We start from the raw sequence: 51,626 nt of genomic DNA, 5'->3' as shown, positions 1-51,626 counted from the left end.
GCGGGCAATCTGTTCCTCCAGCGCGGCGAAGCCTTCGCTAATCCAGTGAGCGATCCAGGCGGTGATCTGATCTGGGGGCAGAGCATCAGCCTTCGATAAGGAAGCCCAATGACCGACCTCACCGAAGCCGAAATCCAGACGCGCCTGGCCGCGCTCACCCAATTGCGCGCCGCGATCGGTCAGGCGATCGTGGGCCAGGCCGATGTGGTCGAACAATTGCTGATCGGCCTGCTCGCCGGTGGCCATTGCCTGCTCGAAGGCGTGCCGGGCCTTGGCAAGACCCTGCTCGTCCGCTCGCTTGGCGAAGCGCTCAAGCTCGACTTCCGCCGCGTCCAATTCACGCCGGACCTGATGCCCAGCGACATCCTCGGCACTGAATTGCTGGAGGAAGACCATGGCACCGGCCATCGCAGCTTCCGTTTCCAGCCCGGCCCGGTCTTTACCAACCTGCTGCTGGCCGACGAACTCAACCGCACCCCGCCCAAGACGCAGGCGGCACTGCTGGAGGCGATGCAGGAAAAGACGGTGAGCTATGCCGGCGTCACCCACCGCCTGCCCGCCCCCTTCTTCGTGCTGGCGACGCAGAATCCGCTGGAGCAGGCCGGCACCTACCCCTTGCCCGAAGCCCAGCTCGACCGCTTCCTGCTGCACATCCGCGTCGATTATCCCAGCGAAGTGGAGGAACGCGCGATCCTGGCGCAGACCACCGGGTCAAAGCCCGGCACCGTCCCCGCCGTGATGGCGGGGGAGGAAGTGCTGGCGCTGCAGAAACTGGTGCGCGACGTGCATTTCGGCGACGAGCTGCTCGACTGGGTGACGCGGATCATCCGCGCCAGCCGCCCCGGCGAAGGCGCGCCCGACGACATCGTCCGCTATGTCAAATGGGGCGCTGGTCCCCGTGCGGGCCAGTCGCTGATCCTGGCTGCCAAGGCGCGCGCGCTGTTGCAGGGACGCCTCGCCGCCACCCGCGACGATATCGTTGCGCTGGCCGCGCCGGTGATGCGTCATCGCCTGCTGCTGTCCTTCGCGGCCGAGGCCGAGGGGCGCAGCGCCGACGATGTCATTGCCTCGCTGCTGCGCGCCGTGCCGCTCGCCTGATCGCGCATCATGGCCGACCTGATCCCCGCCGATGTCCGCCGCAGGCTCAAAAGCCTGCGCCTCGTCACGCGGCGCGCGGTCGGGCAGCATGGCATCGGCCTGCACCAGAGCCACAGCCGCGGCGCGGGTTTGGAATTCGCCCAATATCGCGCCTATGAGCCGGGCGACGAACTGCGCCAGATCGACTGGAAACTCTACGCCCGGTCGGACAAATTCTTCGTGCGGGAAGCGGAACGCGAAAGCCCGGTTGCGGTCTGGATAGTGATCGACGCCAGCGCATCGATGGGCCAGGCCGATGCGGGCCGCCCCGACTATAGCCGCTTCGACGCCGCCAAGGCGATGGCCGCATCGATCGGCGAACTGGCGATGCAGCAGGGCGATCGGTTCGGCCTGATGGCGCTGGGCGATGCAGGCCTCACCCTGCTGCCCCCCGCCACGGGCCTGCGCCAGCGCGACCGGCTGTTGCTCGACCTGCTGGCGCTGCGCACCGCCACCGGCTTCCCGCCCGAAGACCAGCTTGCCCCGGTGTGGGAGCGGATCGGCGCGCATGATCTGGTCATCCTGTTGAGCGACTGTTTCGATGAAGGCGCGGTGGCGCTGGTCGAGAAGCTGGCCGCCGCCGGGCGCGAGACTTTGGTGGTCGAGATGCTGACGCTCGCCGAGCGCGATTTCCCCTTCAGCGGCGGCTATCGCTTTCGCGATCCCGAAACCGGCGAGGAACTGCTCGCCGATGGTGTCGCCCTGCGCACCGAATTTCTGGCCCGCTTCGCCGAAGCGCGCGCCGCGTTGCACGCCCGGCTGGACGCGGCGGGCGTGGTCCATGTCGCGCATATGCTGGACGAGCCGGTCGACCTGCCGCTGCGCCGCCTGTTCGCAGCGGTCTGACCATGGGGCTAAGCCTCCTCTTTCCCGCCACGCTGACGGCGTTGCTCGCCCTGCTGGTGCCGCTCGCCATCCATATCGCGCGCAAGAGCGAACAATTGCCGACCGACTTCGCCGCATTGCGCTGGCTGCGGTCGAAACCCCGCCCCCGATCGCGCCTACGCTTTGACGAATGGCCCCTGTTGCTGCTCCGGCTCCTGCTGCTGGCACTGCTCGCGCTGTGGCTGGCGCAGCCGGTCCTGTCCGGCGCAGGCGACGATACGCCCTATGTCGCGGTCGTGCCGGGCGCGCAGATGGATCGCACGCAGTTTACGGATGCGCGGGTCCATTGGCTCGCCCCCGGCTTTCCGTCGATCGAAGAGCCCGCACCCACCGGCCCCTTCCCCGTCGCCAGCCTGATCCGCCAGATCGACGCCGATTTGCCTGCCGGAACCCCGCTCACCATCCTCACGCCACAGGTCATCGACGGCGCGGATGCCGCCCGCCTGCACCTGTCGCGCAAGGTCGACTGGAGCATCGAGCCCGGCACCATGCCCTCGCCCACCACGGCACCATCCCCCGCCCCGACCGTCGCGATCCGCTACGACGCCGCGCATCGCCCCGCCCTGCGCTATCTGCGCGCCGCCGCCACGAACTGGCAGCCCACCGAACGCCCGCTCGACAGCGCCCCGCTCGACAGCCCCTTGCCCGACCGGCAGCATGTATTGATCTGGCTCGCAGGCGGCACCCTGCCGGACAATGTCATCGCCTGGATCACAAAGGGCGGCACGGCCCTGATCGCCAGCGATGCCACCCCGCCAAACGACACCCCGACGCCGCACTGGCGCGAAGCGCTCGGCATACCGCTGGTCGAAGGCGCACCGCTGGGCGCTGGCCGATGGCTCCGCTTCACCCGGCCGCTACGCCCCGCCGACATGCCCGTGCTGCTGGATGGCGATTTCCCCGCGCAACTGCGCCGTCTGCTCGCCCCCTCCCTCTCACCGCCCACGCGCGTCGCCGCTGCCGACTATGCGCCGCTCCCCGGCGGACGCGCCTATGACCAGCAACCCGAACCGCTCCGCCCCTGGCTGGCGCTGCTCATCGCGCTGTTGCTGATCGCCGAACGCTGGCTCGCCACCCGCCGCAGCCGGGGCGTATCGCCATGAGCGCCACCGCCCTCACCCGCCAATGGACGGCCCCCGCCCGCACACGCGCTTTCCTCAACGCCGCCGCCATCGGCGTGCCGCTGGCAATCGGCGCGGGTGCCGTGGCCTGGCGGCTGGCAGGGATCGGCACGGCCATCGCCGCCATCGCAATCGGCCTGACCCTATCGCTGCTCATCGCGCTGCGGCTGGCGGCGCGGTTCGATGAACGTTGGCTGATCCGCACGCTCGATGCCCGCCGCCCCGACATGGAAGACAGCGCTGCGCTGCTGTTCGCCGACGTTGCCACCCTCGGCCCGCTCCAGCGGCTACAGAGCGCGCGCCTGACCGCCCGCATCGACGCCGAAACCCCCGACCAACTGGCCCCCGACTGGCGACGGCGCAGCATCGCCCTAACCGCCATCGCTGCGCTGAGCATCATCGCCTTTGCGCTCCTCTGGCCCCGTCCCGGCGAAGGCCCGCCCACCCTCGCCCCTGCCAGCGAAGGCGTCGCGGCAGCGCCCGGCATCCCGCGCCTCGTCGCGCAAAATCTCCGCATCCTCCCACCCGCTTACACCGGCCTGCCCGTGCGCGACTCCCAGTCGCTAGACGCCCGCGTGCCGCACGGATCGCGGCTCGAATGGACGTTGCGCTTCGATCCGCAAGCCAACGTCCCGCACCTGCTGATGCTTGGCGGCCAACCGCTCGCGCTGCGCCGCGACGGCGAAGACTGGATCGCCAGCCGCACGGCCGACGCCGCCTTCCTCTACCGCGTCGATCCCGCCGCAGGGCGCGGCCCGACGCCACCGCTGCACCGTATCGATGCCATCGCCGACGCCGTGCCACAGGTGAAGGCCATCAGCCCGAAGGCCAGTCTGACCTTGGTGTCGCCGGGCCAGCGCAACTGGTCCCCCGCCTTCGCTGCGACCGACGATTATGGCGTGGCCGCAAGCGCCCGGCTGCGCATCACGCTGGCCATCGGCGAAGGCGAAAATGTGACCTTCACCGAGCGCGAGATTGCGGTGCGCGGCAGCGGCCCCGCGCGCGACCGCCGCTTCGCCCCCCGCCTCGATTTCGGAACGCTGGGCTTTGGCCCCGGCAGCGACATGGTGGTACAACTCATCGTCCGCGACAATCGCAGCCCAACCCCGCAGGAAGCGCGCAGCCCCAGCCTCATCCTGCGCTGGCCATCGGCGCAACAACCCGAAGGCAGCGGGCTGGAGGGCATGGTCAACACCGTCCTGCCCGCCTATTTCCGCAGCCAGCGGCAGATCATCATCGACGCCGAAGCACTGCTTAAACAGAAATCCCGCCTCAGCGCCGATCGCTATCTCGCCCGTTCCGCCAGCATCGGCACCGACCAGCAGATTTTGCGCGGCCGCTACAGCCAGTTTCTGGGCGGCGAGGAATCGGCCCAGCCGCAACTCCCCACCGCTGACGCGGAAACCCATCATAATGGCGATGGCCATGACCATGGCCCGCCGCGCCAACCCGCGCCCGGCTTTGGCGTCGCCGAGGACGTGCTGGCGGATTACGGCCATCCCCATGATGACAGCGCATCGTCCAGCCTCGACCCCGAAACCCGCGCCATCCTCAAAAATGCCGTCGATGAAATGTGGCAATCCGAAGTGCATTTGCGGCAGGGGCATCCCGATCTCGCCCTTCCCTTCGCCAATCGCGCGCTCCGCTTCATCAAGGAGGTGCAGCAGGCGACCCGCATCTTCCTGTCGCGCGTCGGACCGGAACTGCCACCCATCGACCCCAGCCGCCGCATGACCGGCAAGCGCGAAGGCGCGGCCAGCCGCACGCTGGCGGTCGCACCGATCGAGCGCGGCGATGGCCCCGCCGCCGCCGCCTGGCGCGCGCTGGGCGACGGGCCTGGCGCGATCCGGGGACCGATCGCGCTCGATGCGCTGGACCGCTGGGTGCGCAGCGAAGCCGCCCGCCTGCCCGATGCGCTGGCCCTGTCGGGCGCGCTCGACGCGGTGCGGCGCGACCCCGATTGTGCCCCCTGCCGAGCGACGCTGCGTGGACTGTTGTGGACGGCGATGGAACGGCCGCCCGCCCGTCCCGCGCGCCGCGTGGCCCCCGACGCCAACGGCACGCGCTATCTTCGCGCGATCGAGGGAGCCGCGCCATGACCATCGAACGGATCGTCGCCGCCCTGCTGATCCTCGCCGTGCTGATGGCCTCGCTGCGCCTGATCCTGTGGCAGCGATCGAGCGCATCCGCGCCATGGCGTCTGGCGGCCTTGCTCCTGCTTCAGCCGCTCTGTGCAGGCCTCCTATTCCTGACGCTCTATCCACCGCCGACCCCGACGACGGGCGACACGCTGCGCATCGCGACCGCCGGAACCCCGCGCTTGGCTGCGGCGACGCCGGGCGCGCCGCTCGTCATCCTGCCCGAAGCAGGCGACATCAGCGGCGACGAAAGCGCCCCCGACCTCGCGACCGCGCTGCGCCGTCATCCCGCTGTCGGCACCATCACCGTACTGGGCGAAGGCTTGGCCGCCCGCGATCTGGAGGCAGCACTCGCCGTCGCGGTGCGTTTCACCCCGCCCCCGTCCCGTCCCGGCATCAGCCATATCGCCCCACCCCGCGGCATCGCGCCGGGCGAGGCTTTCAGCGTGGGTGGCCAGCTAACCGCCCTGCCCCGCGCAACCATCGACCTGCTCGATCCCGCCGGGCGCGTGACCGATAGCGCCATGCCCGATGCAAACGGCTATTTCACCCTGACCGGCACTGCCCGCGCAGCCGGAACCACCGCCTTCACCCTGCGCGTGCGGGATGGGCAGCGCGTGGTCGAGCAAACCGCCGTTCCGCTGCTGGTAACCGACAGCGCATCTCCGCGCCTGCTGATCCTGGCCGCCGCACCGGGGCCAGAGGTCAAATATCTACGCCGCTGGGCCACCGACGCGGGCTTCGCCGTCACGACGCAGATGAGCGCGGGCGGCGGCATCGCGCTCGGCGATCCCACCATCGCCATCAACGGTGCAACGCTACGGCGGTTCGATCTCGCCATCGTCGATGATCGCAGTTGGGCGGCGCAGCGCGGCGCCCTGACCGGCGCGGTGCGCGAAGGACTGGGCCTGGTGCTGCGCCCCAGTGGGCCGATCGACGGCGCGACCCGCACGCAATGGCGCGCCTTGGGTTTCGGCATCGGCGGCGGCGATCTCGCCCCCATTGCCCTGCCCAAAGTCGCCGCGCCCGCGCTGAGCGGCACCCGTCTCGGCATCGGCAGCACGGATGCGCCGGTCGATATCGCTACGCCCGACGATCTGCTGCCCGATGTCAGCCGCCTGCCCCTTACCCCCGCCGCGCAGGCACCCACCTTATTGCAGGACGCCAGCGACGCCCCCCTCGCCCAGTGGCGCGCGATCGGCACCGGCCGTATCGCCCTGTTCGCGGGCGTGGACAGCTATGCGCTGACCCTGACCGGCCATCGCGCGCTGCATAATGATTGGTGGAACGCTCTGCTGCGCACCATCATCCGCCCGGCATCCGGCGTGCAACAGTCTGGCCTGATCGGTTGGGCGAACGAACGCCTGACCCTATGCGGCCTGCCCGCCCCGACCCCGGTCGAGCGCCCCGATGGACGGCGGGCAACGATATTGCCGGTCCAAGGATGCGCAGCCTTCTGGCCCGATAGCGCAGGCTGGCACCGGACCGGCACCGGCCAATCCTTCTATATCTATCCCGCCCACGCCCTGCCCGCGATGCGTGCCGCGCGCGATCGGGCCGCCATGCTCGCGCTCCGCCCGCCAACCGCAACCGACCGGGCTGGCGACAGCGCACCCGGCCCATCCTGGCCCTTCGCCCTCGCCTGGCTGATCGCCAGCGCCTTGCTCTGGCTGCTGGAACGCGCGCGTCGGGGCCGTCAGTCGGCCATGTAGAAATCGCGCAAGGCCCGTGCATCATGCAGGGCATTGTGCGGCACCCGGCTATTGGCCGCCGCGCTGAACCCCGCCGCGTTGATCAGTTCGAGCCGCAACCCGAAATCGACCCCCGCCATCTGCCCTGGCCCCGTCACCAGCAGCGCACAGAAATGCGCCAGGTCTTCGGGCCAATCGGCGATGATGACGGGATCGCTATCCCCTTCCAGATAGGCCGCGACATGGTCCGCCGCCTCCACCCGGTTCAATTCCAGGTCGATGCCCGGCGGCACATGGCGCAGATAGGGGACGACATGCTGCGCGACCCAGGGTTCGACATCGTCGGGCAACGGCAGCGAGACGTAAAATTCCTCGTCATCCGCATGTTCGGGCACCAGCGCGACGCTGATCAGCACGCCGCCAAAGCCGTTAAATTCGGTGTCGAGAAAATAGCGCATGAAAAGAAGAACTGCCTTGCCCGTGTTCGATAAGGCAGGGCCGATAGCATCGCCGCCGCCCACATGCCATGCCGTGCGACGCGCCGTAGCATTTGCGCGACGCACGCCAAGCTGCCATGCGCGCCACAACGCCATCACCAAAGGATCGATCAATGACGCCGCGCGAATTTCTGGGGTCCGCCGCCGTGCCGGGGGGGCAGGAACTGATGCTCTACCGGCGCGGTGGCGATTTCATGATCGTGCTCGACCGCAATGAATTGATGAGCAGCCGGATGAGCGGCTCCGAAAAGGCGCTGGCGCTGATGACGATCGAGCGGCTGGCGGGGCGCAAAGCCCCCCATCTGCTGATCGGCGGCTATGGCATGGGCTTTACCCTGCGCGCGGCGCTCGGCGTGCTGGGGCAGGATGCGCGCATCACGCTCGCGGAACTGGTGCCTGAAATCATCGACTGGGCGCGCGGGCCGATGGCGGAATTGGCCGATGGCTGTCTCGACGACCCGCGCGTCGACCTGCGGATGGGCGATGTCGTGCCCGTCATCGCCGCGGGCCGCGCCTGCTATGACGCCATCCTGCTCGACGTCGATAATGGCCCGGATGGGCTGACCGCCGCCGCCAATGACCGGCTCTACAGCGCGACGGGGCTTGCGGCGGCGCGGGCGGCGCTGACGCCGGGTGGCATCCTGGCGGTCTGGTCGGCCGGGTCGGACGATGCCTTCACCCGCCGTCTGGCCAGCGCTGGCTTTGCGGTCGATGAAGTCGCCGTGCGCGCGCGCGACAATGGCAAAGGCCCACGCCATGTCATCTGGTTTGCACAAAAGCGTTGAACATGCTGGATTGAAAAGGTCCGTCCAGCCGGGCCATAAAGACAATAGCCGACACTAAAGGGATGCCCGCGTGATCCACACCGTTTCGACCCAGCCTTTCACGGACCAGAAGCCCGGCACGTCGGGCCTGCGCAAGAAGGTACGCATCTTCGCGCAGCCCCATTATGCCGAAAATTTCATCCAGTCGGTGTTCGACAGCCTGGACGGTTTTGCGGGGCAGACCCTGGTCGTCGGCGGCGACGGGCGCTATCTCAACCGCGAAGTCATCCAGATCGTGCTGAAAATGGCGGCGGCCAATGGCTTTGGCCGGGTGCTGGTGGGCCAGGGCGGCATATTGTCCACGCCCGCCGCCTCGCACCTCATCCGCGCATCGGGCGCCTTTGGCGGTCTCGTCCTGTCAGCCAGCCACAATCCGGGCGGCCCGGACGAAGATTTCGGCATCAAATATAATATCGGCAATGGCGGCCCGGCCCCTGAAAAGGTGACCGACGCGATCATCGAGCGCACCCTTTCGATAGAAAGCTACAAGATCCTCGACGCCCCCGACATGGATCTCGACACGATCGGCACGGCCACGCTGGGCGGCATGACCGTCGACGTGGTCGATCCCGTCGCCGCCTATGCCGACCTGATGGAAAGCCTGTTCGATTTCGCCGCGATCCGCGCGAAGATCGCCGACGGCTTCACCCTCGCCTTCGATTCGATGAGCGCCGTGACCGGGCCTTACGCTGTCGAGATTTTCGAAAAGCGGCTCGGCGCGCCGCAGGGCACAGTCATGAACGGCACGCCCTTGCCGGACTTCGGCCATCATCATCCCGACCCGAACCTGGTTCATGCCAAGGAGTTGTACGACTGGATGATGGCCCCCGACGCGCCCGATTTCGGCGCAGCGTCGGATGGCGATGGCGACCGCAACCTCATCATCGGGCGGCATTGCTATGTCACGCCGTCGGATTCGCTTGCGGTCCTCGCGGCCAACGCCCACCTCGCGCCCGGCTATGCGGCGGGCCTCAAGGGCATCGCCCGCTCCATGCCGACCAGCGGCGCGGCCGACCGGGTCGCCGAGAAACTGGGCGTGCCGCTTTATGAGACGCCCACAGGCTGGAAATTCTTCGGCAACCTGCTCGACGCGGGCATGGCGACCATCTGTGGCGAGGAAAGCGCGGGCACTGGCTCTGACCATGTGCGCGAAAAGGACGGCATCTGGGCGGTACTGCTGTGGCTCAACATCCTCGCCGTGCGCGGCGAAAGCGTCGCTGCGGTCATGGCCGATCATTGGGCCACCTATGGCCGCAATTACTATGCCCGCCACGATTATGAAGCCATCGCCAAGGACAAGGCCGACGCGCTCATGGCAACGCTGCGCGCGTCGCTCGACGGCCTGCCCGGCACGACCAACAGCGGCGGCACGATCAAGAGCGCCGACGATTTCGCCTATACCGACCCCACCGACCAGTCGATCAGTCGCAACCAGGGCGTCCGCATCCTGTTCACCGACGGATCGCGCGTGGTGTTCCGCCTGTCGGGCACCGGCACAGAAGGCGCGACCCTGCGCGTCTATCTCGAACGCTATGTCGATACCGATGGTGACCTGGCCATGGAAACGGGCGACGCCCTCGCCCCCCTGATCGCCGCCGCGCAGGAAGTGGCGGACATTGCGGGCTATACCGGCATGGACCAGCCCAGCGTCATCACCTGACGCCCCTCACGAAATCGCCATTTGCAACAATAGGGAAACGAAGCGAACCTACGGGCCATCCTTCTCCCGTCCGTTTGAAGGAGCGCCCATGCGCCGCCTCTGCCTATCATTATCCGCCTGTCTCGTAGGTCTTACCATGCCTGCCCAGGCGCAAACCAGCCAGGACGAGCAAATCTGGCTCAACCTGACCGCCATGGGATCGGTAAAGGGCGACCTCGTCTATCTCGCCGAAATTCAGCCGCGCGTCGGCGATGGCGTGTCGCGGGTCAATCAGGCGATCTTTCGCGGCGCGCTGGGCTGGAAATTGTCCCCGACTATCACCGTCTATCAGGGCTATGCCCATATCGTGTCGCCAGTCGAAAACGGCACCGATCTGAACGAGGATCGCAGTTTCCAGCAACTTAACTGGACACTCGGCAAACCCTGGGGCGGCGAACTCATGTCGCGCACCCGGCTGGAACAGCGCTGGCGATCGGACGGCGACGATATGGGCTGGCGGGTGCGCGAAATGCTCCGTTACGAAAAGCCTCTGCGGCCGGGCAGTGATAAAGTCAACGCGCTGGTCTATGCCGAAGGCTTCGTCGCGCTCAACGACACCGACTGGGGCGTGAAGGGCGGCTTTGATCAGGCGCGCGGCTTCGTCGGGGTGGAATTGGGCCTGCCGGGCGCCTCCACGGCGGAGGTCGGCTATCTGGCGCAGGTCGTGGATCAACGCGGCGGGCGCACCGCCGTCAATCATGTCGCCTCGCTCACGCTCTTCTTCCGGCATTGACGCGCACGATCCGGCTGGGGGCAAATGGCCCTGTCGTTCGTTGACGGGGGACACTATGGCCCCTTGCATGACCAACCACCCGCCCCTGCCCGATAGCGCCCTTAGCGACAGCATGACCGCCATCGGCTATGCCCGACTGGAGGGGCACGACACGATCGCGCGACTGCATGCCGATGCGACCGATTGGCGCGCCTTCGCCGCCAGTTGGAACGATCTCGGCCCCGATCTCTACATGGCCGACGGCGGCCGCTATCGCCGCCGCCGCCACGCCATCTTCCTGTGCGACCATGGCCGTTTCGCGCGCATGCCGCACCAGCCCCATTATCAAAGCCGCGACTATAACCCGCTCAATGGCGACGTGCAGCGCTGGTTCGATCCGGTCGAACAGGCGGTCATCGACAACCCGGTCTGCCAGGCCATCTTCGCCTTGTGCGCCGCGCAGTTCGACCCAGCGGCTCAGGGTCGCTGGCATGTCGAAATGCACCAGTTCCGCATCGAGGCGAAGCCCGATGAAGTCGGCCGCCCGACCCCCGAAGGGCTGCACCGCGACGGCGTCGATCACGTCTTCGTCATGCTGGTCGAACGCAACAATGTGCGCGAAGGCATCACCCGCATCGGCGCACCCGACGGCACGCCGCTCGGCGAATTCATGCTGGCGCAGCCAGGCGACGCGATGCTGATCGACGATCGCCGCATCCTGCATGGCGTAACCGAAATCCACCCGCACGACCCCACCCGCCCCGCCTGGCGCGACGCGCTGGTGGTGACCTTCGCCGCAACCTGAAAAATTCGTTCGGGCTGAGCTTGTCGAAGCCCTCCACTGATTGAGGTGAAGTGGCTTCGCTACGCTCAGCGCGAACGCATTATTTCAGCAACACCAATTCTTCGGCCATGCTGGGGTGCAGCGCGACGGTGTCGTCGAAATCCTGCTTGGTGAGGCCCGCCTTCACCGCGACGGCCGCGGCCTGCAATATTTCCGGCGCGTCCGGGCCGATCATGTGCAGGCCGACCACCTTGTTCGTCGTGGCGTCCACGATCATCTTGTAGAGCGCGCGCTCCTCGCGGCCTGCCAGCACATATTTCATCGGCCGGAAGTCGGACGTGTAGACCCGTACTGTGCCGAGCTTATTTTTGGCCTGCGCTTCGGTGAGGCCGACGCCTGCCAGCGGCGGATGGCTGAACACGGCCGAAGGCACGCAGTCATAGTCGACCGTGCGCGGATTGTCGCCGAACACCGTGTCGGCGAAGGCATGGCCTTCGCGGATCGCGACCGGGGTGAGTTGCAGCCGGTCGGTTACGTCGCCCACCGCATAGATGCTCTCGCAACTCGACCGGCTATACTCGTCAACCTTGATCGCCCCATTGTCGGCCAGATCGACGCCCGCGCTATCGAGGCCGAGCCCTTGCGTATGCGGCTTGCGCCCGGTGGCGAACAGCACGACATCGGCGGCGACCGGATCACCATCCTTGAAGCGGACGCAGAGTGTGCCGTCTTCATTCTTCTCGATCTTCTCCATCTGCGCGTTGAAGCGGAAATTAATCCCCTTGGTCATGGAAATCTGGAGCAGCCGATCGCGAATCTGTTCGTCATAGCCGCGCAGCAGCGTGCCGGACCGATTGACGATGGTCACATGGCTACCGAATTGATGGAAGATGCCGGCAAATTCATTGGCGATATAGCCGCCGCCGACGATGACGATGCGTTTGGGGCATTCGTTCAGATGGAACACCTCGTTGGAGGTGATGCCATGTTCCGCGCCTTCGATATCTGGCAGGATCGGCCAGGCCCCGGTGGCGACAAGGATATATTTCGCCGTAACTTCCCGCCCGCTGGCGAGCTTGACGCTGTGCGGCCCGGTTACGGTCGCGCGTTCGGGGATCATCTCGACCTTATGGCTGCTGAGCGTATTTTTATAGAGGCCTTCGAGCCGGTCAACCTCACCCAGCACATTGTCGCGCAGCGTCGCCCATTCGAACCCGCAATCGGGCACGTTCCAGCCGAAGCGGCGCGCATCCTTCAGATCCTCGGCGAAATGCGCGCCATAGATGAGCAGTTTCTTGGGCACGCAGCCGCGAATGACGCAGGTGCCGCCGACGCGAAACTCCTCGGCCACCGCGACCTTCGCGCCATGCCCCGCCGCGACGCGCGAGGCGCGCACGCCGCCCGATCCTGCACCGATGACGAAAAGGTCGAAATCATAGTCGCTCATGCCTGGCCTCCGCTTGGTTGCGGTGGATATGGCGGGTGGGCACCTGAGTTACAAACGGGAATCTTGCTTCTTTTGAGCAAACTAATGCCGTTCGCTTCGAGCGAAGTCGAGAAGCGACAAGCGCTGCGTCAGCGTTTCTCGACTTCGCTCGAAACGAACGGATCTACTTATCTAGTCGCCGCCCAGCGCCAGTTCGATCAGCGCCATGGTCGAGGGGTCGAACCCCTTGGCACCGTCCGCCTCGATCGACTTGGCGATTTCCTTGCCCAATTCGACGCCGAACTGGTCGAAGGGGTTGATGCCCATCAGCACCGCATTGGCGAAGGTGCGATGCTCGTAGAAAGCGATCAACGCGCCCAGCGCATGGGGCGTGACGTCTTCGAGCAGGATCGTAGTGGATGGCCGGTTGCCGGGATAGGCACGCGGCGGGTCGGCGTCATTATCCTTGCCGCGCATCAGCGCTGCGCCTTGCGCGAAGCAGTTGACCAGCAGCGCGCGATGATGCGCGGGGTCGAGCGCATGGCCCGGCTCGATCGAGGCGATGAACTCGACCGGCGAGAGGATCGTCCCCTGGTGCAGCAACTGGAACACCGCATGCTGCGCATCGGTGCCGACCCCGCCCCAGGTGATGGCGGCGGTGGGACCATCCACCGGCGATCCATCAAGCTGGACCGCCTTGCCGTTGCTCTCCATTTCCAACTGCTGGAGGTAGGAGGGCAAGAGCGCCAGCCGTTCGTCATAGGCGAACAAGGCACGGGTCTGGCAGTGCATGACGCGACTATAATATTGATCGACGAAGGCGGCGATCAGCGGGATATTCTCATTTGGAGCGGACAGGCGGAAATGGCGGTCCATTTCGGCCGCGCCCTCCAGCAGGCTTTCGAACGCATCCCAGCCCAACGCCAGCGCGGCGGGAAAGCCGATCGAAGACCAGAGCGAATAGCGCCCGCCCACTGATTCGGCGAAGGGCAGGATGCGGGTTTCATCAACGCCCCATTCGATCGCCTTATCGGGCGCGGCGGTCAGCGCGATCACCCGGCCATAGGGGTCTTCCACCCCGCCTTCGACCATCCAGTTGATCGCGCTCGCCGCGTTCAGCAGCGTTTCGCTGGTCGTGAAGGTTTTGGAAGCGATCGCGATCAACGTAGTGTGCGGATCGAAGCCCTCGATCGCGCGTTCCAGCGCGGTGCCATCGACATTGGAGACGATCGCGACATCATAGCGTACGCCATCGCCATCAAGCGCATCGACGATCAGCTTGGGGCCGAGCGCCGACCCGCCAATGCCGATATGCAATATGTGGCGGATTTCGCCCAGTGCGCCCGCCTCGATCGCGTCGATCAGCGCGCGCATGCGGTTGTGCAGCGTCTTGGCCTGCGCCACGCTGTCGGCATTGCCCTCGCCCCGCTCGGCGGTATGTTCGGCCGCGCGGCCTTCGGTGTTGTTGACCGCCTCACCCGCAAACAGCGCATCGCGGCGGGCAGCGAAGCCCTGATCCTGCGCCAGATCAAGATAGCGCGACATAAGCTCGTCGGTCAGATGCGTCTTGGACCAGTCGAACCGGATCGGTCCGTGCGACAATACCAGCTTGGACAGACGGTTGGGATCGGTCGTGAAAATGGACTTGAGGTCGGCGATAGGCAGTGCGGCGATGGCCGCCAGTGCAGTGCTGGGCATGCGATGGTCCCCTATGACGTTGGTCGAGATCGACGCTGCACCGGTCGATTCTTCCTGTCCTTACCCAATTTTCGCGCGCTTTGCATGGTCAAGGACATGCTTGACGTGCCCGACGCCAGGCTTCACAAGCCGCAACGGCCGCGTTGTCGGCGCATCCAAGGGACAAGACGACCACCCATGACTGCAAAATCGGAAACGCGGGACTTCCTATGGTTCCTCGCCAGGCTGGGCCTGTTCGTCTTCATCCTGCGCAGCTTCATCATTTCGCCGTTCAACATTCCATCGGAATCGATGCAGCCACGCTTGCTGATCGGCGACTATCTGCTGGTGGCGAAATGGCCCTATGGCTATTCGCGCTACTCGCTGCCGTTCAGCGTCCCGCTGATCCCCGGCCGCATCTTCGCTTCCACGCCCGAACGCGGCGACGTGGTGGTGTTCAAGGCACCCCCGACCCAGAAGAACGATTATATCAAGCGCGTCATCGGCCTGCCCGGTGACATGATCGCGGTGCGCGGCGGCACGGTCTATCTGAACGGCGCGGCCGTCCCCAAGCAGAAGGTCGCCGACCTCGTCATTCCCGTGACCCCGAACATGATCGACGCCGCGGCCAAGGAAGGCGCGGTCTCGCCTTGCTATCGGCCCGATTTCGAGGAACCGGCGACGGGCGGCGGCAAGCAATGCCGTTACCCCCAGTTCCGCGAGACGCTGCCTGCGGGCAAGGATTATCCGGCGCGCAGCTACAATGTCCTCGACCTCGTACCCGATGGCGCGGCGGACGATCGCGACACGGTGCTGGTGCCCGAAGGCCATCTCTTCATGATGGGCGACAATCGCGATCGCAGCGCCGACAGCCGCTTCCCGGCGGTCGAAGGCGGCGGCATCGGGCTGGTGCCGGAGGAAAATCTGGTCGGCAAGGCGATGATTTCGGTCTTCTCCACCGACGGCAGCGCCCACTGGCTGATGCCCTGGACTTGGGTGTCCGCTGCGCGCTGGAGCCGCATCGGGGAAGGCTTTTGAAATTGAGCGTCCATGGGCCTGATACGACGGGCTGGCTGAAGGCGCTGATCGGCCGCGCGCCGCGCGATCCCGCACCCTTCCACCAGGCACTCACCCATGGCAGCGCCAAGCCGGACAATTATGAGCGGCTGGAATTTCTGGGCGACCGCGTGCTGGGCCTGCTCGTGTCCGAATGGGTGTATGAACGCTTTGCCGGGGAACCCGAAGGCAAGCTGTCGCGCCGGTTCAACGCACTGGTGTCGGGCGAAACCTGCGCCGAGGTGGCGCGCGCGGCGGGCGTGCCGACGCATCTGGTGCTGGGCAAGCAAGCGCGCGACGATGGCGCCGCCAATAGCGACAATGTGCTGGGCGACGTGATGGAGGCGCTGATCGGCGCGCTCTATCTGGAGGGTGGGCTGGAGGAAGCGCGCACGCTGGTCCGCCGCCTGTGGGCCGACCGCGTCGATACCCAGACCGCCGCCCCACGCCATCCCAAGTCCGCGCTGCAGGAATGGGCGGCCGCCAACAAGCGCAAGCCGCCTGAATATGTGATGATGGACCGCTCCGGCCCACACCACGCGCTGCGCTTCACCGTGACCGTCAGCATCAAGGGCGCGGGCGAGGCCAGCGCGACCGGCGGGTCCAAGCAGGAAGCGGAAACAGCGGCAGCGGCAGCGCTGCTGGAGAAGTTGGCGGGGTAGAGGAAGCTGAAAAATCCGTTCGCCCTGAGCCTGTCGAAGGGCCGTCCTTATCTTCTGAATAACAGAGCAGGGCTTCGACAAGCTCAGCCCGAACGGTTTCTGTTGAAGGCTTGATGTTCCGATGCCCTTCTGGACCTACATGCTCCATTGCGCCGACCGCAGCTTTTATGTGGGTCATACGGATAATCTGGCATCACGCATCGGCCGGCATGAAGCGGGCCAAATCACCGGATACACGCAAGCGCGCCTGCCGGTGAAACTGGTCTGGTCGCAATCGTTCGGCACACGTATAGAGGCGCTGGAAGCCGAGCGGCAGATCAAGGGTTGGAGCCGGGCAAAGAAGCTGGCGCTGATCCGTGATGATTGGTCTTTGATCTCCACATTGGCGCGATCAAAGGTAGATAAGTAAGGCCCTTCGACAGGCTCAGGGCGAACGGAGTAGTTTTGACAAGCATTACTGAAAATCAGCGCTGTGGCGTCATCGCCGTTGTCGGTGCGCCCAATGCGGGCAAGTCCACGCTGGTCAATGCGCTGGTGGGGCAGAAGGTGGCGATCACGAGTCCCAAGGCGCAGACCACGCGCACCCGCGTCATGGGTGTCGCGATCGAGGGCAATGCGCAGATCGTGCTGGTCGATACTCCGGGCATCTTCGCACCCAAGCGGCGGCTGGACCGCGCGATGGTGCAGGCGGCCTGGGGTGGCGCGCAGGGCGCTGACCTGATCGCGATGGTGGTCGATGGCAAGGCCGGGCGCGGCCCCAAGCTGGAGCCGATCATCGAATCGCTCAAGCATCGCAGCGAACGCAAGTGGCTGATCCTCAACAAGGTGGATATCGCCATCAAAGAAAAGCTGCTCGTCCATACCGAGAAGCTGAACGAGACGCTGGGCTTCGACGAAATCTTCTTCGTGTCGGCTGCCACCGGCGATGGCCTGCCCGAACTCAAGGCCGCCTTCGCCGCTGCCATGCCCGAAGGTCCGTGGCATTTCCCCGAAGACCAGGTGTCCGACGCCACCGACCGGATGCTGGCAGCGGAAATCACGCGCGAACAACTTTATCACCAGCTTCACGCCGAACTGCCCTACGCCACCGCCGTCGATACGGAGCAATATAAAGAACGGCAGGACGGATCGGTCGAGATTCATCAGCAGATCTTGGTCGGTCGTCCGACGCAGCGCGCGATCGTGCTGGGCAAAGGGGGTCAGCGCCTCAAGGAAATCGGATCGAAGGCGCGCGAGGAACTGTCAGCATTGCTGGGGGTGAAGGTCCACCTCTATCTGCATGTGAAGGTCAAGGAAGACTGGGAAAATGATCGCGGCATCTATCGCGATATCGGATTGGACTGGGTGGAATAGAATTCGGCAACCACCGGAAATCGCTTATTTACCTTCTGTCGTTACGCCCCCGGTGCATGGGTACAAAACAAAAGATCGCCGCATGCATCGGCATTTCCGTTATCGGAACGGTGGTCATCATGGCGATCGTGTCGGCGATCCCCGGCATGTTCATTCCGCCGCGTTATTTTGTCGTGGGCATATTCTGCGCCGGCAGTTTGTCGACGCCAGTCTGCCTGCTTCTGACCCGTCAGGCCGAAGAAAATCAGCGTTTGCGCGAACAGTTGGAGCAACGTGTCGCCGAACTCGCGCTCTTGGCCCAGATTGACGGATTGACCGGCCTTTTAACCCGCAATGCCTTTTTCGATCGTGCGACCGCTCTGCATGACCAAACGGACACCTGGTTCCTGCTGATCGACATTGATCATTTCAAGAAATTCAACGACGATCATGGTCATCAGGCGGGCGACGCAGTGTTGCAGGCCGTTGGCCAGGCAATCCGCGAGGCGCTTGGTCCCGATGCCATCTGCGGCCGGATGGGCGGCGAGGAATTCGCCATATGCCTGACCGGCTGCGATGGCACCCATGCAAAACGCCGCGCGGAGCATGTGCGTGCCTCGATTCAGGCCCTTCGCGTCCGTGCGCCATCAGGCAGGATCGTGCGCGCCACCGCCAGCATTGGGCTGAGCACAGGCGATCCAGCCGTACCGATCGAAGTCAGCCTTCATCGCGCTGATCTGGCCATGTATGCGGCCAAGACCGGCGGTCGCAATCAGGTGCGACTCGCCGCCTGACCGCGTGCGTCTATTCCGCCGCCGCTGCCTTTTTCTTCGCCGGAGCCTTCTTGGCAGCAGGCTTCTTCGCCACGCCGTCCTTTTTGGCGGCATCCTTTTTCGCCGTGGCCTTCTTGGCCGGAGCTTTCTTCTTCGCGCCCTTCTTCGCCGGAGCCGCCGCCGCGCGGGCGTCGATCAGCTGCGCGGCTTCCTCCAGCGTCAGTGCATCCTTGTCCATCGTCTTGGGCAGGGTCGCGTTGGTCGTGCCGTCGGTGACATAGACGCCATAGCGCCCTTCCATCAGCTTGATTTCCAGCTCCGTGCGCGGATGCGCACCCAACACCTTCAAAGGCTCGCGCCCGGCGCTGCGCGGCCCGCGTGTCGCGGCCTCCGCCAGTTTCACGACCGCGCTGTTCATGCCGACTTCGAAAATCTCGGCGGTATTGGCCAGGCGACCATATTTGCCGTCATGCAGCAGATAGGGACCAAAGCGGCCGATATTCGCCACGATCGGCAGTCCGGTTTCGGGATGCAAACCGACTTCGCGCGGCAGGCTGAGCAGTTTGATGCCCCAATCGAGCGTCAATTCGCCATCGGGCAGATCCTTGGGGATCGATCCGCGCTTGGCTTCCTTGCCCTCGCCCATCTCGATATAGGGGCCGAAGCGACCGACCTTCTTGACGATATCCTGCCCGGTTTCGGGATGCTGGCCCAGCACCTCCGGCCCTGTATCTTCGCCATCCTTACCGCCCGGCTGACCGAATTTCCGCGTGAATTTACATTCGGGATAGTTGGAGCAGGCAATGAACGCCCCGAACCGCCCACCGCGCAGCGACAATTGTCCGTCCGCGCACAGCGGACAGGCGCGCGGATTGCTGCCGTCCGCCTTGGGCGGGAACAGCATGGGTTCGAGGAACTTGTCCAGCTCGGCGGTAATGTCCGACGGCTTCTGCTCCATGATTTCGGCCGTCTTGGGCTTGAAATCACGCCAGAAGGCTTCGAGCACTTCCTGCCACTGGGCCCGGCCGCCGGAAATATCGTCCAGCTCGTCCTCAAGACCCGCGGTGAAGTCGTAGGACACATAGCGCTCGAAGAAGCGCTCCAGAAAGGCCGTTACCAGCCGCCCGCTTTCCTCAGCGAAGAAGCGGTTCTTCTCGATCCGCACATAGTCGCGATCCTTGAGCACCTGCAGCGTCGAAGCATAGGTGGATGGACGCCCGATCCCCAGTTCCTCCAGCCGCTTGACGAGGCTGGCTTCGGAATAGCGCGGCGGCGGCTGCGTGAAATGCTGGTCCGCCATGACCTTCTTCTTCGCAGGCGCATCGCCTTCCGCCATGCGGGGCAGCAACTTTCCGTCTTCGTCGTCGCTGTCGTCGCGCCCTTCCTCATACAAAGCAAGGAAGCCGGGGAAGATCACCACCTGCCCCGTCGCGCGCAGCGTATGCGTGCCGGTGGCGTCGTTCATGTCGATGGTGGTGCGTTCCAGCCGCGCCGACGCCATCTGGCTGGCGAGCGCGCGTTTGAACACCAGGTCGTACAGGCGCGCATGGTCGCCGCTGCCCACCTTGTCGCGCGAAAAATCGGTCGGCCGGATGGCTTCATGCGCTTCCTGCGCATTCTTCGCCTTGGTCTGATAGATGCGCGGCTTGTCCGGCACATAGCCGCCATCATAGCGCTGCGCGATCGCGGCGCGCGCGGCGGAAATGGCGCTGCCGTCCATCTGCACGCCATCGGTCCGCATATAGGTGATCGCGCCATCTTCGTAGAGCTGTTGCGCGATCCGCATCGTATGGCTGGCCGAGAAACCCAGCTTGCGCGCGGCTTCCTGCTGGATCGTGGACGTCGTGAAAGGCGGCGGCGGATTGCGGGTGAGCGGCTTGGTCTCGACCCGTTCGACGGTGAAGCGTCCGGCCTCGACATCGGCCTTGGCCGCCATCGCGTCGCCTTCCTTGCCGATCGTCAGCCGCTCGATCTTCTCGCCCTTCCACCGGACAAGGCGGGCGGTGAAGGCCGTGCCGTCCTGCTCCATCTCGGCCGCGACCGACCAATATTCCTGGGGCGTGAAGGATTCGATCTCGCGCTCACGCTCGACCACCAGCCGCAGCGCGACCGATTGCACCCGGCCCGCCGACTTGGCACCGGGCAGCTTGCGCCACAGCACCGGCGACAGGGTGAAGCCCACCAGATAGTCGAGCGCCCGGCGCGCGCGATAGGCGTCGATCAGATCCTCGTCCAGCGCGCGCGGCTTGGCCATCGCGTCCAGCACCGCCGCCTTGGTGATCGCGTTGAACGTCACCCGGTCCACGATGGCCGGCAAGGCTTTCTTGGCACGCAGCACTTCTTGCACATGCCAACTGATCGCCTCCCCTTCGCGATCAGGGTCAGTCGCGAGGATGAGGCGCGTCGCCTTCTTGGCGGCATCGCTGATGGCCTTGAGCTGCTTGCCCTTGTCGCCATAATTTTCCCACGACATGGCAAAGCCGTCATCCGGGTCCACCGACCCGTCCTTCGCAGGCAGGTCGCGAATATGGCCATAGCTGGCGAGCACATGGAAATCCCCGCCCAGATATTTTTCGATAGTCTTCGCCTTGGCCGGCGATTCAACGATGACAAGCTGCATTTACGGCCCCGAACTTTGATGCCTCACACGTACGCGCGAGTCTGGAAGGCGATGACGGCGGGCGTCAAGCGGTGCGTGTGATTAGGGGAGATGTGGAACAAGCGCCAGCCCCAACCACTGCCGTCATGCAAGCGAAGGCTTGCACCGCAACCGAGAAAAACTGGAACATGGATGCTTTCATTTTGCCCCTTTCGTTTCGAGCGAAGTCGAGAAACCTGTGCGCAACATTTCTCGACTTCGCTCGAAACGAACGGAGGATGAGTGTCTAATGGGTGCCAACCTTCACCGCAAACTCACCCGTCCGCCCGCCAGCCGGTCCAGCCGCTCGGCCAGTTCCAGTTCCAGCAACACCGTCTGCACTACCGCCGGACTAAAGCCGCTCAGCCGGATCAGATCGTCGACCGGCGCGGGCGCATGGCTGAGCAGCGCGATCACCGCGTCGCGTTCGCCCGCCGAGACGTCGCTCGACACGGGTTCGCCCGCAAAGTCGAAACTGCCCTGCCGCACCATGCGCGGGTCGATCTGGCCGACAGCTTCCAGCACATCAGTCGCATTCTGGATCAGCGTCGCGCCGTCGCGGATCAATTGGTTGCACCCCTGCGCGCGCGGGTCGAGCGGGGAGCCGGGCACGGCCATCACCTCGCGCCCGGCTTCGCCCGCCAGCCGCGCGGTAATGAGCGAGCCGGACTTGGGCGCGGCCTCCACCACCACGGTCCCCAACGCCAGCCCGGCGATGATGCGATTGCGTGCCGGGAAATGCCGCGCCAGTGGCTGGGTGCCCGGCGGGTGCTCGGTCACGAGCAGGCCTTCGTCCGCGATCTGCGCCTGCAAGTCGCGATTTTCCGGCGGGAACACCACGTCCAATCCACAGGCGATGACGCCGATCGTGCCGCTGGCTACCGATCCCTGATGCGCGGCCGTGTCGATGCCGCGCGCCAGGCCCGACACGACAACCGCGCCGCGCTGCCCCAGATCCTGCGCCAACACCCGCGCGAACCGCACGGCCGCTGCTGACGCATTGCGCGCGCCGACCATCGCGATACATTGACCCTCGGCCAGCGCCGTATCGCCCCGAACGATCAACGCGGGCGGCGCGCCCTCCATCTGGTCGAGCAGCGCGGGGTAGTCCGCATCGCCCATCATCAGATAGCGGGCGCCCAAAGCCTGTGACGCCGCAATCTCCCGCTCCACCGCGCCCGCGTCCGCCACGCTGGCCTTGCCACCACCGCGCGCCGCGAGGTCAGGGATGGCGCGCAACGCCGCTCCGGCCGTGCCGAAGCGGGCGAGCAACTGCCGATAGCTGACCGGGCCGATCCGGGGCGATCGGATCAGCCGCAGCCGGTCGAACCGCTCCCCCTCGCTCATTCCTTGGCGGCCCCGATCTTAGGCTCCGTGCCCTGCATCAGCCGCCCGATATTGGCGCGATGCCGCCACAGCAGGATCAGCGTCAGCGCCAGCGTCACCGGCACCAGATCGATCCGCCCCATGAGCCACAAAGCGATCGGCGCGCTGACCGCTGCCGCCATACCGCCGACCGACGACCATTTCGTTCCGAACAGCGCAGCCAGCCACATCGCCGCAAAGATGCACCCGGCGGGCCAATGCAACGCGGTCACCACACCCATCATCGTCGCCACGCCCTTGCCCCCGGCAAAGCGCAGCCAGACCGGATAGCAATGGCCGATAAAGGCCATCGCGCCCGCCATCGGCCCGCCCCCCTCAATGAGCGCCGCGCCGATCAGCACCGCCACCGCGCCCTTGAGCAGATCCAGCAGCAAAGTCGCCGCCGCCAGCCCCTTGCGCCCAGTCCGCAGCACATTGGTCGCGCCGATATTGCCCGACCCGATCTGCCGCAAATCCCCGGCCCCGGTGAGGCGCGTCAGCACCAGGCCAAAGGGGATGGAACCAAGCAAATAGCCAAGGGCCAGCACGAAGAGCGGAAGCAGCCAGGGAAGTGTCATGATCTCGCCGATAGAAGGAAAGCGCGACCATAGCGTGACGAACGGAACGGGCAATGGGCAAGATACGGGCATTCCGATCCATCTTGTGATAGTTGGTTTGCCGTGATGCACGACCAGGAATTGAGCCGCATATTAGCCGACGACCCCTTCCGGTTGCATGCGCTGTCGCTCGTTCGGGCGCTCGACCTTGCGGATGGTTGGATTGGGGCCGGCTTCGTGCGCGACGCCATATGGGACCGATTGCATGGCCGCCCTGTCCAGCCGCCCATCGGCGACATCGACGTCCTTTGGTTTGATGCGGCCAAAGCTACGCCTGAAGTGGACAAAGGTCTTGAAGCCTCACTCGTCCATCATTCGCCGGACTCGATCTGGTCCGTAAAAAACCAGGCGCGTATGCATGATCGCAACGGAGATACACCCTATACCGATGTCGCAGATGCGATGCGGCACTGGCCAGAAACGGCTACGGCCGTGGCGGTGCGCCTGTCGCGAGCCGGGCGAATTGAAATCAATGCACCCCACGGCTTGGACGATCTATTTGCTCTGCGGCTGCAACCGACGCCGGATTTTGTGACGAGCAAGCGCGCGATCTTCGACGCACGGATTCGGAGCAAGCGGTGGCAGGAACGCTATCCCCTGCTCCTACCTCCGGTGCCCTCCCGCTAGTTGACACCCTCGCCCGATCCCGCGACATGGTCGCCATAATGACCGTCGCATCCTCCGCCCCGATCCTGTTTTTCGATTCCGGCGTCGGGGGATTGTCCATCCTCGCCCCTGCCCGCGCGCTGATACCAACGGCGCCGATCGTCTACGCCGCCGACAGCGCGGGCTTTCCCTATGGGACCAAGAGCGAGGCGGAGATTGCGGCGCGGGTGCCCGCGCTGCTGGGGCGGCTGGTGGAACGCTATCGGCCGCGCCTTGCCGTCATCGCCTGCAACACCGCGTCCACTATCGCGCTGCAGCATGTGCGCGCCGCGCTCGACATTCCGGTCGTCGGCACCGTCCCGGCGATAAAGCCTGCCGCGCTGGCGTCCAAAACCCGCGTGTTCGGGGTGCTGGGTACCGCCGCCACCGTGCGCCAGCCCTATGTCGATCGGCTCGCTGCCGAACATGGCGCGGACTGCATCATGCTGCGCCATGGCAGCGCGGCGCTGGTCGAACTCGCCGAGGCGAAACTGCGCGGCGAACCGCTCGATCCCGCGATTGCCCGCACCGCACTGGCAGGATTGGCCGAGCAGCCAGGCGGTGATCGGATGGATGTGGTGGCGCTCGCCTGCACCCATTTTCCGTTGGTGGAAGCCGAACTGGCGGCCGCCGCGCCTCGTCCGCTCACCTTCGTCCATGGCGGCGACGGCATTGCCCGGCGCATCGCTTTTCTGACGCAGGGCCAGTCCTGGCCCGACACGCCGCCGCCGGGCATAGCGGTATTCACGCGCGTCGATGACAAGGTCCGCGCCCTCGTCCCGGCGCTCGCCCGCTACGGTCTTTCCCGCCTGGAACAGCTATAATATAGGGGCTTGGACAAAAGGTCCGATATCACTGATCGGTATTTCCCCCTATGTCTGCGAGCGGTTAGCGCTGGTAATGCGCGCCATCTACCGGTAAACGCCGCACCCAGAGGATGCGGGCCATCAAGGGATAGGGCGAGCGTGAACTACAAGCATATCTTTGCGCAGGCGATCGACCGTCTTCATGAAGAAGGCCGGTATCGGGTGTTCATCGACATCCTCCGCAATCGCGGTTCCTACCCCAATGCGCGCTGTTTCCACGGCCATAACGGCCCCAAGCCGATCGCCGTCTGGTGCTCCAACGACTATCTCGCCATGGGCCAGCATCCCAAGGTGATCGCCGCGATGGAAGAGGCGCTGCACGATGTCGGCGCGGGTTCCGGCGGCACGCGCAATATCGGCGGCAACACCCATTATCATGTCGATCTGGAAGGTGAACTGGCCGACCTGCATGGCAAGGAAGCAGCGCTACTGTTCACCTCGGGCTATGTCTCGAACGAAGCGACGCTGGCGACGCTGGCGCGTCTGCTGCCCGGCTGCATCATCTTTTCCGACGAACTCAACCATGCCAGCATGATCGCGGGCATCCGCAATTCGGGCTGCGAAAAGCGCGTCTTCCGCCACAATGATGTCGAGCATCTGCGCGAATTGCTGGCCGCCGAAGACCCCGAAGCGCCCAAGCTGATCGCCTTTGAAAGCGTCTATTCGATGGACGGCGACGTAGCGCCGATCGCGGAAATCTGCGACCTGGCCGACGAATTCAACGCGCTCACCTATCTCGACGAAGTTCATGCCGTGGGCATGTATGGCGCGCGCGGTGGCGGCATTTCGGAACGCGACGATGTCGCGGATCGGCTGACCATCATAGAAGGGACGCTTGGCAAGGCGTTCGGCGTCATGGGCGGCTATATCGCCGCCGACCAGATGATCGTCGATGTGATCCGCAGCTATGCGCCCGGCTTCATCTTTACGACCTCGCTGTCGCCGGTGCTGGTCGCTGGCGTGCTGGCGAGCGTGCGCCACCTCAAGGCGTCGAGCGAAGAGCGCGAGGGCCAGCAGGCCGCCGCGTCCATGCTCAAGACGATGATGGCGGACGCTGGCCTGCCGGTCATGCCGTCGGTGACGCATATCGTCCCGCTGATGGTCGGCGATCCGGTCAAGGCCAAGCGGATCAGCGACATCCTGCTCGCCGAATATGGTGCCTATGTGCAGCCCATCAATTACCCCACCGTTCCGCGCGGCACCGAGCGGCTGCGCTTCACGCCCGGCCCGGCGCACACCGAAGCGATGATGCGCGACCTGGTGAGCGCGCTGGTCGAGATTTGGGATCGACTGGATTTGGAGAAGGCGGCGCGGCGCGCGGCTTGACTCTATCCTTCTCCCTTGAGGGAGAAGGATACGAAGCCTTTCCGAACGCAGTGAGGTTAGGCGTAGTTGGATGAGGGTACGCGCGCTATCGCATCGTCGTACACCCTCACCACTGCGACTAGGGCAGCAAGCTGCCAAGTCTCGTTACCTCTCCCTGCAGGGAGAGGTCGTATTAGCCCAGCGCCACACCACCCCGTAGCGCATAACCGCGATAAAGCGGCCTTATGCTGGCTTCACCGCCCACATCGCCAGCCACTTTCTCGATCGCCGCTCCCAGCACCTGGCGCGGCGTCACATGAAACTGCGCCAGCCAGCCGAACAACGCCCGCCGCCACACGCCCGGCCAGCCCTCCTGCTGGCCGAAATCGACGACTTCCAGCCGCCCACCCGGCGCGACGCAGCGCGCCGCCTGGGCCAGCGCCGCTTCCCATTCGGGGATCATCGACAGGGCATAGCTGATGAACACCCGGTCGAAGGTCGCACGACCGAATAGCGCCATCGGATCGAAATCGACCGCATCGCCCCGCGCCAGGCGCACGCAGCGCGCCATGCCGACCCGTTCGACCGATATCTGCGCCGTGTCGAGCATCGCCTGCGAAATATCGACGCCGTACAGCCGAGCATGGGGCCAGACCTTGCCTACTGCGATCAGGTTGCGCCCGGTGCCGCAGCCAATTTCCAGCACGCTGCCGCCCGGTGGCGGTGCCAAATCCGCAATCAGGCCATCACGCCCCAGCAGATAATATTTGCGGGTAATGTCATAGATATGACGCTGCCAACGATAGGTGCCGTCCATCAATCGCCCATGGTCGCTCACAGCGCGTCCTTCAGCACATAGAGATGGACACCGCCATAAATGGCCGAACGATCGCGCGCGGTATAATCAAGCGACGCTTCGGCCCGATAGTCCCAGCGGTTCAGCACCGCGTCCACGACCCGGCCCGGCAGGATGCTGGGTTCACCCGCCGTGCGGAACAGCACTCTTGCGCCGGGCCTGGCCGTCCGCGTGATCTGTGCCCACAGCGCATTGAGTTGCTCGTCATCCATCCAGTCCTGTGCATCGAGCAGGATGTAGCGATCCGCCGAGGCATCGGGCTGTTCGCGCAGGAAGTCGGTGAAGTTGGCATGACGCACATCGACACGATCCGCCCGCGACCGGACGGCGTCATGATTGGCGGCTTGCAGATAGGGCGGCAATGGGCCCTCGCCCCCCGCATAGCCGCGGCCGAACGCCTGCACCGCGAAATAATTATCCTTAAGGTCGAAGTCGCAGGCGAGCTTCTCCAGCCGGGCCTTCAGCACCACGTCCATGCGCGCGTTACCGGCCAGCGCCTCGAACTGCGCGGGCGGGATGCCCAGGCCAAAGAGCGAGGCCGGCTGGCTGGTGAGCCAGCGGACAAAGGCGCGGTCGAAGATCGGCGCAACCTCCCGCTCGAAAATCTCGCGCTGTTCGGCGCGCGACGTTGCCGCCAGCATCCGCCGCAAATCCACGCCATGCACCCGCGCCAGCAGATGCGCCGCACCGATGAAGCGACCCAAAAGCCCATGTTTGTAGATGCCGCGCGCAAATCCGCCGATCCGTCGCCGCCCGATCAGGTCGCGCCCTTCCCAATAGCGCCGTGTCGCTTCATCGAGGTGCGGCGCGACGATGTCGCGATAGGCGGCGATATTCTCCTTGCTGTCCGCCTGCGCGAAGAAGCGGTGGAAGGCGGCATGGTCGGGCAAGGTCCGTGCCGCCATCAACTTCAACTCGTTGAGCGCAATATGCGCGGTGTTCAGATCGACCGCGGTAATCTTGGCCGGATCAGCGGTCAGGTAAGACAGCACGTTGCAGCCCCCCGACGCGATCGTCACGACATGGCTGTCAGGCGTGATCGCCAGCGCTTCCATGTCGACGGCGGGGTCTTCCCAAATCTGGGCATAGACAAGGCCGCGGAAGGCGAAGGTGAAAGCGCGCTCCAGCAGCCCCTGTTTGGACAGATGCCGGTGGCGATGCACCGCGCGCGTGACGTTCTGATGTGCCGGTGCCGCCATGTTCAAGCCTCCTCGCAGTCGGGTCGTGGGCGGCGCATAGGGCAGATGCGTGTCGTGGCCGTGACGATAGCGTTACGTCCTTGTGACCAGCTTGCGGAACCGCTGGCGCGCTCACATCTTCTGGAGGGAATGGCCCATTGGATCGAACCCCACCCCACCGGCATCTATGTCCGCCCCGCCGATGCCTGGATCGACCCGTCGATGCCACGCGAGCGGGCGTTGGTGACGCATGGCCATGCCGATCATGCGCGCGGCGGGCACGGCCATGTTTGGGCCACGCGCGAAACGCTGGCCATCATGGGGCTGCGCTATGGCACGGCATCGGGCACGCCGGTCGGCTATGGCGAGGAAATCCGGCTGGGCGGCGTCACCATCCGCTATGTCCCTGCGGGTCATGTGCTGGGATCGGCGCAGATCGTGCTGACCCATGCGGGCGAGCGCGTCGTCGTGACCGGCGATTACAAGCGCCGCCCGGACCCGACCTGCCCACCCTTCGAGCCGGTGCCTTGCGACATTTTCGTCACCGAAGCGACCTTCGGCCTGCCCGTCTTTCGCCATCCCGACACGGGTAGCGAGATCGACCGGCTGCTCGCTGCGCTCCACGCCAATCCTGATCGCTCTGTTCTTGTCGGCGCTTATGCGCTGGGTAAGGCGCAACGGGTCATCTGCGAACTGCGCGCGCGCGGGCACAGCGACCCCATCTATCTTCACGGCGCGATGGAGCGCATGTGCGCGCTCTACGCCGAACTCGGCGTCGAGATGGGCGACCTGCGCCCCGCCACGGGCGTCGCGGCCAAGGATATGCGCGGCGCTATCGTCGTCGCCCCGCCTTCTGCGCTTAACGACCGCTGGAGCCGCCGCCTGCCCGACCCGATCACTGCCATGGCGTCCGGCTGGATGCGCGTGCGCCAACGGGCGCGGCAGAAGAATGTCGAACTGCCGCTGATCCTGTCCGACCATGCTGACTGGGACGAATTGACCGACACCATCCGCGAGGTCGCCCCCACCGAAACCTGGATCACCCATGGCCGCGAGGAAGCGCTGCTCCACTGGTGCATGACCCACCAGATCCGCGCGCGTGCGCTGGCGCTGGTCGGGCGCGATGACGAGGAGGAGGAAGGGTGAACCAAATATCCCCCCACCCGTTCGGTTCGAGCTTGTCGAGAACTGCTCCTGCCCTGTTCTCGACAAGCTCGAACCGAACGGAGGTGGGATCATGAGACCCTTCTCCCAACTGCTTGACGCCCTCGTCTACACTCGCTCGCGCAACGGCAAGCTGGCGCTGATCGCGGCATACCTCCGCGCCGCGCCAGACCCGGATCGGGGCTGGGCGCTCGCCGCGCTGACCGGCAATCTCGACCTCAAGGCCGTCAAATCCTCCGCCATAAGCGAGATGATCCGCGCCCGCGTCGATCCTGTCCTCTACGAAATGAGCCGCGATTATGTCGGCGATCTTGCCGAGACCGTCGCCTTGCTCTGGCCCCCGCCACCCAATGAACCACCCGACCTGGACGATGGCACGCTGACGCTGGCTACCGTGGTCGATCGCCTGCACGCCACCATCCGCGCCGCCGCGCCCGACGTTCTGGCGCAGATGATAAACCATCTCGACGCATCGGGCCGCTTCGCCTTGCTCAAACTCGCCACCGGGGGCCTCCGCGTCGGCATCTCCGCCCGCCTCGCCAAGATGGGTTTCGCGCAGGCGTTCGTCCTGGATGTCGATGATGTCGAACAGGTCTGGCATTCCCTGACCCCGCCCTACGCCGAATTGTTCGACTGGGCGGAAGGCCGCACCGAACGACCCGACCCATCGGGCACCCCCTTCTTCCGCCCCTTCATGCTCGCCCATCCGCTCGAAGCCGACAGCGTCGACCTCAGCGACTATGTCGCCGAATGGAAATGGGACGGCATCCGCATCCAGATCGTCGGCACGGGCAGCGAGACCCGCCTCTACAGTCGGGCAGGCGACGATATTTCCGCCAGCTTTCCCGAAATCGCCGCTGCTTTCACTGGCCATGCCGTGCTGGATGGCGAGTTACTGGTGCGCGGCGAGTTTCAGGGTGGCGAGGCAGCGAGTTTCAACGCCCTGCAACAACGGCTCGGCCGCAAGGTCGTCAGCGCCAGGATGCAGGCCGACTATCCCGCTTTCGTCCGCCTCTACGACCTGTTGCTCGACGGCGACGAGGATTTGCGCGCCCTCTCCTGGACCGACCGCCGCGCCCGGCTCGAAGCCTATATGCCGCAACTCGACGCCACGCGCTTCGATCTGTCCGCCGTCATCAACGCCGCCGATTTCGACGCGCTGGCCGATATTCGCGCCGGTGCCCGCGACGCCGCGATCGAAGGCGTGATGCTCAAGCGCCGTGACAGCCCCTATGTCGCCGGGCGCAAGGCGGCGCTCTGGTATAAGTGGAAGCGCGATCCCCTGACCGCCGATTGCGTCATGATGTACGCCCAGCGCGGCCACGGCAAACGCTCGTCCTTCTATTCCGACTATACGTTCGGCTGCTGGACGGCGGACGGCGAACTGCATCCGGTCGGCAAGGCCTATAGCGGCTTCACCGACGAGGAACTCAAGATGCTCGACCGTTTCGTCCGCCAGAATACGGTGGCGCGCTTCGGCCCGGTGCGGGAAGTCGAAAAGTCGCTGGTACTGGAAGTCGCGTTCGACAGCATCCACGACAGCAAGCGTCACAAATCCGGCCTCGCCATGCGCTTCCCCCGCATTGCCCGGATCCGGCGCGACAAGCCAGCGGCAGAGGCCGATACCGTGGAGGGATTGAAAAAACTGGTGCGCTGAGCCTGCTCCACCAACACAAACGGGCCAGTGACGGGGATGTCCCGCCACTGGCCCGCCGTCCTTCATGTCACCTGACAGGGATCAGGGCATCAATACCGTATCGATGACATGAATGACGCCGTTGGACTGGTTGACGTCGGCGATGGTCACCTTGGACGTGCCGCCCTTGGCATCCTGCAGATAGACGGCATCGCCATCCTTCCACGCGGTCAGCGGCTGACCCTCGACCGTCGTCAGGGTCGCCTTGCCACCGGCGGCCTGCGCGGCCGCGATGATGTCGGCGGCATTCATCTTGCCCGCGACGACATGATAGGTCAGTATCTTCGTCAGCGTCGCCTTATTCTCTGGCTTCACCAGCGTATCGACCGTACCGGCAGGCAGCTTGGCAAAGGCGGCGTTGGTTGGCGCGAACACGGTGAACGGCCCGGCGCTCTTGAGCGTATCGACAAGGCCAGCCGCCTTGACGGCAGCGACCAGCGTGGTGTGATCCTTCGAATTGACGGCGTTATCGACGATATCCTTGGTCGGATACATGGCCGCGCCGCCCACCATTGGGTTCTTTTCCATATGATGATTGGCCAGGGCCGCGCCGCTGACGGACAACAGGGTCGCGGCCAGCGCGAGCGAGACGTTCGAGAATTTCATGGGCTTACTTCCTCTTCCACGCATCGGCTTGATAGAGATGCGATGCTGTTACGTATGCGGACTGGAGAAGGTTGCGCGACTGCCCCTTAAGGCATGTGCTGGGCGCTCACCCCAAGCATCTGACTTTGCGCTGTCACGCCAAGCCCCTATATGACCCTTTTAGCGCGCATGCCGCGTACAGGATATGGAGACGAGATTGAGCAAGGTTCTGGTCATCGGCGCAGGCGGCGTCGGGTCTGTCGCAGTTCACAAGATGGCGATGAACCCCGATATTTTCTCGCACATCACGCTGGCCAGCCGCCGCATCGTGAGTTGCGAGAAGGTCGCCGAATCGGTTCTGGCCCGCACCGGCGTTACCATCGACGTGGCGCAGGTCGATGCCGATGATGTCGCGGCCACCATCGCGCTGATTGAGAAGGTTCAGCCCAAGCTGGTCGTCAACCTGGCGCTGCCCTATCAGGACCTCAACATAATGGATGCGTGCCTCGCGACCAAGACCGACTATCTCGACACCGCCAATTACGAACCGCGCGACACGCCCAAGTTCGAATATGGCTGGCAGTGGGCTTATCAGGATCGCTTCAAGGAAGCGGGCATCATGGCGCTGCTGGGTTCGGGATTCGACCCCGGCGTGACCAGCGTCTTCGCCAGCTACATCAAGAAGCATCTGCTCGACACAATCGACACGCTCGACATTCTCGATTGCAATGGCGGCGACCATGGCCAGCATTTCGCGACCAACTTCAACCCGGAAATCAACATCCGCGAAGTGACCGCGCCCTCGCGTCACTGGGAAGCGGGCCAATGGGTCGAAGGCCCGGCGCTCAGCCACAAGCAGACGTTCGATTTTGATCAGGTCGGCGAGAAGAATATGTACCTCATGTATCATGAGGAGCTGGAAAGCCTCGCCAAATTTTATCCCGAAATCAAACGTATCCGTTTCTGGATGACGTTCGGCGATGCCTATTTGAAGCATCTCGAAGTGCTGCAGAATGTCGGCATGACCCGCATCGACCCGGTGATCTATGAGGGCAAGGAGATCATCCCGCTGCAGTTCCTCAAGGCCGTGCTGCCCGAACCGTCGAGCCTGGGTTCCACCACCAAGGGCAAGACCAATATCGGCGACATCGCGACCGGCGTGAAGGATGGCGAGGCCAAGACCGTCTATCTCTATCAGGTCTGCGATCATGAGGATGCCTATGCCGAAACCGGCAACCAGGCCGTGAGCTACACCACCGGCGTTCCCGCGATGATCGGCGCCGCCATGATGCTGACGGGCGCGTGGAAGGGTGAAGGCGTGTTCAACATCGAACAGTTCGATCCCGATCCGTTCATGGACATGCTCAACAAACATGGCCTGCCTTGGCAAGTGAAGGAACTGGACACTCCGCTCAACTTTTAAACCCCATAGATCGTCATTGCGAGCGCAGAAGCAATCCAGTGGCGCTCCCTTGGATTGCTTCGCTACGCTCGCAATGACGGAATATTAGCCCATGGAAACCAAAGCCGGCGATCCCGCCGCCTTCGCGCATTTCGACTTGTATCGCGTCCCCTCGCCCGCCTTTGTGGTGGATGAGGCCGCGATCCGGCGCAACCTGGCGATCCTTGCCGATGTCCGCGACCGCGCGGGCATCAAGGTGTTGGGCGCGCTCAAGGCTTTTTCCATGTGGTCGCTGGGCAGCGTGGTGGGCGAATATCTCGACGGCATCTGCGCATCGGGTCTGTACGAAGCGCGCCTTGGCCGCGAGGAGTATAAGGGCGAGGTCGCAACCTATTGCGCGGCCTACAAGCCCGACGACCTGGCCGAAATCCTGAAAATCTCAGACCATGTCATCTTCAACAGCCCCGGCCAGATCGCCCGCTTCAAGCCCCAGATCGACGCCGCCCGCGCCGCCGGGCATGATTTCGACATCGGCCTGCGCATCAACCCGCAAAACCCGGAGGGCGAGGTCGCCAAATATGACCCGTCACAGCCGCACAGCCGCCTGGGCTTTCCCGTCAGCCAACTCACGTCCGATCATCTGGTCGGCGTCGACGGCATCCACTTCCATAATCTGTGCGAACAGGATTTGGCACCGCTCGAACGCACTTGGGCGGCGGTCGAGCCGCATATCCTGCCGCATCTTTCGACCCTCAAATGGCTGAACTTCGGCGGCGGTCACCACATCACCCGCGCCGATTATCAGCGCGACGATCTCGTCGCCTTTCTTAAGGGCGTGAAGGCCAAGACTGGCCTCACCCTCTATCTGGAACCGGGCGAAGCGATGGCGCTCGACGCGGGCATATTGGTCGGCGAGATTCTCGATGTCATCGACAATGGCATGCCCGTCGCCATCACCGACATCTCCGCCACCTGCCATATGCCCGACGTGATCGAGGCGCCCTATCGCCCCGCGATGCTGCACGAGCCGAGCGAAGGCCCGCTGGTCCGACTCGGTGGCCCTTCCTGCCTTGCTGGCGACATTATCGGCGATTATCGAATCCCCGGCGGCGCTGAACCCGGCGCGCGGATCGCCTTCCTTGACCAGGCCCATTATTCGATGGTCAAGACCAATAGCTTCAACGGTGTGCCCCTGCCCGCCATCTGGCTGTGGAACTCATCCACCGACGATCTCCGCGAAATTCGGGCCTTTTCCTATCAGGACTTCAAGGCCCGCCTCTCCTGACGCACGGTTCGTGCGACCTTGCGCAACAAAATTTTCATATGCGCTTTACAGGGGGGACCCCTCCGCATATAGCGGCCGTCCGCTGCCCCATGGGACTTCCACCGCAAGGCAGCTTCTTTCACCTTGACTACACTGGAGGTCCCTTGAATTGCACAAGCATCCTAGCGCGCTGGGGGTAGCGACCACCCTCACACCGGCAGCCCCGGTAACGCTGATTCGTCCCCAGGCCGCGGCCAGGGCAGCCCGATTCTTCGTCGAGAAGTTTCCGGGGCGCTCGCTCTATGCGGTCAAGGCGAACCCCTCGCCCGATTTGCTTCGGACGCTGTGGGATAGCGGTATCTCGCACTATGACGTCGCTTCCATTGCGGAAGTGCGCCTGGTCGCGCAAACGCTGCCGGACGCGAAGCTATGCTTCATGCATCCGGTCAAGGCTGAAGAAGCCATTGCCGAAGCCTATGCCGTTCATGGCGTGCGCACCTTCTCGCTCGACACGATCGACGAGCTGGAAAAGATCATGCGCGCCACCAATGACGCGACCGATCTGGAACTGTGCGTCCGTCTGCGCGTGTCGTCCGAGCATAGCGAATTGTCCCTCGCGTCGAAATTCGGCGCGGAACTGGGCGAAACCCGCGATCTGCTGATGGCTACCCGCCAGGCCGCCGATGCTCTGGGCATCTGCTTCCACGTCGGCAGCCAGGCGATGAGCCCGCAGGCCTATAGCGACGCGATCGAGCGTGTCCGTGCGGCGATCGTCGATGCGGCGGTCACGGTCGACATCATTGATGTCGGCGGCGGCTTCCCGTCCATCTATCCCGGCATGGAACCGGTCGCGCTCGAAAATTATTTCGACGCGATCCACCGTGGGTTTGAAAGCCTGCCGGTCAGCTACTCGTCGGAACTGTGGTGCGAACCCGGCCGGGCCTTGTCCGCCGAATATAGCTCCATCATCGTGCGGGTAGAGCGCCGTCGCGGCACCGAACTCTACATCAACGACGGTGCCTATGGCGCGTTGTTCGATGCGGCGCATATCGGCTGGCGCTTCCCCGTCGCGCTGTTGCGCGAAGAGGATAGCATGGCGGAGCAGACCGGCTTCTCCTTCTACGGCCCGACCTGCGACGATATGGACCATATGGTCGGTCCGTTCATGCTGCCCGCCGATGTCGGCGTCGGCGACTATATCGAGATCGGCATGCTGGGTGCCTATGGCGCGGCGATGCGGACCGGCTTCAACGGCTTCACATCGGAAGCGACGATCGAAGTAGAGGATGCGCCGATGGCCAGCCTCTATGCCGAAGCCGTACCCGCCCGCCGTCGCGCAACCGTCATCAAGCTGGGCTAAACCGACCGCGGTTTCCCTGCTGGAGAGGATGCCAGTCCCTCGCCGCTCCCCCTGCGGCGAGGGACTTTTTTTACCGGCGGAAGATGCCGACCATCTCGACATGGGTGGACCAGCGGAATTGCCCGACCGGGCGGACGCTCTCCAGGCGATAGCCGCCCGCAACCAGATGCACCGCGTCGCGCGCGAAACTCGCCGGATTGCAGGAGACATAGGCGATTACCGGCACGGCCGAGGCCGCCAGTTGCATCACCTGCTCCCGCGCACCCGCGCGCGGCGGGTCCAGCACGATAGCGGCAAAACGGTTGAGTTCCTCCGGCGTCAGCGGACGTCGGAACAGATCGCGATGATCGGCCACCATCCGCCGCTGCGCTCGTTGCCCCGCCAGTTTGAGCGCCAGCACCACATCGCGCGCGCCCTCAGCCGCGTAGACAGGCCGCGCCGCGCCGAGCGCCAATGCAAAGGTGCCAAGGCCGGTGAACAGGTCGGCAATCGCCCCCGTCTCCGGCATCGCATCGCGCACTGCCGCGACCAAGGCGGCTTCGCCATCGGGCGTCGCCTGCAGGAAGGAGAAAGCCGGAAAGCCGACCGCCGCGCCACCGAATGTCACGGTCGCCGCTTCGGGTTCCCAGCGCGTTTGCGGCCCGTCGCCTTCGTCGATCGTCAGCCGGGCAAGCCCATGCGTCCGCGCAAAATCGCCAAGCCCTTCGTCCGCCGCCAGTCCCTCGACCCGCACCCCTTCGAGCAGCAGGTCGACACCCTGGTCGATCAACGACATGCGGACATGCGCGGCGCGCTTGTCGGGCAGGATCACCGCCAGCAAATCGCGCAACGGTGCCAGCAAAGCGAACAGGCGCGGATCAAGAACCGAGCACATGGTCAGGTCAATCAGCGTGTGACTGCCCGCCTCGGCAAAGCCGGTCGTGATCTTGCGCCCTGATCGCGCCGCCCGCAGTGACGCGCGCCGCCGCGTCATCGGCGGCGACAAATGGGCGGGCAACACGGTCTGCGCCGTCACCCCCTGTCCGGCGAGCGCCCCGACCACCCGCCCGGTCACGAAATCGGACAGGCTGGCATCATCGAGATGCTGTAGCTCGCAACCGCCACAGGCCGGAAAATGGACGCAGGGCGGCGCGACATGATGGGGGCCGCGCTCAACCGTGCCATCAGGCAAGAGCCGGTCGCCCGGTGCGGTCAGCGCCGCATGGCGGCCATCGGCGGTGATGCCATCGCCCTTTGCGGCGATACGAATGATGATGTCTGGGTCGCTGTCTGTCACAATCGCGCGGCGATAGCCGCTGGCAGCGCATCAGGCAAATCATCGGCCACGAACGCCGCGCCCGACCGCCGCGCGGCATCACCATGCAGCCACACCGCCTCGCTCGCGGCGCGAAACGGATCGCCCGTCACCGCCAGCCGCCCGGCGACCAGCCCTGCCAGCACATCGCCGGTTCCGGCCGTCGACAGCCAACTCGAAGCCCCCGCCGCCACGGCCACCCGCCCGTCCGGCCCAGCAATCACGCTGTCCGCGCCCTTGTAGATCACCACCGCGCCGCTTTGCGCAGCCGCCGCCCGCGCGCGATCGATCTTGCTGCCGGGCAGGTCGCCGAACAGCCGTCGAAACTCGCCTTCATGCGGCGTCAGGACCGCGCCGCGCGGAATCGCATCGACCGCCAACAGCGTCAGCGCATCGGCATCCAGCACCAGCCGATGGCTGGCCGCCACCGCTGCCGCCAGCCGGTCGCGCGCACCCGGATCGCGTCCCAGCCCCGGCCCGACCAGCACGACCGCGATTCGCTCATCATCCAGCGCTTTCGCTACGTCCGCCGCCGTCTGCGCCTGTTGATGAATGATGGCATCCGGCCCGGTCACCGTCTCGTCCATGGCGAACAGCCGAACCATGCCAGCGCCCGACACGGCCGCCGATCGCGCGGCCAGCCGCGCAGCACCGGGCATAGATCCACCGACCACCGCCACAAGGCCGCGTGTATATTTATGCGCATCCGGACTCGGCGCCATGAGGCTGGGCGGCTCCAGCCGGTGAACCTGATCCGGCGCCGCAATGCCAATCGGCGCTGAGATTAGCCGATCGAAGCAAGCCGCTGCCGGGTAGAGAAGATGCGCGGGCTTAAGTGCCCCCAGCGCGATGCAAACCCCAAAGCGCGGCACCGCGGACAGCAGCGCGCCGCTATCGGTTTCCACCCCGCTCGGCAGGTCGATGGCATGGCTATGGCTCGCCGCCTGGGTCAGTTCGCCCAATCGTGCGGCAACCGCCGCATCCAGCCCCCGCGAGAGACCCGTGCCGAACAGCGCGTCCACGACCTGCGTCGCAGGCGCGGCCGTCGCCAGATCCTCGACTGGCCCGCCCCATTCGGCGCGGGCGCGCTGGCTCGACGGCGTGCGGCTCTCGCCCAGCGCCGCCACCCGCACCGGCACGCCCCGTTCGCGCAGCAACCGCGCGATCACATAGCCATCGCCGCCATTATTGCCCGGCCCGCACAGCAGCAGCGTGTCGCGCAGCCCGCCGGCCCGCCAGATGATCTCGGCCGCCGCCGCGCCCGCCCGCTCCATCAGCGCGTAGGGCAGGACACCCGACGCAAACACCGCCTGCTCCGCCGCCCGCATCTGCGCAGCAGTCAGGATCGGCGTGCCCGTCATCGGGGAGCGGAACCCGCCACCTGAACCGACATGCGGTAACGATCGCCACCGATACGGATCTCGATCTGATCCTTGCCGATCAACTGGAGCCTGGCCTCTTCCGCTCCATCAGCGGCTTCCAGACCCCGGCCATCGTCCAGCACCGTGAAGCGACGAAAGCCGCCATCGGGATGCCGGATCGTCATCATGTTCCCCGCCCGCTCGATCACGCAATCTCGTGCCCAGGCCGCATCAGGCCCGATCGCACATTCCGCCATGCCGTCATCAACGCGCGCGTCTGGCCCATTGCCCAATACAGAGGGATCGCCCCCACAGGCCGCAAGGTTCAGCAACACCCCCCAATAGCCATATCGCCTCATGTCAGCGCACTCCGGCAAGCCAGCACGACTGGTCCCAGCAGATTGGCAAAACGCCTTTGCCCCGCCGCGTCGCCGACCAGATCCTGCCGCATCTCAATGCCCAGATAGGGGATGCCATTAGCCTCGGCATGGCGGTTCATCGTCGCATTGAGCAGCTTGCCCGAATAGGGTTGTTGGTCACCGACGATCAACCCTGCCCCCTCCAGCAGGGGAATGGCGATCCGCGCCGCGCGATCATCCTCGCCATAGAGGATGCCGATCTCCCAAGGCCGCTGCTGGCCAGGATCGCTCGCCAACCGGGGCGTAAAACTGTGGACGGACAGGATGAAGGGCGAGGCCATCGCAGCCAGTCGTCGTTCGATCGCATGATGATAGGGATTATAAAAGCGCCGCATCCGGTCGCCCAAATCCGCATCGCGATTGCCCGATATGGCGTGGCCATCGCTCATCACCGGCAGCAGGCCCGGCGCATCCTCTTCTCGGTTGAGGTCAATCACCAACCGCGAGACGCCGCCCAATATCGCCGTGCCCCCCAATTGCGCGGCAAGCAGGCGACTGACCGTCGCCACGCCAATGTCGATCGCGATATGATTGCCAAGCAGCGCCGGGTCGATGCCAAGGTCGATATCCTCCGGCACATGCGCCGACGCATGATCGGCAACGATCAACAGGTCCAGCCCACCCGCTTCGATCAGGGTAAAGGCCTCGCTCATGCCGCGCCGATCCGTGTTTCCATCACCCACCAATCGGGATGGGCGATACGCACCACCATCGCCGCGTCGGCCAAAGCGGCATCATCCTCGAACAGCGCAAAGCAGGTCGCCCCAGACCCCGACATGCGGGCAAGCACCAGCCCCGGTTGCGCGTTGAGACAAGCCAGCACTTCTGCAATCACCGGAGCCACCACAATAGCCGGTGATTCCAGATCATTGCGGCCCGAATCTATCAGCGCATCCAGACTCCCGGCATCCAAAGGCCCACGATTCTGCCTGTCCCACCCGGCAAAAACCTGCCCCGTCGGCACGGCCACGCCCGGATTGACCAGCAGCATCGCCATGCCCGCCAGTCCCTCAACGTCATGCCGAGCAAGCCCCTCGCCCCGTCCCGTGACCAATTGCGTCACGCTGGCGATGCACGCGGGCACGTCCGACCCCAGATCCAAGGCCAGCGCCGCCAATTCGCCATCGTCGATCCGCACATCCCATAGCCGCACCAGCAGGCGCAGGGTCGCGGCGGCATCGGCCGATCCGCCGCCAATCCCCGACGCCACTGGCAAGACCTTGGTCAGGCGGATCGTCGCCCCCCGCTGTTCGCCGAGATAGGATTGCAACGCCCGCGCCGCCTTTACCACCAGATTGCCCGGCCCCGCGTCCAGCGCACTGCCGAACGGCCCGTCGATCACCAGGTCGATCGCGCCATCATCGGTCGCCCAGCCGATCAGCCGATCACCATGCTCGGCAAAGACGAACAGGCTTTCGAGCGCATGATAGCCATCGTCCCGCCGCGCCCGCACATGCAGCGCGACATTGACCTTGGCACAGGCGGTTTCGATGAAGCTATCGGCCTCCAACTCCGCGTCACGGTGCGGCATATTCGGGCTTCAATCCTTCCTTGGCCTTGGCGGCGATCCGTGCGGCGACATCGCCTTCGGCATAAACCGATGCCGCTGCCCAGGCATAGCGCGCCTCATAGCGGCGGCCGGCGGTCCAGAGCGCATCGCCCAGATGCTCGTTGATCGTCACATCCGATGGCGCGCCCGCCGCAGCCCGTTCCAGCACCGGCACGGCGGCTTTGACATTGCCGGTCACATAATGCGCCCAACCCAGCGAATCGGTAATGGAAGGGTCCTGCGGCTTGAGCGCGCTTGCCTTTTTGAGAAGATCGAGCGCCGCCTCCACATTCTGTCGCCGCTCGATCTGCGCATAGCCCAGATAATTGAGGATCACCGGCTCATTGGGTGCCAGGGCAGCGGCGCGTTCCAGCACGGTACGCGCTTCTTCCCAGCGCTTGCCCTGCTCCAGCGCACTGCCTTCGAACAACAGCAGCGACCAGGGCGGATCGGCATCGCCAAACCGCGCCTGCGCCGCGCGAAAAGCAGCCGCTGCGCCATCGAAATCCCGTCTTTCCGCGAGCAGGCGGCCGAGGCGGACGTGTCGCTCCGGCTCCGCGTCAGGCTCGGCGGCCAAGGTGCGAGCCAGCGCCAGCGCCGCATCCATCTGCCCGTCCGCCGCCAGGGCATCGACCCTTTCGGCCTGCGCGATCGCGCTGTACCAACCGACCGGCACCTTGTCCGTCTCGGCAAGCGCCGCCGCCGCGAAGCCAGCCACCGTCAGCAGCCGGGCCGCCACGATCCGATGTTCAGGCGATCCGGGGTCAGCGAAGGTCGCGATCCGTGCCAGCCGCAGCGCCAGCCCCACACCGTCCCGGTCCGAGCCGATATCCGTCGCCAACCGCGCCAACAACCGCGCATAGCCCTGCGCTGGTGTCAGTGGCGATGCCTTGACCCTGCGCCGGGCGATATCGGTTCGCGCCCGCGCAAAATGCGCGTCATCCGGCGGCAGCAGCAAAAGAGCCTCCGCCTTGGCCCTGCGCGCCGCCAATTGTGTTGCGAAAGACAGACGCAGTAACGCATCGGCAGGTCTGATCGCAATTGCGCGACGCAATGGCGCAATGGCGCCCTCTATGTCGCCTTCGTTGAGCGCCAGCAGCGCCTGATGCTCGTCGACATAGCGCTGCGCCAATGCGGCAAAACGGTCTTGGGGGTCGATCGCGAGTGCTATCTTTTGCCCCTCGCCCGCAGCGATCCAGCTCCGCAAAATGGGACCGATAAAGGCGAAATTGCCTTCCTGTTCCATCCGATCGACGAGAGTGTTGGCAGCAATCCAGTTGCGCTGCTCCAGCGCTTCACCGATCCGCAGCAAAGTGCCGTCTCGCGGCAATAGGCCTGCCTGATCCAGCAAAGCCGCTGATCGCAGCGCCAGCGCCTTGTCCCCGCTCTCCAGCGCCTGAACATAGGCACGCTGGGCGATTTCCACCCGATCGGGATCACGCGCCAACGCTTCGCCATAATGGGTAACGGCCAAGCCCAGCGCGCCATCGCTGTCCGCCAATCGCGCCTGCGCATAGGTGTGCAACGCGCTGCGCGGATCGACCGATGCCCCGGCGGCAGCCGGGGCGATCAGCGCGAGAGAGAGGATCAGGCGCTTACATATTGGGATAATTCGGTCCTCCGCCGCCTTCGGGTACAACCCAATTGATATTCTGGGTTGGGTCTTTGATATCGCACGTCTTGCAATGGACGCAATTCTGCGCGTTGATCTGGAAGCGGGGATTACCCTCTTCCTGACCCACCACTTCATAGACGCCCGCCGGACAATAACGCTGCGCCGGCTCGTCATAAAGGGGCAGATTATAGCTGATCGGGATCGCCGGGTCCTTCAACTGCAGATGAACCGGCTGGTCTTCCTCATGATTGGTGTTCGACAGGAACACCGAGGACAGGCGATCGAAGCTGATGACGCCATCGGGCTTGGGATAGGCGATCTTGGCGCAAGCGTCCTTGTGCCAGATCTTCTCATTATCGGGCTTGTGCTTCATCGTGAAGGGAAGCCCGATCTTGAGCGTCCGCATCCACATGTCGATACCCGCCAGCAGCGTGCCGATCGTGCCGCCAAACTTGGACAGCAGCGGTTCGGCATTCTTGACCAGCTTCAATTCGTCAGCGATCCAACTCGACCGCACGGCCGCGTCATAGTCGGCCAGGCTGTCGCTCGTCCGGCCCGCCTGCACGGCGGCAAAGGCCGCTTCGGCCGCCAGCATGCCCGACTTCATCGCCGTATGCGTGCCCTTGATGCGGGGCACGTTCACAAAGCCAGCCGAACAGCCGATCAGCGCGCCGCCGGGGAAGTCGAGCTTGGGCACCGATTGCCAGCCACCTTCGTTGATCGCCCGCGCGCCATAGGACACACGACGACCGCCTTCGAGGAACTTGCGGATTTCGGGATGCTGCTTCCAGCGCTGAAATTCCTCAAACGGGTAGAGATGCGGGTTGCGGTAACCCAGCCCCACGACGAAGCCCAATGCCACCTGGCCATTGGCCTGATGATAAAGGAACCCGCCGCCATAGGCATCGGTCAGCGGCCAGCCCTGGCTGTGAATCACCAGACCGGGCTGATGCAGCGCCGGATCAATGTCCCACAATTCCTTCATGCCCAGGCCATAGACCTGCGGCTCGCTGTCCGCGTCCAGCGCGAACTGGCGCTTCAATATCTTGGTCAGGTGCCCGCGCGCACCTTCGGCAAAGAAGGTATATTTGGCGTGGAGTTCAAGGCCGGGCTGATAATCGCCCTTATGCTTGCCTTCGCGATCGACACCCATATCGCCGGTCGCAACGCCCTTCACGCTGCCATCCTCATGGTAGAGAATTTCGGCGGCGGCAAAGCCGGGGAAGATTTCGACGCCCAGCCCTTCGGCCTGCTCGGCCAGCCAGCGGCACAGATTGCCCAGCGATCCGGTATAGGTGCCCTTGTTGTGCATCCAACCCGGCGTCATGATGTGCGGCATAGCCATCTTGCCGGACTTCGTCAGAAACCAGTGCTGGTTGTCGGTCACCGGCGTGTCGGCGAGCGAACAGCCCATGTCGCGCCATTGCGGCAGCAATTCGTCGAGCGCCTTGGGATCGATCACCGCGCCCGACAGGATATGCGCCCCGATTTCGGAGCCTTTTTCCAGCACGCATACGGCCAGTTCCTGACCCGCGTCAGTGGCAAGCTGTTTCAGCCGGATCGCCGCAGACAGGCCGGCCGGCCCGCCGCCGACGATGACGATGTCATAGGGCATCGATTCCCGTTCGCTCATAGTCCCTCCATATCGGCGTCCGGCGGGCTGCACCCCGATCTTCCGATCGCCTTATTACTCCAACACTCTACCATCACAGGCGATGAAGCACCTTGACCCCCTCGTCAACCTCTGGCCCTTAGGAGTATATGCGGGGATCAATGCAGGATGAAGCGGCGCTGGGTGCCGACGCCTATCTGGCGTGGTGGCAGCTTGCCGGCGTGGAATGCGCGGTGGCGGAAACGCCCGTCAACTGGTTGCGTCCGGCTTTGACCGCTACGGCATCAGCGGCGCAATCGAGCATCCCGATTGCTCCGCCGGTCGCCAAACCGCACGATTTGCAGGCTTTTCAGACCTGGTTGGCGAGCGATGCGGGACAGCCCGAACAGCGCTGGGCTGGCCGCGCCATCATGCCTGTCGGACCTGTCGATGCGCCCTTGATGATCGTCACCGACATGCCCGATCCGGCTGATATCGAACAGGGAGCGCTTCTGGCCGACCGGGCGGGTGCCTTGTTCGATTCGATGCTGCGCGCCATCGGCCTCGACCGGGCACATTGCTATATCGCCTCCCTGTTTTTTGCCCGCCCCCCCGGCGGCATGGTGGAGGCAAGCGACATCGCGAGCGCCGCTGCGCGCATGGCCACCCATGTCCATCTCGCCCGGCCACGCCGCCTGCTTCTGCTCGGCGATCGGACGATCCGTGCGCTGATGCCGACAGACGGTGGCGAGGCGCCTGCTGCTTTACCCGGCTTTAACCATGATGGCGGCATTGTGCCCGTTATCGCCACATTTCACCCGCGCCTGTTGCTCACGCAACCGGCGGCCAAGGCGCAATGCTGGCGCGCCCTGCAAAGCCTGATCGAGGAAAACCGTCCGTGATTCGAGCCGCGACCCGTCTGTCCTGCCTGGCCCTGTTCGCAATGGGTGCAGTCGCTACCCTGCCCGCTTCGGCCGAGACGACCGGCACCCTGCCGCCTGTATCGGCAGCTTTGGCCACCGGCTCGCCGCTGGCTTTGTCCGATGGGGACAAGGCCCGTTACCGCAACATCTTCGTCGCCCTGCGCGATCAGAAATGGTCCGATGCACGGGTCATGATTGACGCCTTGGACGGGCAGGATGCCATGCGCCCTCTCGCCCTGTCCGAACTCTACCTGGCGAAGGGATCACCCAGGGTCGAACTGTTCGATCTGCTTGATCTGGTGAACAAGGCAGCCTGGCTGCCCAAGGCCGACCAGCTTTCCCGCCTGGCGCAGAAACGCGGCGCGACCATCTTGCCAACCCTGCCGCAGGTGCAGAAGATGGTCTGGCTAGGCTCGGCACCGCGCCGCGAATATGTCCCTGCGGTCAAGACCGATATGCTGGCGCAGGCACTGGCCGGACAGATCCAGACGTACATCAAAGCGGACAACCCTGTTGGTGCCGAAGCGCTGCTGGCGACCGGCGAAGCGGGTTTGACCCCCGAAGGCCTGACCGAAGTGCGCCAGCGGGTCGCCTGGGCCTATTATATCGAAAATGACGACAGCAATGCGCGCCGTATGGCGGCGCGCGCTCTCGAAGCAAGGGCCGGAGGCGATTGGAGCGTACAGGCGCATTGGACCGCTGGGTTGGCCGCTTGGCGTCAGAATGACTGCCGTGCCGCCGCGCCATCCTTCGCCAATGTCGCCGCACTGGCAGGCAATGTCGACATGCGCGCCGCTGGTGCCTATTGGGCATCGCGCGCCTATATGGTGTGCGGCGAAGCGGAGAAGGTTCAAAATTATCTTAAGCTCGCCAGCCGTTCGGAAGAGAGTTTCTACGGCCTGCTCGCCCGCGAATCGCTCGGTCTTCCACTGACCGCAGCGCCGGTCGCCAATCGGTTCGGCGCGGCCGAATGGCAATTGCTCAAGAACAGCCCCAATGCCCGCGCCGCCATCGCGCTGAGCGCCATCGGCGAAACCGCCCGTGCCGAAGAATTGCTCCGGCACCAGGCGAAGATTGGCGGCACTACGCAATATGATGCGCTGATCCGGCTCGCCAGTGCGCTGAGCCTGCCCGAAACCCAATTATGGCTCGCCCATAATGGTCCGGCCGGCAAGCAGCCGGAAAGCTTCGCCCGCTTCCCCGCCCCCAACTGGCAGCCTGATGGCGGCTGGCGTGTCGACCCTGCATTAATCTATGCCCATACCTTGCAAGAATCCGGCTTCCGCTCGCAGGTGGTGTCGAGTGCGGGCGCGCGGGGTCTGATGCAGGTGCGCCCCGGCACCGGCAGCGACATGGGTCTGACGTCAGCCGACCAACTGTTCGTGCCATCAACCAACATGGAATTTGGCCAGCGCTATCTCGAAGCGCTGCGCGATATGAACGCGACCGGCGGGCTGCTGCCCAAGGTGATGGCGGCGTACAATGCCGGGCCGCTGCCGGTAGAACGCTGGAACAGCGAAGTGAAGCATCAGGGCGACCCACTGTTGTTCATGGAATCGCTGCCTTATTATGAAACCCGCGCCTATGTGAACATCGTCATGCGCAATTACTGGATGTACCAGATTCAGGGCAAGGGCAGCGCCGATTGCCTGACCGGCATGGCCCAGGGCCTGTGGCCGACCTTCCCGACATCCAAGGGCATGAAGCTGGTCCGACTGAGCAAAGCCGACGGGCGCGGCAGCATGGGTGGCGGTTCGGACTGATGCCGATCGACGAAAGCCGGGCCTTCATCCCTGTACGCATCGCTGTACTGACAGTGTCGGATACGCGCGGACTGGCCGACGATCGCTCCGGCGACGCGCTGGTCGAACGGCTGGAAAGTGCGGGCCATATTCTCGCTGGCCGTTATGTCGAACGCGACGAAAAATCCGCCATCGTTGCGCGACTCCATGCCTGGATCGACGATCCGCAGGTCGATGTGATCCTGACCACGGGCGGCACCGGCGTTACCGGACGCGACGTCACCCCCGAAGCGGTGGCGCAAGTGCAGGACAAGGAAATTCCGGGTTTCGGCGAGCTGTTCCGCTGGCTCAGCTATCAAAAGATCGGCACATCGACGATCCAGTCCCGCGCCACCGCCTGCGTCGCGCGCGGCACCTATATCTTCGCGCTGCCCGGCTCCACCGGCGCGGTGAAGGATGCCTGGGACGGCATATTGGCCACCCAACTCGACAGCCGCTTTCGTCCCTGCAATTTCGTAGAACTGATGCCGCGCCTTAACGAGCGCTAAGACGACCCGTCCGTGCGGGGATGACAAAAGCGCGGCGCTCTGGCATCCGCGCTTCCCAGCACAACAGGGACGGCGTCTTCATGATCAGCATCGGGATTTTCGGGGCCGCAGGCCGCATGGGACAGGCGATCGCCACCGTCGCGACGGACGCTGGCTTGGGCCTGGCAGGCGGCACCGACCGAGCAGGCAGCGGCGAGATCGCGCCGGGTGTTCCGATCACGACCGATATAGTGTCCCTGACGCAGACAAGCGACGTACTGATCGACTTTTCCGTGCCTAGCGCTTTATCCGCCCATCTCGATGCCTGCATCGCCGCGCATAAGCCGATCCTGATCGGCACCACCGGGCTGGAGCCTGTGCATCACGCGCTGATTGATCAAGCGGCACTGGTCATCCCCGTGCTCCAGACCGGCAACACATCGCTCGGCGTCAACCTGCTCGCCGCTTTGGTGGAACAGGCGGCGGCAGGCCTTGGTGAAGACTGGGATATCGAAATTGTCGAGATGCACCACCGGCACAAGGTCGATGCCCCCTCCGGCACCGCGCTGCTGCTCGGCGAAGCGGCAGCGCGCGGACGCGGGATCGACCTTGCCGACCATAGCGAGCGCGGCCGCGACGGCATCACCGGCGCGCGGGCCAAGGGCGCGATCGGCTTTGCCGCCCTGCGCGGCGGATCGGTGGCGGGCGACCATCAGGTCATCTTCGCCAGCGACGGCGAGCGGATCGAAATCGGCCACCGCGCCGAAAACCGCAGCATCTTCGCGCGCGGCGCGATCAAGGGTGCGCAATGGCTCGTCGATCAGCCCGCCGGACGCTACGACATGAAGGGCGTGCTGGGCCTCTGACCGCCATGAACAAGGCGCAGATCTTCGACTTTTTCAGCCGCCTGGCCGAAGCCAATCCGGCGCCGGTCACCGAACTGGAATATGGCAACGACTATCAGTTGCTGGTCGCCGTCGTGCTGTCGGCCCAAGCCACCGATGTCGGCGTCAACAAGGCCACCCGCGCCCTGTTTCGCGACGTCCAGACGCCCCAGAAAATGGTTGATCTCGGCGAAGACGCGCTCAAGCAGCATATCAAGACGATCGGCCTGTTCAACGGCAAGGCGAAGAATGTCATCGCCCTGTCGGAGATTTTGGTCCGCGATTTTGGCGGAGAAGTGCCGCAGGATCGCGACACGCTGACCACCCTGCCCGGCGTCGGGCGCAAGACCGCCAATGTCGTGGTCAACACAGCCTTCGGGCAGGAAGCCTTTGCCGTCGACACCCACATCTTCCGCGTCGGCAACCGCACTGGCCTCGCCCCCGGCAAGACAGTGCTAGCGGTCGAGCTGAAACTGGACAAGCGCGTGCCGGGACCGTTCCGGCGCGACGCGCATCATTGGCTGATCCTGCATGGCCGCTATGTGTGCAAAGCGCGCCGCCCCGAATGCTGGCGCTGCATCGTCGCCGACCTGTGCCGGTTCAAGCCCAAGACACCCGCACCAAAAACACCCCCTGCCGCGCTGCCGTTATCGCCCGGTTCAGCAGGCAACGAATAGGGAGACGGGATAGCGCTTGCCAGATCGTCGATTCGGCAAAAGCCAAGGAGAGACATTATGATCATTTCGCGCGCCCATCCCCTCGCCTTGGGCCTCGCCCTGACGGTCGCGGTGACCCCGGCCATCGCCAAGGACAAGCCTGACCCTTATGTGGCAAAGGGTGAAGCGGTCAGTTGTATTCCCATCCAGTCCATCCGCTCGACCAATGTGCGCGATGACCGCACCATCGACTTCGTCACGACCGGCCGCAAAATCTATCGCAACACGCTGCCCAATAGCTGCCCCAGCCTTGGCTTCGAACAGCGCTTCTCCTACCAAACCAGCATTTCGCAGCTCTGTTCGGTCGATATCATCACCGTGCTGTGGAACACGGGGCCAGGCCTACAACCGGGGGCGAGTTGCGGGCTGGGCAAATTCCAGCCGATGGAAAAGGCCGCGAAATAAGATTGGTCATGGGTGAATTGAGGCTGGCGCAGGCCCATGGCCTTTGCTAAGCGCCGTGTCCGACCAGCGTCATGCACCCATAGCTCAGCTGGATAGAGCGTTGCCCTCCGAAGGCAAAGGCCACTGGTTCGAATCCAGTTGGGTGCACCATCTCCTCCCTTCCCCCCGACAAGTCGGATAAAAGTGTGAAGGGAGAAGATGTTAGGGCGGTTCTAAAACCGCTTTCGCGCAGATATTGCAGCCGCTCGGCAAAAGCCAGTTTCAGCACGAGTCTTTTATGGCTGAAATCGCCGGAAACCCATATTTTATGCGGGTTTGCGAGGAAGGTCATGGCGGTTCTAAATGATTGCTCGAAGTCCTTGGGCGTTCGGCCTGTTCGGGCGATCCGTTCTTTCAGTTCCGCCTTTCGCGCCTCAAGCCCCTGAATGCGGTTCTCATAGGCTTTGATCAGCGTCGGGCTTTCCGCGTCCATGGCGCGGTCGATAAGCTGGGTGACATTGCCCTCGATCTGGCGAACTTCGGATTCCCATTCCTTCTTGCGGTTCTTGATGCCCTCGGCGCGAGTCTGCCAGAGCTTGCTGAACACGCCATAGGCCAGCACGAACATATCATGCGATGGCCGCATATCCTTGAGGATGGTTTCGAACTGCCCTTCGATCTTCTCGCGGGGAACGGACTTGCCGTAGTCGGTGCATTCCTTGTTCGGGCAGTGATAATAGGCGTAGTGCTTGGCGCGCCCCTTCGCCCAATAGCTGGTCAGCCGGGTGTCGCAGCAGCCGCAAATGACGAAGCCGCGTAGCGCGAAATCCTCGCCGACATTCTTGCGCGCCGGAACCTTGGCGTTGCTGGTGAGGCGCTCTCTAATTTTCTGAAAGGTCTCGAAACTGATCAGTCCCTGATGCTGGGCGGGACGTAGCGAGACGTTCCATTTCTGCACCTCGATATGGCCAGCGTAGAGAACCTGATGGAGGATGTCGTAAACCCGCTGGCCGTGGACGCGGTCCTTATAGTCGCGCGGAAATTCCGGCTGATCCTCAAAATAGCGTTGCACCTCGGCCTGCGTCTGGAAGCGGCCAGTCGCAAAGCCTTGTAATGCTTCGCGCACGATCGAAGCCAGTGGCTCCTTGGGCACCAACACCTTGTTCTTGCCACGGCCATCAACGATCTCGGCGAACTGATACCCTATCGGAGGCTGAAACACCCAATAGCCATCGAGGCATCGCGCGCGCATGCGGTTGAGCGTCTGCTCGGCATTCTTCTCGCGTTGGTGCTGATAGGAACTGGCAAGGACATTCTCGACGAAGCGACCATCGCTGTCCTCGCGGAACTGGTGCGACGGTGAAACCATGATCGCGCCCGCGCGCTTCACGGCTTCGCGCAACTGCTGGTGCGCGACGACATCGCGCGCAAGGCGCGACAGGTCGTCAATGATCACATAATAGGTCTGCTTCTGGCGGCGCAGGAAGGCGAGCATCTCCTTCATCGCCGGGCGCGTTGAATGCGCGCCGGTGAAATCATCCTGAAAGACGCGGATCACGTCATAGCTATTGCGGCCCGCATATTCGCGGCAAATGGTTTCCTGACTTTCAAGGCCATGACCATCGGTCTTTTGCTTGGGGTCGGACACACGGCAGTATATCACCGCCTTCTGCCCATTGGGTGCGTTGCTCATGTCTCCTTCTTTCCTGCCATCTCATCGGTGGCGGCAGCGTTGAAATCCAGTTGCGCGATATGGCCCCATTCTAACGCAATCAGGTCCGTATCGGAATCGAGATCGACATCGGTCCCCAGGACTTTCCCCTCAAGGCCGTTGATGACGAAAGGGTCGAGTGCCTGCTCAAATGCCTCAAGCTGGGCACGGCCCTCCGCTTCCGCGATGCCGTGCGCTTCGAACCAACTTCGAAAATCCTCATAGGATAGCAGCATGACGCGGAACCTCGCCCGCGCGAGACAAAGCCCGCGCGGCATAATGTGTTGATCTGTTTGGAAGATTAGCCGCTCATCCTGCCTGTTCAGGGGGGATAGGCACGAAAAAGCCCGCTCGGTGGCGGGCTGCATCAAGACGCTATTGCGGCTGTTTGACTGGATTAGAACATAAAAGGAACAAAATGTCCAGCGATTTGCTCACAGCGGCGACCCGCCTTCACCAGTCGGGGTGCATTTCATCTTCCAGTTCTTTTGCCTGCCGCGCCTTATTCAAGTCTGGGTTTGGCACTGGAGTTTCAATCTCGCCAAGCTTTTCAATTTCACGCAACGCTGGCTGAACCTCGTCAATGGCGCGAATTGCCGGGTCGAGTACCCAACCCACACCATAGCTGACGGGGCGTTCCTCGTCTGAGAGAATTTTGGGAAAATGCGTGATGGCTTCATTATAGTAGGCATAGAATTTGATGACGGGGCCAAGGATGCCGGGGGGCAGCATCCCAAGCTTGGGCGCTAGCGCTTTGTATAACAGTGGGTCGGGAAGCACCCAATTGCCTGAGAAATGCTGGGGCGCTGAATCGCCGTGGATGCCGGAGCGCAAATACCAACCGCCAATGCCGTTGGCCATCTTCGCCAAATCCGCCGATAGCTGCTGAACTTCGCCATATATGCCTATGGCTATGGACACGCACTCTATATTGCGAACTCGATCATCACGCTTTCGACCAAGATGATAATTGAATAATGCGCCCCAAGTCAGGGCGAGGAAGCCAAGGACGGACCCGATCACCGTCTGCCATTGTTTAAGCTCCATATAGAATGGATGATCGAGCATTATCTTCCCTCACGATTCATGGCGAGATTTTACCACGGTCTGTGGCTATCAACATAGCGTATCCTGCCATCGGCATATTGCGGGAAATGCGCCAGTTCCGGCGTCACGTCAGCCGTTATCACGCGATGCCACGACCCGCCGAACATTCCCGGCAATTTCACGCGGTCGAGCGGTGGGTGCAGTGGGTTAGGCTGCCACAGGCCGTTGAGGCTCCTTGTCATATAGTAGGGATATTTGTTGGCGAGGATCGGCGGCACGTCGAGGCCGGAAATAAAGTTGATCATCTGGTCGTCAGCCATGCCGAGTATCTCGTCCGGTGTCATCAGCGCCCGCTGCATCTTCGTGCGCGACGTCGCTGCCTCGCGGTGGTGCATATAATCGTAGGCGGCCTGCTTCGGGTCTTCACCCTGAGTGCCTGATTCAGAAGTTTCTCAAGCGAAGCAATATCTTGCGGTTCTGCGCGTGAGCATGCGGATTGAAGCGATCA

General features: G+C 64.3%; 49 protein-coding genes, 1 tRNA gene and 2 pseudogenes. 31 read left to right on the top strand and 21 right to left on the bottom strand.

The features are described 5' to 3' along the window. Positions 1-108 precede the first annotated feature (108 nt). The 5 genes from V2I08_RS15780 to V2I08_RS15760 are packed head-to-tail and all read left to right on the top strand — an operon-like array spanning position 109 to position 6,993. On the top strand, positions 109-1,098 hold the full coding sequence (locus tag V2I08_RS15780; protein ID WP_349635937.1) for a MoxR family ATPase: 990 nt from the start codon (positions 109-111) through the stop codon (positions 1,096-1,098). Positions 1,099-1,107: 9 nt separating this feature from the next. Further along, positions 1,108-1,983: a DUF58 domain-containing protein gene (locus V2I08_RS15775; protein WP_349635936.1), complete on the top strand. Its 876-nt coding sequence runs from the start codon at positions 1,108-1,110 to the stop codon at positions 1,981-1,983. Positions 1,984-1,985: 2 nt separating this feature from the next. Next, complete coding sequence (locus V2I08_RS15770; RefSeq protein WP_349635935.1) at positions 1,986-3,125, top strand: BatA domain-containing protein; 1,140 nt, start codon at positions 1,986-1,988, stop codon at positions 3,123-3,125. After that, positions 3,122-5,242, top strand: coding sequence for a DUF4175 domain-containing protein (locus V2I08_RS15765; protein ID WP_349635934.1), 2,121 nt, complete (start codon positions 3,122-3,124; stop codon positions 5,240-5,242). The genes V2I08_RS15770 and V2I08_RS15765 overlap by 4 nt, the downstream gene beginning before the upstream one ends. Next, positions 5,239-6,993 carry a carboxypeptidase regulatory-like domain-containing protein gene (locus V2I08_RS15760; RefSeq protein ID WP_349635933.1) on the top strand — a complete coding sequence of 585 codons (1,755 nt, stop codon included), beginning with the start codon at positions 5,239-5,241 and terminating at the stop codon, positions 6,991-6,993. Before V2I08_RS15765 ends, V2I08_RS15760 begins: the two co-directional genes overlap by 4 nt. On the opposite strand, the gene V2I08_RS15755 is transcribed toward V2I08_RS15760, so the two are convergent. Continuing rightward, positions 6,978-7,430, bottom strand: coding sequence for a hypothetical protein (locus V2I08_RS15755; protein WP_037478656.1), 453 nt, complete (start codon positions 7,428-7,430; stop codon positions 6,978-6,980). The genes V2I08_RS15760 and V2I08_RS15755 overlap by 16 nt on opposite strands. Before the next feature lie 152 nt (positions 7,431-7,582). Between V2I08_RS15755 and V2I08_RS15750 the strand changes: the two genes are divergently transcribed. The 4 genes from V2I08_RS15750 (at position 7,583) to V2I08_RS15735 (ending at position 11,509) form a co-directional block, all read left to right on the top strand. After that, the gene (locus tag V2I08_RS15750) at positions 7,583-8,254 is read left to right on the top strand and encodes a spermidine synthase (protein WP_349635932.1); all 672 of its coding nucleotides are present in this window, start codon (positions 7,583-7,585) and stop codon (positions 8,252-8,254) included. A 70-nt stretch (positions 8,255-8,324) separates the two neighbouring features. After that, the gene (locus V2I08_RS15745) at positions 8,325-9,953 is read left to right on the top strand and encodes an alpha-D-glucose phosphate-specific phosphoglucomutase (protein ID WP_349635931.1); all 1,629 of its coding nucleotides are present in this window, start codon (positions 8,325-8,327) and stop codon (positions 9,951-9,953) included. A gap of 88 nt (positions 9,954-10,041) precedes the next feature. Next, on the top strand, positions 10,042-10,725 hold the full coding sequence (locus V2I08_RS15740) for a DUF2490 domain-containing protein (RefSeq protein WP_349635930.1): 684 nt from the start codon (positions 10,042-10,044) through the stop codon (positions 10,723-10,725). 67 nt (positions 10,726-10,792) lie between these two features. Next, positions 10,793-11,509, top strand: a complete 717-nt coding sequence (locus V2I08_RS15735; RefSeq protein ID WP_349635929.1) for a 2OG-Fe dioxygenase family protein — start codon at positions 10,793-10,795, stop codon at positions 11,507-11,509. 79 nt (positions 11,510-11,588) lie between these two features. Here V2I08_RS15735 and gor read toward each other — a convergent pair whose 3' ends face one another. Then, complete coding sequence (gene gor / locus V2I08_RS15730) at positions 11,589-12,935, bottom strand: glutathione-disulfide reductase (RefSeq protein ID WP_349635928.1); 1,347 nt, start codon at positions 12,933-12,935, stop codon at positions 11,589-11,591. A 171-nt stretch (positions 12,936-13,106) separates the two neighbouring features. Further along, positions 13,107-14,612, bottom strand: a complete 1,506-nt coding sequence (pgi, locus tag V2I08_RS15725; protein WP_349635927.1) for a glucose-6-phosphate isomerase — start codon at positions 14,610-14,612, stop codon at positions 13,107-13,109. Positions 14,613-14,789: 177 nt separating this feature from the next. On the opposite strand from pgi, the gene lepB reads away from it, so the two are divergent. From lepB to V2I08_RS15700, 5 genes are all read left to right on the top strand, one after another. Beyond that, positions 14,790-15,629, top strand: coding sequence for a signal peptidase I (lepB, locus tag V2I08_RS15720; RefSeq protein ID WP_349635926.1), 840 nt, complete (start codon positions 14,790-14,792; stop codon positions 15,627-15,629). After that, positions 15,626-16,309, top strand: a complete 684-nt coding sequence (rnc, locus tag V2I08_RS15715) for a ribonuclease III (protein ID WP_037476311.1) — start codon at positions 15,626-15,628, stop codon at positions 16,307-16,309. The genes lepB and rnc overlap by 4 nt, the downstream gene beginning before the upstream one ends. Before the next feature lie 121 nt (positions 16,310-16,430). Continuing rightward, the gene (locus V2I08_RS15710) at positions 16,431-16,718 is read left to right on the top strand and encodes a GIY-YIG nuclease family protein (protein ID WP_349635925.1); all 288 of its coding nucleotides are present in this window, start codon (positions 16,431-16,433) and stop codon (positions 16,716-16,718) included. 35 nt (positions 16,719-16,753) lie between these two features. Further along, entirely contained in the window at positions 16,754-17,662 is a 909-nt protein-coding gene (gene era / locus V2I08_RS15705) for a GTPase Era (protein WP_349635924.1), read from the top strand. A 56-nt stretch (positions 17,663-17,718) separates the two neighbouring features. Then, positions 17,719-18,435, top strand: coding sequence for a GGDEF domain-containing protein (locus V2I08_RS15700; protein WP_349635923.1), 717 nt, complete (start codon positions 17,719-17,721; stop codon positions 18,433-18,435). Positions 18,436-18,445: 10 nt separating this feature from the next. Here V2I08_RS15700 and topA read toward each other — a convergent pair whose 3' ends face one another. The 3 genes from topA to plsY form a co-directional block, all read right to left on the bottom strand. Then, entirely contained in the window at positions 18,446-21,034 is a 2,589-nt protein-coding gene (topA, locus tag V2I08_RS15695; protein WP_349635922.1) for a type I DNA topoisomerase, read from the bottom strand. 282 nt (positions 21,035-21,316) lie between these two features. After that, on the bottom strand, positions 21,317-22,399 hold the full coding sequence (dprA, locus tag V2I08_RS15690; RefSeq protein WP_349635921.1) for a DNA-processing protein DprA: 1,083 nt from the start codon (positions 22,397-22,399) through the stop codon (positions 21,317-21,319). After that, entirely contained in the window at positions 22,396-22,995 is a 600-nt protein-coding gene (gene plsY / locus V2I08_RS15685) for a glycerol-3-phosphate 1-O-acyltransferase PlsY (protein ID WP_349635920.1), read from the bottom strand. The genes dprA and plsY overlap by 4 nt, the downstream gene beginning before the upstream one ends. Positions 22,996-23,100: 105 nt before the next feature. Between plsY and V2I08_RS15680 the strand changes: the two genes are divergently transcribed. The 3 genes from V2I08_RS15680 to hemA all read left to right on the top strand — a co-directional run bounded on the left by V2I08_RS15680 (position 23,101) and on the right by hemA (position 25,871). Further along, positions 23,101-23,661 (top strand): nucleotidyltransferase family protein, encoded by a 561-nt coding sequence (locus V2I08_RS15680; RefSeq protein WP_349635919.1) that lies wholly within the window; start codon positions 23,101-23,103, stop codon positions 23,659-23,661. A gap of 38 nt (positions 23,662-23,699) precedes the next feature. Further along, complete coding sequence (gene murI, locus V2I08_RS15675; RefSeq protein ID WP_349635918.1) at positions 23,700-24,503, top strand: glutamate racemase; 804 nt, start codon at positions 23,700-23,702, stop codon at positions 24,501-24,503. 141 nt (positions 24,504-24,644) lie between these two features. Further along, a complete protein-coding gene (hemA, locus tag V2I08_RS15670; protein WP_349635917.1) occupies positions 24,645-25,871 on the top strand; it encodes a 5-aminolevulinate synthase in 1,227 nt (408 codons plus the stop codon). A 172-nt stretch (positions 25,872-26,043) separates the two neighbouring features. On the opposite strand, the gene V2I08_RS15665 is transcribed toward hemA, so the two are convergent. Together V2I08_RS15665 and V2I08_RS15660 are read right to left on the bottom strand one after the other, a co-directional pair. Further along, positions 26,044-26,688 carry a methyltransferase domain-containing protein gene (locus V2I08_RS15665; RefSeq protein ID WP_349635916.1) on the bottom strand — a complete coding sequence of 215 codons (645 nt, stop codon included), beginning with the start codon at positions 26,686-26,688 and terminating at the stop codon, positions 26,044-26,046. Further along, positions 26,685-27,905, bottom strand: coding sequence for a DUF3419 family protein (locus V2I08_RS15660; RefSeq protein ID WP_349635915.1), 1,221 nt, complete (start codon positions 27,903-27,905; stop codon positions 26,685-26,687). Before V2I08_RS15660 ends, V2I08_RS15665 begins: the two co-directional genes overlap by 4 nt. A 129-nt stretch (positions 27,906-28,034) precedes the next feature. Between V2I08_RS15660 and V2I08_RS15655 the strand changes: the two genes are divergently transcribed. Both V2I08_RS15655 and V2I08_RS15650 read left to right on the top strand, forming a co-directional pair. Beyond that, a complete protein-coding gene (locus V2I08_RS15655; protein ID WP_313924072.1) occupies positions 28,035-29,030 on the top strand; it encodes a ligase-associated DNA damage response exonuclease in 996 nt (331 codons plus the stop codon). Positions 29,031-29,121: 91 nt separating this feature from the next. Next, positions 29,122-30,705: a cisplatin damage response ATP-dependent DNA ligase gene (locus V2I08_RS15650; protein WP_349635914.1), complete on the top strand. Its 1,584-nt coding sequence runs from the start codon at positions 29,122-29,124 to the stop codon at positions 30,703-30,705. A gap of 81 nt (positions 30,706-30,786) precedes the next feature. On the opposite strand, the gene V2I08_RS15645 is transcribed toward V2I08_RS15650, so the two are convergent. Continuing rightward, a complete protein-coding gene (locus tag V2I08_RS15645) occupies positions 30,787-31,350 on the bottom strand; it encodes a fasciclin domain-containing protein (protein ID WP_069064773.1) in 564 nt (187 codons plus the stop codon). A 196-nt stretch (positions 31,351-31,546) separates the two neighbouring features. On the opposite strand from V2I08_RS15645, the gene V2I08_RS15640 reads away from it, so the two are divergent. The 3 genes from V2I08_RS15640 (at position 31,547) to V2I08_RS15630 (ending at position 35,355) form a co-directional block, all read left to right on the top strand. Beyond that, on the top strand, positions 31,547-32,752 hold the full coding sequence (locus V2I08_RS15640) for a saccharopine dehydrogenase family protein (RefSeq protein ID WP_349635913.1): 1,206 nt from the start codon (positions 31,547-31,549) through the stop codon (positions 32,750-32,752). Between the two features lie 91 nt (positions 32,753-32,843). Then, on the top strand, positions 32,844-34,016 hold the full coding sequence (locus tag V2I08_RS15635; RefSeq protein ID WP_349635912.1) for a carboxynorspermidine decarboxylase: 1,173 nt from the start codon (positions 32,844-32,846) through the stop codon (positions 34,014-34,016). Between the two features lie 148 nt (positions 34,017-34,164). After that, the gene (locus V2I08_RS15630; protein ID WP_349635911.1) at positions 34,165-35,355 is read left to right on the top strand and encodes a type III PLP-dependent enzyme; all 1,191 of its coding nucleotides are present in this window, start codon (positions 34,165-34,167) and stop codon (positions 35,353-35,355) included. A 70-nt stretch (positions 35,356-35,425) separates the two neighbouring features. On the opposite strand, the gene V2I08_RS15625 is transcribed toward V2I08_RS15630, so the two are convergent. Genes V2I08_RS15625 through V2I08_RS15595 form a run of 7 tightly spaced genes read right to left on the bottom strand, consistent with a single transcriptional unit; the run spans position 35,426 to position 43,226 of the window. After that, positions 35,426-36,631, bottom strand: coding sequence for a class I SAM-dependent RNA methyltransferase (locus tag V2I08_RS15625; protein ID WP_349635910.1), 1,206 nt, complete (start codon positions 36,629-36,631; stop codon positions 35,426-35,428). Next, positions 36,628-38,010, bottom strand: a complete 1,383-nt coding sequence (locus V2I08_RS15620) for an NAD(P)H-hydrate dehydratase (RefSeq protein WP_349635909.1) — start codon at positions 38,008-38,010, stop codon at positions 36,628-36,630. Before V2I08_RS15620 ends, V2I08_RS15625 begins: the two co-directional genes overlap by 4 nt. After that, positions 38,007-38,369, bottom strand: a complete 363-nt coding sequence (locus tag V2I08_RS15615) for a hypothetical protein (protein WP_349635908.1) — start codon at positions 38,367-38,369, stop codon at positions 38,007-38,009. The genes V2I08_RS15620 and V2I08_RS15615 overlap by 4 nt, the downstream gene beginning before the upstream one ends. Continuing rightward, complete coding sequence (locus V2I08_RS15610; protein ID WP_349635907.1) at positions 38,366-39,082, bottom strand: N-formylglutamate amidohydrolase; 717 nt, start codon at positions 39,080-39,082, stop codon at positions 38,366-38,368. Before V2I08_RS15610 ends, V2I08_RS15615 begins: the two co-directional genes overlap by 4 nt. After that, complete coding sequence (locus V2I08_RS15605) at positions 39,079-39,960, bottom strand: 4-(cytidine 5'-diphospho)-2-C-methyl-D-erythritol kinase (RefSeq protein WP_349635906.1); 882 nt, start codon at positions 39,958-39,960, stop codon at positions 39,079-39,081. Before V2I08_RS15605 ends, V2I08_RS15610 begins: the two co-directional genes overlap by 4 nt. Next, complete coding sequence (locus V2I08_RS15600) at positions 39,947-41,548, bottom strand: tetratricopeptide repeat protein (RefSeq protein WP_405053657.1); 1,602 nt, start codon at positions 41,546-41,548, stop codon at positions 39,947-39,949. Before V2I08_RS15600 ends, V2I08_RS15605 begins: the two co-directional genes overlap by 14 nt. Positions 41,549-41,573: 25 nt before the next feature. Beyond that, the gene (locus tag V2I08_RS15595) at positions 41,574-43,226 is read right to left on the bottom strand and encodes an electron transfer flavoprotein-ubiquinone oxidoreductase (protein WP_349635905.1); all 1,653 of its coding nucleotides are present in this window, start codon (positions 43,224-43,226) and stop codon (positions 41,574-41,576) included. 128 nt (positions 43,227-43,354) lie between these two features. Between V2I08_RS15595 and V2I08_RS15590 the strand changes: the two genes are divergently transcribed. The 8 genes from V2I08_RS15590 (at position 43,355) to V2I08_RS15555 (ending at position 49,180) form a co-directional block, all read left to right on the top strand. Continuing rightward, positions 43,355-44,086, top strand: a complete 732-nt coding sequence (locus V2I08_RS15590) for a uracil-DNA glycosylase family protein (protein WP_349635904.1) — start codon at positions 43,355-43,357, stop codon at positions 44,084-44,086. Further along, positions 44,083-45,870, top strand: a complete 1,788-nt coding sequence (locus V2I08_RS15585) for a lytic transglycosylase domain-containing protein (RefSeq protein ID WP_349635903.1) — start codon at positions 44,083-44,085, stop codon at positions 45,868-45,870. Before V2I08_RS15590 ends, V2I08_RS15585 begins: the two co-directional genes overlap by 4 nt. Then, positions 45,870-46,397 carry a molybdenum cofactor biosynthesis protein B gene (moaB, locus tag V2I08_RS15580; protein ID WP_349635902.1) on the top strand — a complete coding sequence of 176 codons (528 nt, stop codon included), beginning with the start codon at positions 45,870-45,872 and terminating at the stop codon, positions 46,395-46,397. Before V2I08_RS15585 ends, moaB begins: the two co-directional genes overlap by 1 nt. An 80-nt stretch (positions 46,398-46,477) precedes the next feature. After that, positions 46,478-47,242 carry a 4-hydroxy-tetrahydrodipicolinate reductase gene (dapB, locus tag V2I08_RS15575; RefSeq protein ID WP_349635901.1) on the top strand — a complete coding sequence of 255 codons (765 nt, stop codon included), beginning with the start codon at positions 46,478-46,480 and terminating at the stop codon, positions 47,240-47,242. Between the two features lie 5 nt (positions 47,243-47,247). Next, entirely contained in the window at positions 47,248-47,937 is a 690-nt protein-coding gene (nth, locus tag V2I08_RS15570; RefSeq protein ID WP_349635900.1) for an endonuclease III, read from the top strand. Between the two features lie 57 nt (positions 47,938-47,994). Beyond that, the gene (locus V2I08_RS15565) at positions 47,995-48,381 is read left to right on the top strand and encodes a hypothetical protein (protein ID WP_349635899.1); all 387 of its coding nucleotides are present in this window, start codon (positions 47,995-47,997) and stop codon (positions 48,379-48,381) included. Between the two features lie 73 nt (positions 48,382-48,454). After that, positions 48,455-48,531: transfer RNA gene (locus tag V2I08_RS15560), tRNA-Arg, on the top strand. Between the two features lie 196 nt (positions 48,532-48,727). Then, complete coding sequence (locus V2I08_RS15555; RefSeq protein WP_349635898.1) at positions 48,728-49,180, top strand: hypothetical protein; 453 nt, start codon at positions 48,728-48,730, stop codon at positions 49,178-49,180. Here the strand turns inward: V2I08_RS15555 and V2I08_RS20620 are convergent. Continuing rightward, positions 49,082-49,318: pseudogene (locus V2I08_RS20620) on the bottom strand (zinc ribbon domain-containing protein); the annotation flags it as partial. The gene V2I08_RS15555 and the pseudogene V2I08_RS20620 overlap by 99 nt on opposite strands. A gap of 6 nt (positions 49,319-49,324) precedes the next feature. Between V2I08_RS20620 and V2I08_RS15550 the strand changes: the two are divergent. After that, entirely contained in the window at positions 49,325-49,474 is a 150-nt protein-coding gene (locus tag V2I08_RS15550; protein WP_349635897.1) for a hypothetical protein, read from the top strand. 135 nt (positions 49,475-49,609) lie between these two features. On the opposite strand, the pseudogene V2I08_RS20615 reads toward V2I08_RS15550, so the two are convergent. From V2I08_RS20615 to V2I08_RS15535, 4 genes and pseudogenes are all read right to left on the bottom strand, one after another. After that, positions 49,610-50,053: pseudogene (locus V2I08_RS20615) on the bottom strand (recombinase family protein); the annotation flags it as partial. After that, positions 50,050-50,439 carry a hypothetical protein gene (locus tag V2I08_RS15545; protein WP_349635896.1) on the bottom strand — a complete coding sequence of 130 codons (390 nt, stop codon included), beginning with the start codon at positions 50,437-50,439 and terminating at the stop codon, positions 50,050-50,052. The gene V2I08_RS15545 and the pseudogene V2I08_RS20615, both read right to left, overlap by 4 nt. Before the next feature lie 85 nt (positions 50,440-50,524). Further along, complete coding sequence (locus tag V2I08_RS15540) at positions 50,525-51,139, bottom strand: hypothetical protein (protein WP_349635895.1); 615 nt, start codon at positions 51,137-51,139, stop codon at positions 50,525-50,527. Positions 51,140-51,168: 29 nt separating this feature from the next. Continuing rightward, the gene (locus tag V2I08_RS15535; RefSeq protein ID WP_349635894.1) at positions 51,169-51,513 is read right to left on the bottom strand and encodes a type IV secretory system conjugative DNA transfer family protein; all 345 of its coding nucleotides are present in this window, start codon (positions 51,511-51,513) and stop codon (positions 51,169-51,171) included. Between the last annotated feature and the right edge of the window lie 113 nt (positions 51,514-51,626).

This window comes from Sphingobium sp. MK2, from assembly GCF_040170545.1.
Taxonomy (GTDB): Bacteria; Pseudomonadota; Alphaproteobacteria; order Sphingomonadales; family Sphingomonadaceae; genus Sphingobium.
This window is presented reverse-complemented; position numbering and strand designations above follow the sequence as displayed.

Coding starts and splice junctions, on each gene's coding strand:
- V2I08_RS15780 (WP_349635937.1), top strand. CDS start 109: ATGACCGACCTCACCGAAGCCGAAATCCAGACGCGCCTGGCCGCGCTC.
- V2I08_RS15775 (WP_349635936.1), top strand. CDS start 1,108: ATGGCCGACCTGATCCCCGCCGATGTCCGCCGCAGGCTCAAAAGCCTG.
- V2I08_RS15770 (WP_349635935.1), top strand. CDS start 1,986: ATGGGGCTAAGCCTCCTCTTTCCCGCCACGCTGACGGCGTTGCTCGCC.
- V2I08_RS15765 (WP_349635934.1), top strand. CDS start 3,122: ATGAGCGCCACCGCCCTCACCCGCCAATGGACGGCCCCCGCCCGCACA.
- V2I08_RS15760 (WP_349635933.1), top strand. CDS start 5,239: ATGACCATCGAACGGATCGTCGCCGCCCTGCTGATCCTCGCCGTGCTG.
- V2I08_RS15755 (WP_037478656.1), bottom strand. CDS start 7,430: ATGCGCTATTTTCTCGACACCGAATTTAACGGCTTTGGCGGCGTGCTG.
- V2I08_RS15750 (WP_349635932.1), top strand. CDS start 7,583: ATGACGCCGCGCGAATTTCTGGGGTCCGCCGCCGTGCCGGGGGGGCAG.
- V2I08_RS15740 (WP_349635930.1), top strand. CDS start 10,042: ATGCGCCGCCTCTGCCTATCATTATCCGCCTGTCTCGTAGGTCTTACC.
- V2I08_RS15735 (WP_349635929.1), top strand. CDS start 10,793: ATGACCAACCACCCGCCCCTGCCCGATAGCGCCCTTAGCGACAGCATG.
- gor (WP_349635928.1), bottom strand. CDS start 12,935: ATGAGCGACTATGATTTCGACCTTTTCGTCATCGGTGCAGGATCGGGC.
- pgi (WP_349635927.1), bottom strand. CDS start 14,612: ATGCCCAGCACTGCACTGGCGGCCATCGCCGCACTGCCTATCGCCGAC.
- lepB (WP_349635926.1), top strand. CDS start 14,790: ATGACTGCAAAATCGGAAACGCGGGACTTCCTATGGTTCCTCGCCAGG.
- V2I08_RS15710 (WP_349635925.1), top strand. CDS start 16,431: ATGCCCTTCTGGACCTACATGCTCCATTGCGCCGACCGCAGCTTTTAT.
- V2I08_RS15700 (WP_349635923.1), top strand. CDS start 17,719: ATGGGTACAAAACAAAAGATCGCCGCATGCATCGGCATTTCCGTTATC.
- topA (WP_349635922.1), bottom strand. CDS start 21,034: ATGCAGCTTGTCATCGTTGAATCGCCGGCCAAGGCGAAGACTATCGAA.
- dprA (WP_349635921.1), bottom strand. CDS start 22,399: ATGAGCGAGGGGGAGCGGTTCGACCGGCTGCGGCTGATCCGATCGCCC.
- plsY (WP_349635920.1), bottom strand. CDS start 22,995: ATGACACTTCCCTGGCTGCTTCCGCTCTTCGTGCTGGCCCTTGGCTAT.
- V2I08_RS15680 (WP_349635919.1), top strand. CDS start 23,101: ATGCACGACCAGGAATTGAGCCGCATATTAGCCGACGACCCCTTCCGG.
- murI (WP_349635918.1), top strand. CDS start 23,700: ATGACCGTCGCATCCTCCGCCCCGATCCTGTTTTTCGATTCCGGCGTC.
- V2I08_RS15660 (WP_349635915.1), bottom strand. CDS start 27,905: ATGGCGGCACCGGCACATCAGAACGTCACGCGCGCGGTGCATCGCCAC.
- V2I08_RS15655 (WP_313924072.1), top strand. CDS start 28,035: ATGGCCCATTGGATCGAACCCCACCCCACCGGCATCTATGTCCGCCCC.
- V2I08_RS15650 (WP_349635914.1), top strand. CDS start 29,122: ATGAGACCCTTCTCCCAACTGCTTGACGCCCTCGTCTACACTCGCTCG.
- V2I08_RS15645 (WP_069064773.1), bottom strand. CDS start 31,350: ATGAAATTCTCGAACGTCTCGCTCGCGCTGGCCGCGACCCTGTTGTCC.
- V2I08_RS15635 (WP_349635912.1), top strand. CDS start 32,844: ATGGAAACCAAAGCCGGCGATCCCGCCGCCTTCGCGCATTTCGACTTG.
- V2I08_RS15620 (WP_349635909.1), bottom strand. CDS start 38,010: ATGACGGGCACGCCGATCCTGACTGCTGCGCAGATGCGGGCGGCGGAG.
- V2I08_RS15615 (WP_349635908.1), bottom strand. CDS start 38,369: ATGAGGCGATATGGCTATTGGGGGGTGTTGCTGAACCTTGCGGCCTGT.
- V2I08_RS15610 (WP_349635907.1), bottom strand. CDS start 39,082: ATGAGCGAGGCCTTTACCCTGATCGAAGCGGGTGGGCTGGACCTGTTG.
- V2I08_RS15605 (WP_349635906.1), bottom strand. CDS start 39,960: ATGCCGCACCGTGACGCGGAGTTGGAGGCCGATAGCTTCATCGAAACC.
- V2I08_RS15595 (WP_349635905.1), bottom strand. CDS start 43,226: ATGAGCGAACGGGAATCGATGCCCTATGACATCGTCATCGTCGGCGGC.
- V2I08_RS15590 (WP_349635904.1), top strand. CDS start 43,355: ATGCGGGGATCAATGCAGGATGAAGCGGCGCTGGGTGCCGACGCCTAT.
- moaB (WP_349635902.1), top strand. CDS start 45,870: ATGCCGATCGACGAAAGCCGGGCCTTCATCCCTGTACGCATCGCTGTA.
- dapB (WP_349635901.1), top strand. CDS start 46,478: ATGATCAGCATCGGGATTTTCGGGGCCGCAGGCCGCATGGGACAGGCG.
- nth (WP_349635900.1), top strand. CDS start 47,248: ATGAACAAGGCGCAGATCTTCGACTTTTTCAGCCGCCTGGCCGAAGCC.
- V2I08_RS15565 (WP_349635899.1), top strand. CDS start 47,995: ATGATCATTTCGCGCGCCCATCCCCTCGCCTTGGGCCTCGCCCTGACG.
- V2I08_RS15550 (WP_349635897.1), top strand. CDS start 49,325: ATGGCCAGCGTAGAGAACCTGATGGAGGATGTCGTAAACCCGCTGGCC.
- V2I08_RS15545 (WP_349635896.1), bottom strand. CDS start 50,439: ATGCAGCCCGCCACCGAGCGGGCTTTTTCGTGCCTATCCCCCCTGAAC.
- V2I08_RS15540 (WP_349635895.1), bottom strand. CDS start 51,139: ATGCTCGATCATCCATTCTATATGGAGCTTAAACAATGGCAGACGGTG.
- V2I08_RS15535 (WP_349635894.1), bottom strand. CDS start 51,513: ATGCACCACCGCGAGGCAGCGACGTCGCGCACGAAGATGCAGCGGGCG.